The organism is Desulfosporosinus sp. BICA1-9 (assembly GCF_000802135.1).
The window spans coordinates 1-57,671 of the sequence record NZ_JUEE01000026.1; the positions used below are offsets into that span (position 1 = coordinate 1).

Below are 57,671 nucleotides of genomic sequence, written 5' to 3' on the forward strand. Positions count from 1 at the left end.
GGCTGAGCGCTGGGAATAACGGACTGACTCAGCCAGCCATTTGCCCCATTCCCCGTGCCTGACCAGGGCTTTGGCTTCTTTCAGGCGCCCTCCGATCTCAATGGCGTTAGCCAGCAGAGTCGTTCCGGTGCGATGGTTGATTATGTTTATTTCATCCGCGATAATCCGCGGGGTGCGTTCCGTCGTAGTAGTCATCCGCGCGTCAATCCTTCCTGTTACTTTCTACACAATATGTGCCCAAGCTTAAGAAGGTGCGGACTTGCCAGCGGAAACTCCTGAAGAAACAGCAGACCACAAAAATGGCGGCCGGTTTGAAGATGCTTTCATCCGGCCGCCATTTTTCGGTTTGGCTTATTCAATTCGGGGTATGGACTGGGCTTTTATCGGGTTTGCGCCGATATCAAAACAATTTAGGCGACAGGCGGGTCGAAAATATCCTCAGTCACTGAAAGGGGGGAAGTAGACATTGGTTAAATGGATAAAGGCTTTGGTAGTGGAGCCGGGGAAAGCTCCTGAAGTACGTGAACTACCCAATAATCTTAAGGCCTTTGAATTAACAATTCACGGTTATATTGAAACGGTGGAAACTATCTGTCCTGGGTGTTTAATCGTCTACGATGGAAACTATCCCTTAACCCAAAAGCCTTTCAAAAGGGCAGATATTCAAGGAACATTTATTATTATCCGAGTGGACAATACGGAGCCCGTATCACTTAGCAAGGCGGATCTTGATATTCTCTCTGAGGTCTATAAATAAGTTATTTGCTACTAACTGTTACTCTGGCAACTTCGAAAGAGCTTTTTTGTTGCAGACAATTACTAAAATATCTCTTTCTTCAACGACTGCGTTTGGCCCTGGCGCGATAACAATCTGATCTGCGCTTTTTTTGATCGCCATCACATTGATTTTATAAACTGCTCGCAAATTTAGTTGCCCTATTGATTTATTGACAAACTGGGATGGAGCAATTATTTCGAAAATGCTGTAATCTAAGGACAATTCTATAAAATCCATAACATTTGTTCTAATCAGGTTGTTGGCTAAGCGAATCCCCATATCTTGTTCCGGATAAACAATTTTATCTGCACCAATTTTTTCCAACACTTTTCCGTGTTGGACTGATTGGGCCTTAGCGACAACATAGGGAATTCCCATTTCTTTAAGCATCAAAGTGATCAGGATATTGGCTTCAAGATCATCTCCGATCGCTACTATTGCTACATCTAAATTCCGCACCCCTAATGCCCGGAGTGTCACCTCCTCACGTGCATCGGCCTGTACTGCTTTGGTCACATCATTTATTATGTCATGAACGGCATGTTCGTCCTTATCCATGGCTAATACATCATGGCCTAATGCACTGAGAGTTTTAGCTACACTGGTTCCGAATCGCCCTAAGCCAATTACCACAAATTGTTTGCGCACTAATTTCTCCTCCTATCCAATCATGATTCGTTCATCGGGATATTTAATGTGGGCTTCTTGTTTATTTTTTTTCTGAGAAAGGACAAAGGCCAAGGTTAACGGCCCCAACCGCCCTATAAACATCGTTAAAATAATCGCCATTTTACCAACCTCGGAAAGAGTGGGCGTGATTCCTAGAGAAAGGCCCACTGTCCCAAAGGCGGAGGTTACTTCGAAAAACACGGTCCTTAAATCTGAATTTTCCGTGTGTGAAAGAATTGATAATACTAAGAAGACCAGAAATAAAGCTGAAGTCGTAACGGCCCAAGCTTTCTGAATAACATCCTTTGGTAAGGTCCGCCCCTGGAAGACAACATGAGGATCACTACGATAGGTACTCAACACAGATAAAAAGATCGCAATAAACGTCGTTGTTTTAATCCCTCCGCCCGTCCCTCCGGGGGAAGCTCCAATAAACATGAGCACAATCATAGAGAGTAACGTTGTGTCATACATACCCGCTATATTGATGGTGTTAAATCCAGCAGTCCGAGAAGTAGCCGATTGAAATAAGGCTGCCATAATCTTTGTCCCTAAGGGGAATGGCCCTAAGGTATCTGGATTTGCAAATTCCATGATCAAAATAATGACAGTCCCTAAAAGAATAAGGACTCCGGAAACCAGTAGGACTATTTTCGTATGAAGTCTAAACTTTTTCCGGTGTGCCAGTAGATCCGCCATAACGATAAAGCCCAAGCCTCCGCAAATAAACAAAAGCATGATGGTAATATTAACGACGGGATCTCCAACGAAAGCAGTAAGACTAGTGAAATTACCCATGAGATCAAAACCCGCGTTATTAAACGCTGAAATAGAATGAAAGAGACCATAATAAAGCGCTTTACTAAAGCCAAAATCGGAATACCAGTGTAAGGTTAGAATAAGGGTACCCATCGCTTCAAAAGCAAAGGAAATCAGTAGGACAGACTTCATTAATCGAACGACCCCTTCGACTGAAACCTGGTTTAGGGCCTCTTGCAACAACAATCGTTCCTTAAGGGTAATTTTCTTCCCTAATATCATGGCAAACAGGGTGGCAAAGGTCATGAAACCGAGTCCACCCACTTGAATCAAGAATAGAATAACCCATTGCCCAAAGAGCGTAAACGTCGTCGCTGTATCCACTACCACTAACCCTGTAACACAAACTGCCGAGGTTGCTGTAAAGACGGCATTCAAAGTAGTTAATCCCAATCCATCCTGAGTTGCTTGAGGTAAGGTCAGTAATAACGCCCCAAACACAATAAGAACAGCAAATCCCAAGACTAAAACTCGAGATGGTGACATGATTTTCCCTAATGCGTTCAATCCTTTTTCCCTCCAAGTGAGTCTGCATTACAACAAACGATATCCTACCCCTGGTTCGGTAATAATATGCCGCGGGCGGGATGGGTCACGTTCCAGCTTTCTCCTTATCTGACCAATATATACTCGTAAGTACTGTACTTCTTTCTCATAAGAAGGCCCCCATACAGTACGAAGTAAATAGCTGTGGGTCATAACTTTTCCTGCGTTAATCGCCAGATTTTTTACGATCTCATATTCCGTTAAGGTAAGCTTAATCTCGTGATCATCCCTTGTGACCCGGCGGTGTAATAAATCAAGGGTCAAGTCTTCAAAATGCAAAACTGGCTCTTCCTCTACCCCGACAGTGTGGCGCATTGCCGCTCGAATTCGAGCTAACAATTCCCCCATCCCAAAAGGTTTCGTCACATAGTCATCCGCACCCAAGTCCAAGGCTGTAATTTTATCACTCTCCTGTTCCTTGACCGAAAGAATGATAATCGGAACCTTAGTCCATTCTCGCAACTGACGCACTACATCTAGCCCATCGATATCGGGTAGCCCTAAATCTAATACTACTAGGTCCGGACTGAACAGCGCGACTGCCTCGAGACCCTCGCTACCCGTCCTAGCATCTTTTACTACATAGCCGTGGCTGGTTAGGGCCACCCGCAAAAATCGCCGAATCTGTGTATCGTCATCAATTATTAAAATACGCTGACCTTTGTTTTCCATCTTACTCTCCTTCATTCATCTCAGGCACTATCCCCAAAAATTGGTCGGTTAACGGCAAGGTAAAGGTAATTGTTACACCGCCAAGTTTATTATTTTCGGCCCAAATATCCCCGCCATGTGCTTCAATAAGTCCTTTACATATTGCCAGACCGAGCCCCGTTCCACTTACTTGTAAAGGGGAACTAAGTCGATAAAACTTATCAAAGACCTTGCTTAAATCCGCCTCAGGAATACCATGGCCCCGATTAGCGACCACGATCTCCAGTTGATTTCCTTGTTGCCGGATCGAGATCATGATTTTGCTAGCGGCTTCTGAGTACTTAAGTGCATTATCCAGCAAATTAATCAACACCTGCTCTATCAAAATCCCATCAGCTTGCACCAAGGGTAGGCCTTCCTGTATATCGATATCCAAAGGCCGTCGAGTTAGGGTGTCTCCAAGTCTATTGATCGCCACTCCAATGATATCTTGAAGATCGCACCATTCCTTATTTAATCTAAGCATACCGCTTTCTAGTCGTGCCATATCTAATAAGTTACTAATAAATCGATTCATTCGTTCCGCCCCATAGAGAATCGTTTTAAGCAACTCCTTGCGGACCTCTGGACTATAGATGACATTTTTATCTTCTAAAAGACCGGTGACGGCCCCAATTATGGAAGCCAGGGGTGTTCGCAAATCATGAGAAAGTGAATTGAAAAGAGCCGTGCGTAAGCGTTCAGACTCTACTAACGAAAGGGACTCTCTGGCTTGTTCGGCTAATTTGACTCGATTGATGGCCATAGCTGCCAATCCTGTAAAGGCTTCTAATAAGCGAATTCGCTCAGGGTCAAATTGCGTGTTGCTTTCATTGATGTTAATCCCAAGAACTCCTTGCGTTCCCTGCTCTGTGCTTAGTGGCAAATATTGGGCCTTAGCAGTGCCTAAGGTCTCCGTTCCATGACCCGCTTTTAGTCCCCTTTCATAGACCCAGGTGGCAACTGAAAGTTCACATTTATCTAGGGAATTGATAAGCCCAGAATCCTTTCGCAGTACCAGTTGAGCTTTTTCATTAGGTAAAAGCAACATAACTTGTCCCTCTAACGTTTTGGAGACATTACTAACAATACAATCTAATACAGCATCTAGGTTATCGACTGCAGCGATATCTCGGCTTAGAGAATAAAGCGCTGAAATGTTATTCTCCCGCTGCCGAGAATAATTCACCTGTTTTTTTAACCGATCCGATAGAGTTCCCGTAATCAACCCCACCAACATGAAGATAGCAAAGCTGATTAGATAACGGAGATCAGCAACGGTAAATTTAAAAAATGGGGGGACAAAAAAAAGATCAAAGGCAATGGTCCCCATTATCGCTGTGACAATGGCGGGAAGGGTTCCCCAGAGTGCCGCACTTATCAGAATAGGCAGTAGATAGAGCAAAGAAATATTAACCAGGCCTAAAAACGGATGTACCAAGGTGAAAACTAAAGTCATCCCAATAATCATCAGACTGGATGCCAAATAAGGAATTATCTTCGGAGAATTCCACCCCTGTGGTTTAGTACCCGCTTCTTCTCCATTTTTTACTGCCTTAATCTGGGCTTTTCCTGCCTCTGGTGGGCGTCCAGGGATAACATGAATACTAATGCCCTGACTTTGCCGAATCACTTTATCTACGACCGAGCCATGGATTAACTCCCAAAAGCGCGTATGCGCTGGTTTGCCAATAATTATCTGGGAAACATTGCGTTTCCTAGCCAACTCTAAAATAGCTTCCGCTACACCATTCCCCGTTAGACCAATCACTTCCGCACCCAGTTCTTCAGCTAAGCGGAGGTTTTTGGCCATTGAGTCTTTTTCAGCCTCACTACTGGGAAGTCGGCGCAGGGTTTCAACATGCACGGCAAATAATTGCCCTTGTACCTTCTCGGTCATTCTTTTCGCAATCCGAATCAACTGAGCTGAGAAGGGGCTGGCACTTATACAAACCAAAATCTTTTCTCCCGTCGGCCATGGCCCATTGATTCCATGGTCTTGCCTATAGGATTCTAGCTGACGATCCACTCGTTGCGCTGTATAGAGAAGAGCCAACTCTCTTAGAGCGTTGATATTGCCAGGTCGAAAGAAGTCTTTTAAACCCTCTGTTTCCTGATCTGAAACATAAACCTTTCCATCCTTTAACCTTTGAATTAATTCTTCCGGTGGGATATCAATCAGTTGAATTTGCGACGCAATTTCTAAGACTTGGTCGGGGACAGTCTCTCGGACGGCAACTCCGGTGATTTGGGTTACAATATCATTGAGTGTCTCTAAGTCTTGAATATTCAAGGTAGTGTAAACGTTAATCCCCGCTGACAATAATTCTTTGACATCCATGTAACGCTTTTTATGTCGCGATCCATCCACGTTGGTGTGGGCCAGTTCATCGATCAAGACAAGCTGAGGACGACGTGTCAAGACTGCATCTAAGTCCATTTCAAAAAATATACGATCCATATATTCTTGAGATCTCCTGGGGATGACCGTAAAGCCGTTAAGCATTGCCTCGGTATCTGCTCTGCCATGAGTCTCTACCAGACCCACAACTACATCTACACCTTCGGACAATCGACCTAAAGCGGATTCTAACATTGCATAAGTTTTTCCGACCCCTGAAGCTGCACCTAAGAAAATTGTTAGTTTTCCTTTTACCATTTATATCATCACCCTCGTTATTTCCGCGTACTACTCATTATTGTCTAACAAAAGCAATCTTTCATACTGAATGCAGCCTTATTATAAATCAATTACCCATATAAAAGGCGTAAAGATTATAGTGAAGTGCATAAAGAAAGTATAAAGATTTCCAGTTTATCGAAGTGAGTATTTTTTTATTTAGAAAAATGAAACGAGACAACATATTCAGAGCGCCTCAAGGTTACCTTGAAGAAAAGAAACCCCTCTAAGCTGTTCATATCAGGGGTCCAGGGATTATGAATGTGACGAATAGGGTTGTAGAAGTAGAAGTAGAAGTAGGTATAGAAATATATAAAATTGTCTCTATGGAAATAAATTACATACTGATTTTCAGAGATTAGGGTAACTTAAGTATAAATTTAAAAAAAGGGGATGTTATTAATGGGATTTTTTTCAAACATTATGTGGAAGTTAAATAAAGCTGGAAAGTGGCTTAAGTTAAGGTTTTTACTTCTTCGTGAAAGAATATAAAGGTATGACTGTAAACGTGCTCAAATTCAAGCTAGGGTCAGGTAAGAATAATAGCCTGACCCTAGCTTTTTGTTGCTTTAAATATTCGGCAATTTGTGAGGTTAGAAGATCTTACCGAAAAGAAATAGGTAGAATGTAGTGGTATAAATTTCCTAGGTTATTTTTGCAATAATCCTTGTAATATGTTGGGCTTGTAGGGAGGAATATCCTTAAGTCTGACGAAGTAAGTTCAAGGTGGTTCAATAATAATTTTTAAAAAGTAGTATTTCCCTATAATCCTTTTTACGATAACAAAGTAGTAGATAGTTAGGAAATTTCCCTTTTAATGTAAGATCGCTTGATAAGCGTTAGGGAGGTTTTATATGAATCTTAGGAACATAATACGCAACCACTCTAACACAGTGAATACTAAGCGTTTAATTATTGGGACTATTTTACTAAGCCTTGCTTTAGGTCTCACTTTAGGAGTTCAAGTCAGCGAAATATTGATTATAGTTGCTATCCCGCTAATAGGGACTTGGTTTCTGGTCAGAGAGATTAAAAAGCAGTTAACTTCATTTGCTGAGGCAATACTCCAAGATAACTGTGTTCAGATTGATACCGGATTTCTGCCAGAATTAACGCCGTTATTGTATGCAGTCAAAGCACATTCTCAGCAACTTCGAACCTTTGAAGCCATAGTAAGAAACTCTAATGATTTAATTACTACAGTTGATCTGGATTATAAAATAACGAGTATTAATCCAGCAGCGCAAAAGATGTATGGCTATACAGCTTCAGAAGCTTTAGGGCAAGAGATTACACTTTTGTCAGTGCCCGAAGGTGTTTCGGAATTGAAGGAAATTCTTGAGCGGGCAAAAATAGGTGAAGAAATTATCGGCTATGATATGAAGCGTCGAAAGAAAGATGGTAAGGTAATCGACGTCTCATTGAGTATTTCACCGATTAGAGATGACCGAAATCGGATAACCGGTATCATGGGTATCCATCGTGATGTTACTGAACGTAAAAAAATGGAAGCAGAGATGAAAAGGCTTGATGCTTTAAATCTAATCGGCCAGATGGCTGCGAGTATAGCTCATGAAATTAGGAATCCTATGACAACAGTCCACGGTTTTCTTCAGTTACTAGGAACGAAATCAGTACTTCTGGAGTATAAGGATTATTTTCAACTCATGATCGAAGAATTAGATCGCTGCAATTCAATTATTACGGAGTTCCTTTCGTTAAGTCGAAACAATCCTCTAGATCTTAGAATGCAGAATCTTAATACTATTATTAATAAACTACTACCGATGATACAAGCTGATGCTCTAAGGAAAGAGCTAATTATTATTGTTGAACTCGAAGAGATCCCCAATCTAAAACTAAATGAGCAAGAAATTCGACAAGTTATCTTAAACTTAGCCCGTAATGCCTTAGACTCTATGCTGGAAGGTGGGGTTTTGACCATAAGAACCTATCTTGAACAGGATTACGTTGTTTTAATGTTTCGCGATCAGGGATCTGGCATACCAGGACAAGTTCTTGAAAACATAGGTAAACCTTTTTTGACGACGAAAGAAAATGGAACAGGTTTAGGATTGCCAGTGTCTTACAACATAGTGTATCGTCATGGAGGTACGATATGCGTCGAAACCGGAACCACAGGTACTACCTTTTTTATTAAACTCCCTATTGAAAATGTAATTATTTTAAATTAATAAAATAAAGCATCTAATCATCAATATAAAACATTTTACATTTAAGATATATTTACCATATTACGACAAATAACTGCCTATTAATGGATATTATCTTCTTGCCATTTCCCCAGAAAAGCATTAAAATCTTACTGAGGAATGTAATTTTCAGGAGGAATCCGCGTGGAAAAGAAACTTTTGAAAAGAATAGAGGAACTACGTAAGAGACTCAATAAATTTGCTCTAACTCGTAATCTCATTGATCACGAGGTTGTAGAGGTTAGTCAGCAATTAGATCGCTTACTCAACCAATACCAAAAGATCAGTACTTATCAACAATTAAGTTTTTGGTAATTCATGAGACATAATATTAATTAGAGATACCCCAAGAAGACTGATATGCTCCCCTCTAGGTAGACAGGTTAAATAATAAAACCTACTACCAGAAAGGGGAGCATTCTCATGTCTAAAAGATGTAAATATACAGGAGAAGAAAAATTTCAAATACTGCGGTGGAATTAAAGGCTGTAAAAGCTTCCAAGTCCAAGGTTATTTTCTGCGCATGGCTTTCACAAGTTCATTGATCACTAAAGGAATAATGGATAGTGCTAAAACGAATGCCCAGTCCATTAAAGTCCCGGTGGTTGAGTTTACAGCTAATTCCTTTAGCACATCTTCAGTACTTTTATTGAACCACATAATATCACCTCTTGATTAAGTATTCGCAGAAAAACAAAAAAAAGACTTCGTTCATTTAATTTTTAATTAACCTGGTATTACAAGCAAACTTCAAAAGTTTGTACTTTTAGAAGGAAGTTATAAAACTAAAAAACTAATATGTGTGCGTTTATTCTTTGGAAGGATTATAATAAAAATAGTGATAGAGGAGGTAACAATGAACTATATAGTTTTTGATTTGGAATTCAATATGTTTTTTAAATTCAAAGAAGGTGATTGTGCAAATCCCGCTTTGAAAAGTGAAATCATTCAAATTGGAGCAGTCAAACTCAACGAACGATTGGAGACCATTGGCGAGTTTAATTTAATCGTAAAGCCAGTGATCTATAAGAGAATAAACCCCTATGTTAAGAAGAAAACGACGATCAGCACAAGGCAGGTTAGCCAAGGAACCCCTTTCGTTCAGGCAATCAGGAGCTTTAGTTCATGGCTTGGAAGGGACGCTATCTTGTGCTCTTGGGGACATGATGATATTTTAGGTTTAAGAGATAATTGTCAATTTTTCGGCTTTGAAGCACTATCCTTCAACAGATTTATTAATATTCAGCAAATCTATATGACTCATGGGGTTCTATCAATGCAACCAAGTCTAGAAAATGCTGTGGAAGCCTTAGGGATTGAAAAAACAGTTCCCTTTCACGATGCATTAAGTGATGCCTTCTATACCTCAGAGATTTTCAAAAAGGTCTTTGATTTTTCTGAAAAGGCCATTATAAACTGGGAAAAGAACCAAATCGAAAATGAGATAAAAGTTAAAGAGTTGAAGGCTTTCCTCGACAAAGTGACTATGTCGTGTCCGCAATGTTCCAAACTTATTGAGAAAGACAAGGAAGTCACTAAAACGAAGAAATATTTTGCTTTTGGCTACTGTACAGATTGTAAGCACCAAATTCGACATGTTTCTAGAATCGTGCAAAGCAGCGGGGAGTACAGCATTATTTCCAAAGATTCTATCTATAAAACAGAAGAAGCATCAGAGTAATGATTAATAAGATAAGCTTGTAATGGAGATTTCTAGAATTGTCGACTAAAAAGCCTTGTCAATGATACATTTATTAGTTATACTATGCTTAGAAAATTTAATAACTACAGGTGCCTCACCATGAGGAGAATAGGGAAGTCGGTGTAAGTCCGGCGCGGTCCCGCCACTGTAAACGGGGAGCAAGAAGTAAATAACCACGGGTTAGTTCCCGGAAGGTGCTTCGAAGTGTTGATCCGTAAGCCAGGAGACCTGCCTTGTAGTTAAGCCAAACCTACCTTGTCGAAGAACCAAGAGTAGTGTGGATGAGATTATGGAAAAGTCTCTAGTCACGTTGTGATTAGAGACTTTTTTTATTTTTTTCACTACAGATTGTTCTTTTCAAGGGAATGATTCAAATATAGAAAGGAGAGATTGTTGTTTTGACGTTAATGGAAATGGCCCAAAAGGGTCAGGAAATCCCGTTGTTTACCTTGGTAGCCCGAAACGAACACATGAATGTCCAACTCCTTATGGAACGGGTTGCTACCGGACGAATTGTTATTCCCTATAACGGTCACCACAAGCCCCAAAAGCCTCAAGGGTTTGGACTAGGCCTAAGCACTAAAGTTAGTGCTAGTATTGGCCTAGCTGCAGACGAGGATAGTCTTGCTGATGAACTATTTAAAGTGGATGAGGCAATCAGGGCAGGAACCAATGCGGTCATGGATTTGAGTACAGCCGGCAATATGGACGAGGCAAGGCGGACAATTATAAAAAGAGTACCGTTACCTTTAGGTACACTACCTGTTTATCAGGCCTTTGCTGAGGCTGTATGTACTAAGGGTTCAGCCTTAGCACTTGAACCTGAAGACTTTTTCAAGGTTATGGAACGCCAAGCTGCCGATGGAGTAGATTTTATGGCTTTGCATAGTGCCCTTCACTCCGGATTGTTTAAAACGGCTAAGGAAGACCAGCGGGTGCTAAATCTGGTGAGCCGAGGCGGGTCCTTACTGATGGGCTGGATGCTTTATCATAACAAGGAGAACTTTTTGTATACTATGTTCGACCGCATCCTGGAAATTGCCCAAAAGTATGAAGTTACTTTAAGTTTAGCGGATGCTATGCGACCGGGTGCAGGTGCTGATTCATTATGTCGTTCTCAAGCTGAGGAGCTCGTCGTTCTAGGCGAGCTGGTAAAGCGTAGCAGACAAGCGGGGGTTCAAATCATGATCAAGGGACCCGGTCACACTCCACCTAATCAAATCGCGACAACCGTTAAATTAGAAAAACAAGTATGTCAAGGTGCTCCGTATTTTGTCTTCGGTCCGGTATCGACGGATGTAGCTCCCGGATATGACGAAATTACCGCTGCTATAGGTGGAGCCATGGCTGGTGCTGCTGGAGCAGACATTCTCTGCTACGTCACACCTGCCGAACATATAGGGTATCCCAATGCGCAGGATGTCTATCGGGGAGTAGTGGCTTCCCGTATTGCTGCTCATGTAGCGGATCTAGCCAAAGGTTACCCAGGCGCTGAAACTTGGGACCTGCAAATGAGTCGAGCGCGGCGGGAGCAGAATCTAGAGGCCCAGAAAACGTTAGCCTTAGATCAAGAAAGGCTTACGGATTTCCACTCGAGTGAAAAACCTTTCTGCACAAAATGTGAAAAGGGTTGTGCCATGGCTGTGGCTGGCGAGTTCTTTCAAGAACTGCCGTGGGAATGCTGAATCGATGTTCGAGGTTCGATGATCGAGGTTCGAATATAGGGACGTTAAGGCGTGGTTCGAGATTTGTGATTCGATTAATTAGTAAGGACAGGATGCATCGTGCCAAATAAAAAGTAAGAATGGAGAGATTGAAATGACACAACTTATTAAAGCAAGACAAGGAATTATTACACCTGAGGTAGAGAGATTAGCTAAAGTAGAAGGGCTTACAGCGGATGAGTTATGTGCGAAGGTTGCTCAAGGTCGGGTCGTGATCATCAAGAACAAACAACACAAGAACTGTAACGCAGTCGCAGTAGGGGAAGGTCTTCGCACCAAAGTAAATGCCAACATCGGTACGTCACCGGACTGTGTGGACTTCTCGGATGAGCTCCATAAAATAAAGGTTGCCGTAGCTGCTGGTGCGGATACAATTATGGAATTAAGTATTGGCGGAGATGTTGATGCTTTCCACCATCAGGTGCTCGATAATTTCACATTACCTATCGGTTCTGTTCCAAGTTATCAAGGTGGTATGGAGAGTATTGCTAAACACGGAAGCGTTGTCGGTATGACCGCTGATGATATGTTCGAAATGATTGAACGTCAGGCAAAGCGTGGCATCGATTTTATGGCCATTCATGCTGCTTTAAACATGTCTATTATTGAACGATTAAAAAATCAAGGACGAATCACAGATATTGTAAGTCGTGGAGGGGCCTTTTTAACAGGCTGGATGTTCCACAACGAGCAAGAGAATCCTCTCTATACTCAATTTGATCGTGTGCTTGAAATCTGTAAAAAATACGATGTAACGCTGAGTATTGGAGACGCAATCCGACCCGGTTGTATTGAAGATTCTCTGGACCGTGCCCAAGTCCAAGGCTTGATTGTGGCGGGAGAATTGGTACAAAGAGCCTTGGAAGCTGGCGTCCAAGTGATGGTAGAAGGCCCGGGCCATGTGCCCGTGGATCAAATCCCAGCAACGATCTTGCTCCAAAAGCAACTCTGTCATCATGTTCCATACTATATACTTGGAAATTTAGTCACGGATATTGCGCCGGGCTACGACCATATCGTAGGAGCCATCGGGGCCACAGCGGCAGCTATGGCCGGTGCAGACTTCATATGCTATGTTACACCTGCCGAACATCTACGCTTACCTACCGCTGAAGATGTTCACGCAGGGGTCATAGCTACGCGCATTGCGACTCATGCTGCCGATATAGTTAATGGTGTTAAGGGTGTACGTGAATGGGACTTAGCTATGGCTCATGCTCGTAAAGCCTTAGATTGGGAAAAACAAATTGAATTGTCCATTGATCCTCCTACAGCTCGCCGAGTCCGAGGAGAGCGTAACGAGGAGGGGGCGGAAGCCTGTTCTATGTGTGGTGGGTTCTGTGCCATGAAATTAGTTGGGGAACACCTTGGGAAAACGGGAGGAACTTGCTAACTAACGGGAAGAGGGCACTATTGACAAGGAGGGTGAGGCAAATGAGCCAGATTGGGGTCATTATGGGAAGTGACTCAGATTATCAAGTTATAGAAGAAGCCCTGGAAGTTCTTCAGCAATTTGAGGTTCCTTTTGAAGTTATCATTTCTTCCCCCCAAAGGACGTTGAAACGAACGGTCGATTGGGTGAAAGGGTTTGAAGCTCAAGGGGGAAAACTTATTATCGCCGCGGCAGGGTTAGCAGCCCACTTGCCTGGGGTTGTGGCGGGGGCAACAACTTTGCCGGTCATCGGTGTTCCGATGAGCAGTGGTGCCATGGAAGGAATCGACGCCCTTTACTCCATTGTACAAATGCCCCCGGGAATCCCAGTGGCAACCGTAGGCATCGGTGCTGCTCGGAATGCAGCGTTACTTGCGGTACAGATTCTGGCAAGTCAGGATAAACCATTGAGTATGAAGGTTAAAGTCTATCGAGCCCAAATGTTGCAGGATATCGAGGCGAAGGACGAAGCGTTGCAGAAGCGGTTAAGCGAAGAAATTTGAAGACTAAGCACTGAACTAAGGGGAGGGGGGCAAACGTGTTCGAATTTAGAGAGGATAAACCGAAAGAGGAATGCGGAGTCTTTGGGATCTATGCCCCCACTCTGGAGGTTGCTCGTGTAACTTACTACGGGCTCTATGCTCTTCAACACCGAGGACAGGAGAGTGCTGGAATCGCGGTTTCAGATGGACGAAGCATTGATGTGCATAAAGGAATGGGCTTGGTATCGGAAGTGTTTTCAGACCATGTTGTGGATTGCTTGAAGGGGAAAATGGCGATTGGACATGTCCGATACTCCCCAAAGGGTTCAAAGCTGCTTGCGAATGCTCAGCCTTTGGTGGTACACTACCAAAAAGGCATGATGGCCTTGGCTCATAATGGAAGTTTAACCAATGCCTTAGAACTACGTGAAGAACTGGGGAAAAACGGGGCAGTTTTCCAAACAACGATTGATAGCGAAGTGATGATTAACCTCATTACTCGCTATCGCCGGGAGTCCTTGGAAGATGCGCTGCTTAAGACCATGATGGATCTACGTGGAGCGTATGCCTTGGTTATCTTGGCAGAGGATAAACTTATTGGACTCAGGGATCCCCATGGCGTTCGTCCCTTATGTATTGGGCGTATCGGCGATGGGTATTGCTTGGCCTCAGAAAGTTGCGCTCTCGATACCATTGGTGCAGAGTTTGTGAGGGATGTGGAGCCCGGTGAAATTGTGGTGATCGATGAAGATGGACTCCACTCATACCAGAGATTTTCTAAACTAGAACGCACGTCGTGTGCCTTTGAATATATCCATTTTTCCCGACCGGACAGTACAATTGATCAGCTGAGTGTCTCGGAAAGTAGACGTCAGATGGGCATTGAACTGGCCCGTGAATATCCAGTTGAGGCGGATCTTGTGATTGCGGTCCCAGACTCCGGGACTGCTTCTGCCTTGGGGTATGCCACAGCACTGGGGCTTCCCTTTGGAGAAGGGGTTATTAAAAACCGTTATGTCCATCGAAGCTATATTCAACCTACTCAACAAATGCGAGAAGTGGACGTTCGTCTGAAGCTTAATGCTAATGCAAGTGTCCTGAAAAATAAGCGCGTTGTTATGATTGATGATTCGATTATCCAAGGAACCACCAGTTCGAAACTGGTGGAAATGGTCAGAAAAGCAGGGGCCAAAGAAGTACATTTTCTAATCAGTTCTCCTCCGGTAGCCTATCCGTGCTTCTATGGGATTGACACGGTAAAACGAGAAAAACTCATTGCCAATCAATTGGATATAGAGGGAATTCGGGAGTTTGTAGGAGCAGATTCGCTACACTATATCTCTGAGGAAGGCTTGCTTCGAGCACTTGGGACGGACTGTGTTTGCTTAGCCTGTTTTGATGGAGCGTATCCCATTCCGGTTCGAATTTAATGAGAGGTAAAAAAGTGACATTGAGTGGACGCATTGGAGATCCTGAGGGGAGGTAATAAAGATGGGATCGACACCCTTTTTTCGGCATAATCCCCAGGGTGTAGGACCTCAGTATTTGGAAGACCTGGCAACCGGGTACTGGTTTTCTGAGGCACTGTTTACGGCCGTTGAACTGGAAGTCTTTACTTTTCTGGAGCCTAGAGGCATGACGACTGACGAAATTGCAGGAGCACTAGATATGCCTCCGTCTGGTCTGGGGCGTTTTCTTCAGGCTCTTTGCACAATAGGGTTAGTGGTTTATGATGGTAAACGTTATTATAACACCAAGCTTGCCGGCGACCATCTTGTCCTTGGTAAGAGTGGGTATCAAGGAGATTCGATCCTCTGGCGTAAAGGCCTTAGGCTAGGATGGCAGGACCTTACCGAATGCCTTAAGGCTGGCGGCAGAGTGAATTTTCCAGTCGAAGAAGAGGGTCAAGAGCAGTTTGCCAAGCGGATCCGTAAGTATATCAATGCTATGGATAATATTGCTGAATCTAAGGTGGCAGAGATTCTGCCTTTCTTCGAGGGGCTTGATCTGAAGGGGGAGATACTTGATATAGGGACCGGCTCTGGGGCGATTGCCTGCGGTTTTCTGGAGATTTCTCCTTCTTTATCGGCAACTTTAGTGGATCTTCAGGAAGTCCTCAGCTATACACAGGAGTTGATGGACAAGAAGGGGTTGGGGAAACGGGTTTCCTACATACCGAGCAATATTTTGGAACCCTGGTCCGTTGCTAAGGAAGGGTTTGACTTGGTCATTCTCTCAAATATTATTCACGCCTATTCAGAACAAGAGATTCCTCTAATCTTGGACCGTGCAGCAAATTGTCTCAAGTCGGAAGGGCTCCTAGTCATCCATGATTTCTTCCCTGAGCACTTCTCTGCTAAGGCTGCACTGCTCGATCTAAATATGTTTATCAATACCTACAATGGCAGGATCTTTTCTGGAACATGGGTAAAAGAACAATTAGCCATGTCAAAACTCTATACAACTGAGCTCATCCCCTTAGCGACGGACACTGCGCTGATCTTCGCGGCCAAGGATAAAAAGAAACTGGAAAGTCTCTGTCTGGATGAGAGAACCCGTCTGATTGCCAGGATTAAAGCGATGGGTTTTAGAGAAGTTCTTCCTATCAATAAAGAAAGCATCCATGTTGCTGACTGGACGGATCTCCGCTGCCAATTTGGCTGTGATCGGTATGGACATGCCCACTGCCCACCCAATAGTCCCTCACCTCAAAAAACGAGGGAGGTACTGCAAGACTTTTCACACGCTCTGCTTCTGGAGGGGGAACCTCCAGGAAAAGTGTTTCAGAGCCGAGTTTTGGACGCTGAAAGAGAAGCCTTTTTAGCAGGATTTCATAAAGCGTTCGCTTATTGGGCCGGCCCATGCCTTCTTTGCACAACCTGCGCTGTGGGCGCTACCGACGGGAAGTGTCGCAATACACGGGATGCTAGGCCCTCTATGGAAGGGGCGGGCATTGATGTCTACGAGACCGTCCGACGGGCGGGTCTTAATCTTCAGATTTTACGCGACAAGGGCGACTACGTCAGATATTTTGCCCTGTTGTTATTGGAGTGAATTTACGTGCGTGTTTTGATGATTCAAACCCCTTCAGTAGAAGACCTCTCTCAGGAGAGAGTCTATCCTATCGGGATTGTCCTTTTGGCCGGTCGCCTTCAAGGGTATGGTCATGAGGTGAGTATCTTGGATATGAATCTGGAAAGGGATCCTTATGGAGCACTGAAAGAGAAGCTCAAGACATTCCAACCTGAGGGGATTGGTTTATCCCTGCGGAATATTGATCCACTGGGCAATAAAACTAGTTCGCTGATTTCTCCCTTTATTGTCACGGTTCGGTTGATTGCTGCTGTTCTGCCCCAAGCCTGGTTGATTGTGGGCGGCACCGGCTTTTCCCTTTTCCCGGAACGGCTGATGTTAGAGGTGCCTGAATTAGATTACGGAATTGTAGGAGAAGCAGAAGTCACCTTTCCAGCTCTTCTTCGCTCTATAGAAAATCCTCCGCCTCTGGCTGGGCTTTGTCGGCGGGAGGGTTCGAGGGTGCGCGTTTCACCGCCTGCCACTAATTTTGACATGGCTAATTATGTTCCTGCGAATCGACTTTTGCTGGATCCTGAGCTTTATAAAGGGATTAACAACTACGTTCCTACGATTGGAATTGAGGCAAAACGGGGTTGTGCTCTTAACTGCGCTTATTGTGTTTATCCGCAGCTTCAAGGGAGGAGATTGCGGTGCCGCCCGACTGCTGCGGTCGTGGATGAAATGGAACTCTTGCATAAAGACTATGGTATTCAGAGTTTTCACTTTACCGATCCTGTACTCAACGTCCCCCGCGGTCACCTTGAGGGAATCTGTGAGGAGATACTGCACAGAAAGCTCAAGATTCGGTGGGATGGTTTTATGCGGGAAGACCAGCTTAATGAAAAGAATGTCGCTTTGTTTGAACGGGCTGGGTGTGAGTGTTTTTCCTTCTCCCCCGACGGTCTGTGCCAGGAATCATTGGATGTCCTAGGCAAAAATCTTAGTGAGGCACAGATTTTAAAAGCAGCAAGTTTCGTCGCTCAGACGGACGTGGTCAGTGTCTATCATTTTATGGTCAATGTGCCTGGAGAAACGGAAAAAACCTGTGAAAAAAGCATCCAGTTTGTCGAACAGCTTTATGAATTACATAGTAAGAAAAGGAATCTAGGAACCATCATACTGAATAATATTCGCATTCTACCAGGCACAGCAATCGAAAGAATGGCTAGGTCGCAAGGGGTTATCGATGCGGAAACGGATCTGCTCTATCCCACCTATTACAACCCGAAGCCGTTTAATACCTTCAGATACAAGCTGGAAACACTTCAGCAGTGTAGAAACATATTTATGTGGCAGGAAGTGAGGAGGGAAATAAAGTGAAGATACTATTATTAGAGCACCCACGAACCGTCTGCCCGGAACGATGTAATGACATCGCCAATACTCCCCTTTCTTCATGTCTTCATTCTGGTTATGTAGCCGGTATGCTCATAAGCGAAGGGCATGAGGTCGAAATCATTGAAGGATTCCTGGATGGGCTCGACTACCAAGAAATAGAGCGTAGGGTAAAAGCTATGCAACCGGACTTGATAGGGGTTCATATGGTCTACCATTGGCAGACGGACACAGCCTTGTACGCTTTTCTCCACAAGGTTAAAGCGGAGCAACTCTCCTCGTATATCACGGCTTACGGGTATTATCCGACCACTGACTTTGAAGACATTTTATTGAAGTGCCCAGATATTGATTCAGTGATCCTGGGCGAACCGGAACTGACCTTTACCATGGTAGTGGAAGCTTTAACAAAAGATTTTACAAAAACCTTAACTAACCAAGGTCTTAAAAATTTACCCGGTCTTGCTCAGAGGGACGACTCTGGTATAATTGTTTTCCAGCGGCGTGAACTGGTGGGTGATCTGAACGCTCTCCCTTTTCCCGTGCGAACCGAAGCCCTGTTCCGTCTGCCTGAAGTAAACCTTCAGGGGAGTAGGGGCTGCTATGGGGGGTGTACTTTCTGCTACATCAACCCTTTTTATGGACAGGGCTCTCAGTGGCGTGGTCGAACTCCGGAAAATATCATCGCGGAAATCGATGACTTAATTGCACAACATAAAATTGAGGATTTCTATTTTACCGATCCCAATTTCTTCGGTCCGGGTGAAAGAGGGCAACAACGAGCCTTGCGCTTGGCAACGCTCCTTAAATCCAGAAATATTCGGTTTGGCATCGAGGCCCGGGTTAACGACATCCATGAGGAAACCGTAAGTGCCTTGGTAGAAGCAGGCCTTCGCCATATTCTCATAGGACTAGAGAGCGGTAGTGACAGTTCCCTAAAACGGATAAATAAGATGACAACGGTTGCTCAGAACGAGAGGGCGATCAGAATCCTCCGCCAATACGGGATCGAACCCAATATTGGGTTTATCATGTTTGAGCCCGATTCATCCTTGGCAGATATCCGGGTCAACTTTGAATTTCTAAAGCGCAATGATCTAATAAACAATCTGGCGATTACGGCGAACATGCTCTATCATCACCTGATTGTTTTAAAAGGAACGAAGGCTCACCTAGATCTGCAGGAAGCTGGGCGCCTGGAGGTCCAAGAATCAACGTATGAAAGTATTGTGACTCTTACTGATCGAAAGGTCGTGATCTTAGCCCAGATCATGAGGAGAATTACTAATTTTCTCTTCGACCGTATGGCTGGGATTTGGGGTGGGAAGGTTCTGGAACCCTCGAATGCCAAGGAAAGGTACGCACAAATAAATGGCTTGTTGGTCACCCTATTTGAGGATTGTTTAGTGACCTTGGAGTCTGGGGAACAGTTTACGGAGGCACAGGTTGAGACTTTAGTTAAGATAACCGAAGAAGAGATACATGGGATTTTGGGATAAAGATAAACTCGACTCTTAAACGGCTGATCTTGATAAACCAAAGAAAAGGGGACGTAACGAAACTTATGTAAATGTTTTGTTACGTCCCTTGCCACCTTATCTCTTTGGTGTAAAAAAACCTTTTGAGAAGGCTATAAGGGGATCTTGAAGTAAATCATTATAAAACTACCAGAGACGAGTGAAATTAACCAAGCCCAGCGCGGATCCTTGTAGTGTATTTGGAGCAAAGTAAACATGCCTAAGTTAAAAATAACAGAATAGGTTAACTTCCAACCGTTAAAGTAGGCAAAATGACCGATTTCTAATGCCCACCATTCTATCCATGAAAATATAAATACCCATATACAAATGTAAAGTAATTTCTTTATGTTACATCGCTTGGGGAAATAAGGAAAGAACAAGAAGGCGACACATGGGAAAATTACTAAAGTCATTAAAACATCAGCTAATGATGTAGGTATAATAGTATTAAATTTCCAAAGGGGTTTATCCTTAGTAAGATGAAGGTAAATAAAATTACCTAATCCCCAGAATAGGATCGTAGGATAATATTGTTTCCAGTGCCTCCAATCACCCCATTGAAAAGTAATTGCTAAGACAATTATTGTGAGTAGAGGTTCTTCCATTTTAACTCCTCCCTTTCTTATTTTTAGGATTTTTATAGTCTTTATACTGACTTGAACTAAGATTATGATTTTAAGCTTTAAAAGCTCCTGTAATAGTACTTTGTATAAAACAAAGTCGAGGCCAATCTATGGTTGGTACCTCGGCTATTTGCTGATCCAAACTAGTCACGTGGTCTATGATCAGAATATTTGCCGTTATGAGATACCTAATAATAAATAAAACTTTGAATATTTAATCTTATCAGAAGGATAATTGAGATTTATGTAGAATACATTAATTCAAGAGCATGAACATAGTTCATATATGTGAATTTATAATTAATTAATGTTGCTCTTTCTTTATGGAACAAGTCTCCGTAAATTAATTACTTTAGAAAAGGAGGGGTGTTAGCAGAAATAATTGATTGGGTCATGAAAAGTTAAGCATCTTACTTAGAGGGGAGCTTGGTATGGAAAAGAACGAAGGTATTCTAGGACAAACGATGGGGTTTTTGACAAAACTGTTAAATGGTATACTGGCTATTCTTTTGGCGCTTATGGTTATTATTGTGTTTTCTAATGTTATTGGTCGTTATTTCTTAGGTAGTTCTTTAGCTTGGTCTGAAGAAGTATCGCGGTTTCTATTTATCTGGCTAGTATTCTTTGGGGCAATCCTAGCGTACATTAACGATGAACATTTAGCCCTTGATATACTCACTAAAGTCTTGCCCAAAAAAGGCTCACAATTAATAGCGGTGATAGCAGATCTCCTGGTGATCTATGCACTAAGTTTGATTACTATAGGTGGATATAAAATAACTGTGGAGAATATGACGTGGCTATCCCCGGCGGCTTCTATTCCTTATGGTTATGTCTACATCGTTGTTCCCTTTACTGGCTCAATTCTTATTATCCAAGCAGTCCTAAAAATATTCCGACATGTTAAAGCACTTTTTAGTTCCTCCGTGCACTACGAGACGCCTGTCGATGAGGTCTCGCTACCAACAAAAACGATTTAGAAGGAGGAAAGTGATGTTAGCTGCATTTCTTCTCGGCTTATTTGGTTTCATATTACTCAATATTCCGATTGCATTTGCTTTGATTCTAACGACAGTGGTCCTGATGCTCCTTTTAACGGGGGACGTATCGACCCCTATTATTGCTCAAAGCGTTATTCGTGGTGTAGATAGCTTTCCCTTAATGGCCATCCCGTTCTTTATACTCGCTGGCGAAATCATGAATGAAGGTGGGATTTCGCGGCGAATAGTGGAATTTGCCAGAGCTCTTGTCGGACACGTGACCGGCGGCTTAGGTTATGTTGGAGTTGTAGCCAGTATGCTTTTTGCAGGGGTATCTGGTTCAGCCGTTGCAGATACTTCGGCGATTGGTTCAATTCTTTTACCTATGATGGATAAGGAAGGGTACAAAAAGGCATCCAGTGCCTCTTTGATCGCTGCCGCAGGAACCATCGGGCCCGTTATTCCACCGAGTATCCCCATGATCCTGTTCGGTGTGATCGGCGGAGTCTCAGTCGTTAAAATGTTCCTGGGTGGAATTGTTCCTGGGATTCTCATCGGGATTGGGCTTATGGTAGTTTGGTATTTTCATTCCAAAAAACAAGGCTACAAATCGAACAATAAATCTACTCTAGGAGATGTAGGTCGTGCAGGCAAGAGTGCCTTTTGGGCCTTGATTTTACCAATCATCATCTTGGGAGGGATTATTACCGGTATTTATACTCCGACGGAGGCTGGGGTTATTGCCGTGGTTTACTCTCTTTTCGTTGGAAAGTTCGCTTACAAAGAATTGAAACTAACTCGTATGCCTAGGATTTTGACAGCTTCCGCAAAAAGCACTGCCATTGTTCTGCTTCTATGCGGTGCCGCGATGTCTGCAGCATATCTGATCACTACGGCGCAAATTCCTTCATTATTAACGGGGACTTTAATAGCATTGTCCAATGACAATGTATATTTGGTTATGTTTTTTATTAACATACTTTTGCTCCTTGTGGGCATGGTCATGGACTTAACACCAGCGTTACTGATTTTAGGGCCCATGTTGTTACCCATCGCTACAGGATTTGGTCTGGACCCTGTATATTTTGGAGTGGTTATGGTCGTTAACCTTTGTATTGGCTTAATTACACCACCGGTTGGGACGGTACTTTACGTTGTCTGTGGAATCTCTAAATTATCTATGGGAGATCTGGTTCGGCCAGTCTTACCATTTGTTGCGGTTATGATTGTTGTTTTAGGCTTGATCACGTATATTCCTGAACTCATCACGTTTATTCCTAATCTGGTTGCCAGGTAATAGAGTGTTAACTTGTATTCCTTCTTGAAAGAAAAGACAAAATTCTTTCAAAGAGAAATAAAAAAGCTTGAAAGAAAACTTTTAAGCATCTAAAAAAAATAGGGAGGAAAGAATTAATGATCAAGAGAAGAAAAGTATTGGCGACGCTGCTCACAGGTTTTATGGTAGCGACATTGGCTACAGGGTGTGGTCTGTCGTCAGCAAAGCCGGCTCCAACGACTGCCCCAGCACCAGCAGCAGCCCCGGCAAATGCAGATGCCAAGGTAATTAAGGTAAGTATCGGGCTTAACGAAGCGAGCCCACTCTATCAAGGGATGAGAAAGTTCGGAGACCTCGTTCAAGAAAGAACTAAGAACAAATATGAGATTCAGCTTTATGCCAATGCCCAGCTAGGGGATGACATTAAGGCAACAGAATCAGTTCGTATGGGTACTTTAGAAATGACTCCCCCTTCAACCTCTCCCTTGACCGGGATTGAGAGTAAGTTAATGGTTTTTGACTTGCCGTTTCTATTTCCTAGTCCAGAAGTTGCCGATAAGGTATTGGACGGACCAATCGGTCAGAAGCTCTTAGATGGCTTGAGCGCAAAAGGCTTAAAAGGGCTCGCCTACATGGAAAATGGATTCAGGGACGTGACAAACAGCGTGCGTGAAATTAAAGCTCCTGCTGATTTGAAAGGGTTAAAGATCCGTACGATGGAAAATCCGATGCACTTAGCAGCTTGGAAAGCCATGGGTTCCAACCCGACCCCTATGCCTTTCAGCGAAGTTTTTACTGCGATGCAACAGAAAACAATCGATGGACAAGAAAACCCCATTCCAACGATTTATTTACAAAAATTTAATGAAGTACAAAAATATGTTACCGTATCCAATCATATCTATAGTCCTTTTATTGTGTTATTCAGCCAAAAAATTTGGGACTCTATGCCTAAGGAAGATCAAGAGATTTTCCAACAAGCAGCACTTGAAGCTAAAGACTTTCAAAGAAAAATCAGTCGTGACATGGTTAAAGATCAAGTTGGAAAGTTACGTGATGCAGGAATGACCGTAACAGAATTAACTCCAGACCAATTGAAAGCATTCCAAGATGCAACTAAACCTGTTTATGATCAATTCGCCGAGAAGATTGGTAAGGACCTAGTCAAAGAAGTTACGGATGAAGTCGTAAAACTCTCTAAATAATAGTTTCAAGGTTTCTAGAGGGTTGTGAATGTGTCAGGGGTACAAAAAGGCACCGCACCACTTCAATGGTAGTTGCGTTTTGTACCCTCTTTAAACTAAGTTAAGGAATCTTACAAATCTGATAATTAACCAGGATTGTATTCTGGTGCAATAGATGTAAGGAATCATGGAATAGGCTTGAAACTTAGGATCTGAAAAACAAAGATTGTTTAGGGGAGATGACATCAATGGATAAGGAACTTTATCGTCCTAAATCTACAGCAGCCAGAGAGCTTTGGTCACAATTTGATGCTTTACAACTGGGTATGGATTGGGACGAAGAGGATCTCAAAAAGCCTCAGATTCTGATCGAGGATGTTTTTGGGGATAGCCATCCGGGCAGCTCTCATTTAGATAGCTTGACAGAACAAGTGGGTATTGGTATTTACGAAAAGGGTGGACGTCCTGCAAAATATCATGTAACCGATGTCTGTGATGGTTGTGCTCAAGGGCATAATGGTATGAATTTTGTGTTAGCATCTAGGGAAATTATTTGTGATATGATCGAAATCCATGCTTCGTTTGTTCCTTGGGATGGGTTAGTGTTAATCTCCTCTTGTGATAAATCGATTCCAGCTCATTTGAAGGCTGCTGCCCGCTTAGACTTGCCGACCATCTTTGTTCCTGGCGGAAGCATGCGCCCGGCTCCCTATATGTCTACGTCTATAAAGGCGGGGGAGATTTCATTGAGACAAAAAAGAGAAGGAATTTCGGAAAACGAGGTAAGAGCCTTTAAGTTAACAGGATGCCCTTCGGTTGGGGCGTGTCAATTTTTGGGCACGGCCAGTACAATGCAATCCATGGCAGAGGCACTTGGCTTGGCCTTGCCGGGGAGTGCTTTGGTTCCGGCTACGATGCGAGATATTACGGCAATGGCCAGGGCGGCTGGACGTCAAGTGTCGAAGCTGATAGCGCTTAATCTTACGGCGCGTAAAATACTGACCAAGGAAGCCTTTACGAACGCTATAAAAATTCATGCAGCCATTGGGGGTTCCACGAATGCGCTTCTGCACTTGCCCGCCATAGCTCGTGAGTTGGGTTTATCGTTAAAACCAGAAATGTTTGATGAAATTAACCACAAGATTCCGCATATTGCTAACATTTATCCTAGTGGCCAATATCCGACTGAAGCCTTCTGGTTTGCTGGCGGAATTCCCAGAGTCCAATGGTTATTACGCGACTATCTTGATCTAGATGTCATCACAGTAACCGGCAAGAGCTTACGTGAAAACCTTCACCAGCTTAACGAGGAAGGCTACTTCGAACGCTTGGAAGGATATCTGACAAATTACGGACTTAAACGGGAACAAGTTATTAAGCCTGTCGAGGAGACTACGGAGATTGGCTCGATTGCTATTCTAAAAGGTAATCTAGCTCCGGAAGGGGCGGTGATTAAATATGCAGCTGTCGTAGAAGAAATGATGCATCATACCGGCCCGGCCAAAGTATTTGACTCCGAGGAAGAATGTCATCAGGCGATTATTGATAACCAAATAGAGCCAGGAATGGTGCTTATTATTCGCTTTGAGGGACCTCGGGGTTCAGGGATGCCTGAGATGGCGATGACAGCAGAGGCTTTAATGTGTGATCCGAAATTAAGTAATTCGGTCGTGCTCATTACAGATGGACGTTATTCGGGTGCCACTCGTGGGCCCTGTATAGGGCACGTTTCACCTGAGGCCGCAGTCGGTGGTCCCATCGTTTTAATCGAAGAGAACGATATCATTGAAGTGAATATTCCGGAGCGAGTTCTCCGAGTGATCGGTATCAAGGGTCAACTTATGAGGGCAGATGAAGTAGATGAGTTACTACAAGAGCGGAGGGGACGTTGGCAACCTCCTAAAAGCGCTCCCAGAAGTGGTATTTTTAAGCGTTATACAGAACAAGCTCTATCAGCGATGTTTGGAGCCAGTCTTGAGTAAACCAGATAAGATAAATTTTAGTTATTAAATAGTAGGACGTTTATAGTCTAGAGCAAATTCCTGTATAATGGTTGTGTTAAGGAGCACAAGGAGGAAAACTAAATGACCGTAAAATCCGCCGCACGAGTAATGGAAGTAATGGATGTCCTAAGAAATTATCCGGATGGATTGACATTTCACGAACTTTGTAACGAACTTGATATACCTAAAAGTAGTATGCACGAATTACTCAGCACAATGATAGAACGCAATTATCTTAGTCAATCGGAAAATAAGAAATATTGTCTGGGTTTTAAGCTGATCGAATTGGGCTTATCGTCGCTTGAGCGAGTCAATGTGTACCAGAATGCTAAAAAGTACATGGTTAAACTGGTCGATTTAATTGAAGAGACTGTTTTTATGGCGGTTTGCGTTGACGATGAAATTGTCTACATTAACAAGTTAGACTGTTCTCGTTCAATACGAACAAACGTTACTTTAGGGGATCATAAACCGATGCATTGTACCGCTTTAGGAAAAAGTTTTTTGGCGTTTATGCCTGTGCCGGAGATCGAGAGGATAGTGATTCGGAGAGGGTTGCCCACGTTCACTTCTCAAACCATTACGGACCATAAAATATTGCTTAAGGAATTAGAAAGTGTGCGTCAGCGAGGAGTGGCCTATGATAATCAAGAAATTGAAGAGGGACTAACTTGCATTGCTTGCCCGATCTTTGATTATCATGGGCGGGTTGTAGCGGCAATCAGTGTGGCGGCTCCGACAGAACGGATGGAACTGAGAAAGAAGGAAATTGAAGCATACTTGCTAGAACACACCCTTCAATTATCGGCTGAATTCGGATATCGCCCAAGAATGGGTATTTAAGATTCCCACATGGACCCACAAAATTAGGTAGATGATTATATGTTAGTGTAGAAGTAATCATCCGTTTATAACTATGAACTTTGTTTATATATATGAATAAAAGGAGGGTTAATATGAAACATCGAGCCATTGTAATGTCCAGGGAGGACAATGTTGCAACGGCACTCGAAGACCTTGTGGCCAATTGTGCAGTTGGGGTTAGGGACGGAGCGGAACTAAAGGCCACCATTTTAAAGGAAGAAATTCCTTTTGGTCACAAATTCGCTACAGAGACCATACTGAGAGGCACAAGCGTAATCAAATATGGGCAGGTCATTGGTGCTGCGACGCAGGATATTCAAGCGGGAGCACATGCCCATGTACATAATGTTGAGAGCCTACGAGGAAGGGGGGATAAACAGTGAAACTTATGGGATATCGCCGATCAAATGGTAAGGTTGGAGTTCGTAATCATGTCTTGATTCTTTCCAGCATTGTCTGCGCTAATCATGTAGCTGATCACATTTTCAGACAGGTAGCAGGGACTGTCAGTGTTACCCATCAGCACGGATGTGCCCAAGTTGGGTCAGACTTTGAACAGACGTTTAGAACTTTAGTTGGATTTGCGGCTCATCCCAATGTTTATGGTACGGTCGTGGTTGGGCTGGGCTGCGAACAGATGGAGGCAGAAAGAGTAGCAGAAGCGGCTCGCCAAGCAGGTCATGAGAATATAGAGGTCGTGATTATTCAGCAGGAAGGTGGAACTCTGAAAGCGATTGCCAAGGGTGCTCAGATCGCTCGGGAATTGGTAGGGAGAGCGAGTCAAGTCTCCCGGGAGGAAATAAATTTCGAAGACATCATTTTCTCGACCGAGTGTGGCGGATCTGACGCCTGCTCAGGCATTTCCGGTAATCCAGCCTTAGGGTATTGCAGTGATAAAATTGTGGATCAAGGAGGAACCGTCATTCTGGCTGAAACCACTGAACTAATTGGTGCTGAGCATTTATTAGCAGAACGAAGTGTGGATGATACGGTTCGTCAGAGAGTGTTCCAAGTCATTAACCGGATGGAACAAAGCATATTGGACATGGGGGTTGATCTCAGGGGTGCACAGCCTTCTCCAGGAAATATGCAGGGAGGGATCACAACCATTGAAGAAAAGTCTTTAGGTTGTGTTCATAAAGGTGGGCATCGGGCATTACAGGAAATCATTGATTATGCCCATCAACCCACGAAGAAAGGCTTAGTCTGGATGGATACTCCGGGGCATGATATTGAGCAATTGACTGGAATGGTTGCCGGAGGGTCACAGATTGTTGTTTTTACGACGGGCCGAGGTACTCCGACCGGGTCTCCTATTGCACCGGTAATTAAGGTTGCGACCAACACCTTTACGTATAAAAACATGAGAGACAATATGGATCTCAATGCCGGAACGATCGTCACAGGGGATGAAACTATCGAAGAGGTTGGGGAACGTCTATTTGTGGAAGTTTGCGACGTGATATCTGGGAAACTGACCCAGTCGGAGATTTTAGGGCATCATGAGTTCGGAATTAACCGAATCGGACCCACTTGTTAAATCTTCGCAGTAAGTAAAGCAGGAAGCTTGAGAGGTGAAAAGTGTGTTACCTGAGCAACTGATTCAAGAAATGGTCCAAGTTTTGGGTAAGGACCGAGTTAAAAAGGAACTTGAGGATCTCATTTGTTATTCCTATGATTCAACGAATATGATTGAAATGCCTGGAGTCGTCGTTTTTCCAAAAACAACAATAGAGGTTTCCAGCCTGTTGAAAATCGCCACCCACTGGCGGATACCTGTAACAACACGTGGGGGAGGGACGAACCTCGTGGGAGGAACGGTACCTCAAGAAGGTACGATTGTACTTTCCACTCAGCTTTTTAATCAGATAGTAGAAGTCGATGAGGAAAATTTAGTTGCCGTTGTCGAACCCGGTTTGATTACCCGGGACCTGCATCGAGCAGTAGAAGCTAGAGGGCTTTTTTATCCGCCAGATCCCGCATCCTTAAACATGTCGACGATCGGAGGAAATGTTGCCGAAAATGCCGGCGGTCCTCGAGGGTTTAAGTACGGTGTGACCAGGGACTATCTCCTGGGGCTTACAGTGGTCCTAATGGATGGTCGCATCATAAAAGCCGGCGGCCGGACAATCAAAAATGTCAGCGGCTATGATTTGACCCGTTTTTTCGCGGGTTCAGAGGGGACGCTCGGGGTGATAACTGAGATTACTGTTCGGCTCATTCCGCTTCCAGAGTATAAACGAACCATGCTAGTTCTGTTTGATGAACTTGGTCAGGCTGCAGAGACAGTATCAGCTATTATAAAGGGTAAAGTGGTACCCACAACGCTTGAACTCATGGACCATGAAATTATTGATTTGATTGAGCAACGGGATCCCGTGGGATTTCCCCGCGATGTTGGAGCAGCCATGCTCTTCGAAGTCGATGGAGGGCAAAACGAGGTTCAAGCGCAAATTGAGAAAATAGAACGGATCTGCCTTAACCAAGGTGCCAGATCTGTAAAATTAGCAGCTAATCAAGAAGAAGCTGACAACTTATGGCGGGGCCGTAGAAATGCTTTTGGGGTAATGGCCCAAAGTTTCACAAATGTTTACCCGGAAGATGCTACAGTTCCTCGCAATAAGGTTCCCGAGATGATTAAACGCATGAAAGAAATCGGGAAGAAGTTTAATGTGGGGATGCTGATTTTAGGACACATGGGCGATGGCAATTTACACCCTAATATTTGTATTAATGATGATCAACCGGGAGCGCTGGAACGGGCAGAACAGGCCATTGATGCCTTGTTTGCCGCAGCCTTGGAGTGTGGTGGAACTTTAAGTGGTGAACATGGGATTGGTCGAGCCAAGAAAAAGTATTTAAGCTGGCAGTTTGATGCTGATACGATCGCTGTCATGAAAGAGCTTAAACGGACGTTAGATCCTTATGGGCTCCTGAATCCTGGTAAGATTTTCGAGGTAGACAGAGAAGAGGGGCATAACAATGTTAGATAAGGCAAGGCTGTATGCCGAAAGCAAAAAATGCATTCGCTGTGGGCTTTGTCAAGCAGTATGTCCTTCTTACCGTGCCATGCGTAATGAAGCAAGTGTAGCTCGGGGGAGAAATCGTTTAATCAGGTTACTTCTAGAAGGACAACTTAGCATGACTCCCCGCCTCAAGGAGGATATGTTTGCTTGTTTAGGATGTGAAGCTTGTAAAATTAATTGCCCTGCCGGAGTGATCACGCCTGAACTAATCTCTGCATTAAAGGCTGAATACGTGGAAAAAGATGGCTTGCCATTTATTCAACGGACTATTTTGCGTGGAGTCTTGCCACATAGTAAACGCTTTGCTCTCGCAATGAAAATGTTTAAATTAGGACAAACGGTGAAGATCGTTCCAGGGGTAGCCAGTAAGATGCCCGAAACCTTGAGTGGCCGTTTAGCCGCAATACCGGAACGGCTTCCTAAGCCACTCTCAGAGGAACTGGGGAAGCAGGATTTTCCTGATGGAACCAAAGTGGCTTACTTTTTGAGTTGTACGACAAATTTCATGTTTCCGGACCTAGGCTGGGATGCGTTGCAGGTGTTAGAAAGGGCTGGACATGGGACAGCGATTTCCACAGAGACTGTCTGCTGTGGGAAACCGCAAGCTAGTTTGGGTGACAAAGAGACGACGGTAAAAATGGCAATCCACAATATTAGGGCTTTGAGTAACTTGAATGTGGAAGCTATTTTAACGGATTGTGCGACCTGTGGTTCGGCCTTGAAAGAGTATCCCCATTGGCTTAAAGGACATCCGATGGAGGAAGAAGCTAAAGGTATAGCCGAAAAAGTGCAGGACATCAGTGAGTATTTAGTGAAAAAAGGGTTTAAGGTGGGTTCACTCCACCAAAACCTGAGGGTAACCTATCATGATCCCTGCCATTTAAACCATGTCTTAGGTGTGCGCACTGAACCTAGGCAAATCTTAAAGGCTCTTCCTGGAGTAGAGTTTGTCGAGAGTCCGGATGCTGACCGATGCTGTGGCGGAGCAGGGAGCTTCTGCTTAACCCACCCGGAAATCTCAGAGAGGATTTTGGAGCCCAAGGTGAGTTCCCTTGCTTCTACGAACCCTGATTTAGTCGCCACGGGTTGCCCGATGTGTAAAATCCAACTGCAATATGGCTTAAGAAAAACGGACGTAAAAGTTATTCATCCAGTTCAATTGTTAGCCCGAACGTTTAGTGAAAAGACTCTGCGTCCTGACCGTTCAGCGAATAAATAATTAAAGGAGTGAGAAAATGCTGATCTTTGATGCCAAGATCTGTACGGGTTGCCGAATTTGTGAACAGACTTGCTTCCAGGTTCATTATCAAGGGACTGCGGAAGATAATAGCAAGATCAAGATGGTAAGCCATTGGCCGGAAGAAGAAGTCGTCTCCGTCTGCCGTCAATGTTCTAACCCGAAATGTCTTGAAGCTTGCCCTACCGAAGCTCTTCACCAAGTCAATGGAGTGATTCAAGTCGACCGTGAAAAGTGTACGCAATGTTACCTGTGTTTTGATGCTTGTCCCTTCGAAGCCAGAGTGATTGATCAAAAGGGATATCCGATTTTTTGCGATACGTGTACTGGAAAGTACCTATGTGCTCAGATGTGTCCGGCGAAAGCCGTGAAAAGAGGTGGTCATCAATGAGTTATGGTTATACAGGAAAACGACTTGATATTGAGTTAACCACGTCGACTTGGACCGTGACCGAGTTATCCCCTGAATTGTTGAGCCGTTATATTGGCGGAAAAGGTTTGGCCGCGCGGATCATTTACGATGAAGTAGATCCGGGCTGCGATCCTTTATCTCCCGAGAATTATTTAGTGTTTGCAACAGGTCCTTTAACCGGAACCCTAGCACCCTTAAGTGGCAGAACCGTTGTGGGAACAAAGAGTCCTTTAACTGGAATATGGGTTGATTCGAATGCCGGCGGTTTCTTAGGGCCAGAGCTCAAACGGGCAGGTTACGATGTGGTAGTCATCAAAGGAAAGGCTCTAGCCCCAGTGAACATTTTAATTGAAGATGGCTTGATTAGCTTTAAACCAGCAGATTCCCTCTGGGGCTTAGATTGTGAAGAAACCCATAACCGATTGAAAGCGGAATACGGTGCGGATTATCGGGTGGCTTGTATCGGACCAGCAGGGGAACAATTGATTCCTATCAGTGCGATCATCTCGGAAATGAGAGGTTTTGGTCGGGGTGGAGTAGGAGCGGTGATGGGGTCTAAGAATCTCAAGGCCCTTGTGGCACGCGGCACCCAGACCCTAAAAATCTTTGATCCGGAAGCTTTTATGATGATTAATCAAGAAGCTTACAATGAGCTAGCGATCCATCCTGATACAGGTGGGGGCAGGCAACGTTATGGCTCAAATGTGATCTACTCCGCAATGAATGAGCTAGGAGTTCATCCAGTGAAGAACTTTCAAAGTTCAGTCAACGAATATGCCGAGGCACTCAGCGAGGACCGGATGCGTGAGGATTTAGTTGAGAAGGATAAAGCGTGTTTTGGCTGTCCTGTGGCCTGCAGTAAGTTCTCCAAAGTTAAGCAAGGTAAGTATAAAGGGGAATACACCGAGGGACCTGAATATGAAAATACCTGGGCCTTTGGAACTCAGTGTGGAAATGGTGACTATGGTGCGGTGGTGGCTGCTGAACACATTTGTGATCAGTATGGGATCGACTCCATCTCGGCAGGTAATGCCATTGGCTTTGCCATGGAATGTGTTCAGCGAGGAATCATCAGCCAAGAAGAGATAGGCTACGCCTTACAGTTCGGGAATACGGATAGTATGATTCAGATGCTTCACCAAATTGGTAAGGGTGAAGGTCTGGGCCAGCTCTTGGGCTTAGGAACTAAAGCAGCGGCACAAAAATTAGGGCAAGGCTCCGAAGTTTTTGCAATGCATGTCAAGGGATTAGAATTACCAGCGTATGATCCCAGGGGTGCCTATGCCATGGGACTAGCTTATGCTACTAGTGACCGAGGGGGATGCCATCTTAGAAGTTGGCCTATTGCAGCAGAAGCTTTGCAAAACCAAGGCCGGATCGACCCCTACTCCATTGAATTTAAAGCAGAGTATGTAAAGAATGAACAAGATCTTATTTCCATCGTGGATTCGATAGGGATGTGTCTTTTCGCAACGTTTGCCCTTTCTCCTCGTCAGCTTGTCCGATTGATCTATGCAGCAACCGGGCTGGAGAGGTTTAAAGAAATTGAAGATGTTTTAGAATCCGGGGAACGGATCTATAACCTTACCCGGCTCTTTAATCTGCGCGAAGGAGTCGAACCAGATACTTTACCAGCGCGGTTACTCGATGAGGAAATGCCCGATGGACCTGCTCAAGGGAACCGGACCCCTCTGAAAGAAATGCTTGAAGAATATTACTTTCTACGAGGTTGGGATGAGTTAGGGACGCCTGGGCAAGAAAAATTAGCACAATTAAAGCTTGTCTAAAAGAAAGCTTTGAACACGAGAGAGTGACTCGTTCAACTAAAGACAAAATTATGGAAGGATGTGATCTTTGTGTATAAACCCGAAGGTGTCTATGTTGCTATGCTTACCCCTTTTGATGCACATGGAGAAATTGATGAATTATCATTACGACAATCAACGGAATTTGCAATCCAGCAAGGGGTTAATGGTCTTTTCCCTAATAGTACGGTGGGAGAATTCGTGCAAATGGACCTTGAGGAAAAGATCCGGGTCATGGAGATTGTTGTTGATCAAGCTGCAGGTAGGGTTCCGGTTACACCGGGAGCTGCGGATACGCACGCTAAAGGCTCGATTCGGATGGCACAAGAAGCTTTGCGTTTAGGCTGTGAGGCGGTTGTCATTACGACTCCCTGGTATTTGCCGACCAGTCAGGAAATGATTGAGCGTCACATGGAGGCGGTTACTGAGGCCGTAGATATACCGATTATCTTATATAATATTCCGATGTTTACAGCACCTATTTCCTATGATGTGGTTAAACGCTTGAGCCGCAACAAGAACATTGTCGGTATGAAAGATAGTAGTGGAAGCATGTCAGATAATATGCACTTCATGGATAAAATACGCTTGGCCGGGACCCATGATAAGTTTAACTTTCTAGTCGGTAGAGAGGAGACCTTTTTCCCTGCCCTGATGGCCGGAGCGAAGGGAAGTATGACAGCAAGTGCCGGCATTATTCCGGAAGTGATTGTGGGAATTTATAATGCTTTCCTGGAAAAGGACTATGCGAAAGCAATGGAGTTACAGTATTCTTTCCTGGCATTATTGCGTGCTATGAATGCGGCACCGTTCCCGGTTGCTTTTAAGGCAGCTATGGAAGTAAGAGGGTTCTCGATGGGGGCTCAAAGGGCCATGTTGTCAAATGCCGAGAAATACAACTTAAGATTAGTACGTTCACGGATCGAAAAGGTTATGAAACAGCTTTTAGGAAGCACCTACAAAGTGGATGTTGAGAAACTAGTCAGTTCAAAATAATATTGAAAACGGGTGCAATGATGTCTTTTAATGACAATTGCACCCTTATTCAAAGGGAGAGAAAAATATGAGTTGGAGAAGCCAATCCCTGTTGGGAGTTCCGGAAGGGGCATTGGCCCGTGGCCTATATCGATCTATGGGATATATGGATGACGATTTTAAAAAGCCGGTGATAGCCATCGTCAATACTTGGAATACCGTATGCCCTGGGCACTTTAACCTGAAAGAGGTCGCGGCCGCTGTCAAAGAAGGGATCGCGCAAAAGGGTGGTATGGCGGTAGAGTTCGGAACGATCGGGCCCTGTGATGGAATTGCCCAGGGACACGAAGGAATGACCTATATTCTTCCTTCACGTGAAGTGATTCTTCACAGCATAGAAGTTATGGTGGAAGCTCACCGGTTTGATGGACTGGTTTTATTAGGTTCTTGCGATAAAACAGTTCCGGCTTTGCTCATGGCAGCTGTCCGTCTGGATTTACCGGCGATTCTGGTTAATGGTGGTCCCATGGAACCGGGAACTCGACATGGCCGGGATATTGATGTGAATGAAATCGAAATTGCCGTCGGGGAGTACCATGCCGGAAAAATCGATTTAGCAGAGCTCACCTATGTAGAAAAATCAGCTTGTCCGACTCCCGGTTCGTGTACCATGCTCGGAACAGCGAATACGATGTCGTGTTTAAGCGAAGTGTTGGGACTCTCTCTTCCAGGAAGTGCAACAGTTCCCGCTACTTATTCCAAACGGTTGCAGGTGGCCCGTGAATCAGGTAACAGGGTGGTTGATCTCGTTCGTGAAGGAGTCAACCCTCGACAAATCATCACGGCCCAGGCTCTAGAAAATGCGATTCGCGTCGGTCTAGCAATTGGGGGTTCAACCAATCAGGTTTTGCATTTACTGGCCTTAGCTGAGGAAGCGGACCTTTCACTAGAGATTAATGATTTCGATCGCTTGAGTATGGAAACCCCTCATCTTGCGTCTGTGATGACTGCTAGCGCCTACGATATGGTCGATTTCCATCGGGCAGGGGGAATTCCTGCTGTGATGCACCAATTGCTGCCAATGCTCCACGGAGAGGCCTTGACTGTGAGCGGTTATACAGTTGAGGAGAATGTTAGAGATGCCCATATTGAGGATGAAAGGGTGATACGACCCCTTGAGAATCCCTTTAAACCGGATGGTGGGTTAGCTATTATGAGAGGAAATCTGGCCCCTCAAAGTGCAGTTGCCAAACCGTCGGCTATACCTGCAGAACGTCTGCAAGTAGAAGGGCCAGCTGTCGTATTTAACTCTGAACAAGAGCTTATTTTGGCTATTAAGGAACAGAAAATTGAGCGCGGGGATATCATCGTCGTCCGCTATGAAGGGCCAAAAGGTGGACCCGGTATGAGGGAGATGTATACACCGCTCAAACTTCTTGATGGCTATGACCTAGCCGAACATGTTTACTTAATCACAGATGGCCGATTTTCCGGCTCCAACCGAGGAGGATTTGTGGGTCACATTTGTCCCGAGGCAGCAGAAGGAGGCCCTCTGGCTATTGTGGAAAACGGGGATCGCATAAGTATTGACATTCCGAATCGTCGGCTTGATCTCCTAGTGAGCGAGGAAGAAATGGCGCGGCGTTTTGAAGCTTGGCAAGAGCCGATGCTTAAAATGAGAAAAGGATATTTGGCCCTTTATGCGAATCTGGTCAAGTCCGCTTTTCGTGGGGCTGTCATGAAGTATGAATAAGGCACTGGAGGCTGAAAATGACATGAAAAGACTAAACTTAAGAGGTGTCATCCCGGCCGTACTGACACCCTACGATTCAAATCATCAGATTGATGAACAGACTTTACGTCATTATATTGACTACCTGATAGAAAATAGGGTTCATGGACTTTTTATTGCCGGTACCAATGGAGAGGGCCCTGTCCTTAAAATGAAAGAAAAGAAGGACCTGATCCGTATTGCTGTCGAGCAAACAGCTCGCCGTATTCCTGTGATTGTCCAAACGGGTGAAATAAGCACGGAGGAGACCGTTGAACTAACAGAATATGCTCAAGAGGTCGGTGCCGATGCAGTGGCTATTGTAGCGCCTTGGTACTTTCCTCATGATAACGAGAGTCTGTACAATCATTTTGGCACGGTCGCCGAGAGTGTGCCGGAGCTGCCCATCTATCTTTACAATATCCCTAGTAATGCTAAAAATGATCTCAAGCCTGTTCTGGTTAAGAAGTTAGCAGATCACTATTCCAATATTCACGGCGTGAAGGATTCTTCCAAAGATTTGGATCGCTTATGTGAGTACATCGATTTACTAGGCAAGGACTTCACAGTTGTGATTGGAACGGACTCTATGGTAGTGCCTGCCATGATGATGGGAGCAAGGGGTGTAGTTTCAGCGGTCGGCGATGTCTTCCCGGAGATTATGGTCCAAATGTATGAGGAGTTTATGGCCGGCCATTATCAAGAAGCGGTCCGTTTGCAGTTTCTCGTAATTAATATTCGGAAAGCCCTCAAAATAGGGCCCTACATTACGCCCTACAAAGCGGCTCTCAGTTTGCGAGGCATTCCTTTTGCTGGAATCAGGCCGCCCTTTCGCTTGCCAACGGAAGAAGAAGTTCAGGAGATGAAACTTGCCTTAGACTGTTTAGGGGTTCTCAAATAAGGGGGAAGAGTGTTGGAATCTTTAAATTTGAAACGGTTTAGCGATATTCCACTGCCCAAGTTCGTAAAGGTTAAACAGCTCTTTAAGCAAGATCGAATTGACGATGTTGTTCAAGAAGTTAGGGCTCAACTAATACCTCATTTAACTCATCTCCAAGGCAAAACCATTGCCATCGGGGTTGGAAGCAGGGGAATTGCCAATATCAAGGTAATAACCAAGACGTTGGTCAATGAATTGATCACAGCAGGAGCAAAACCCTTTATTATTCCAACTATGGGGAGCCATGGCGGGGCAACGGCTTTAGGACAAGCGGGCGTTTTAGCAACCTACGGGATTACTCCAGACAGTATGGGAGTTCCGGTCGACGCCTCCCTGGAGGTGGTGAGTATCGGAGAACTTGAACCAGGGCTTCCGATCTACGTCGCCCAAAGTGCTCTTCAAGCGGAGGGGATCATCGTGATTGCCCGTGTGAAAGCTCATACCGCCTTCAGGGGACCCATTGAGAGTGGCGTGGCGAAGATGATTACGATTGGATTAGGCAAACAAATTGGAGCGGACTCCTTACATCACCAGGGCTTTGGGCGTTTTGCGGAATTAATTCCCAAGGCTGCTCAAATGATTGTTGAGAAATCGAAGGTGTTATTTGCCCTGGGAATTGTGGAAAATGCATATGAACAAACCTATAAAATAGAAGTAATTTCACGCCCTGAAATTCTAGCCATGGATAAAGAGCGGGCCTTACTCGAAGAAAGCAAAAAAATAATGGGGCAACTCCTATTTCCCGAGTTTGACGTGTTAGTGATCGAAGAGATTGGAAAAAACATCAGTGGGGACGGTCAAGATCCTAATGTGACGGGCCTATATATTAACAAGTATTGTAGCGGCGGTCCGAGATTTCAAAAAAGCGTTATCTTTGGTTTAACTGAAGAAACGCATGGAAACGCCAATGGAATGGGGGTTGTCGATGTCGTTGCCCGAAACTTATTTGACGACATAGACTTCGGTTCGACGTATACCAATTCTTTTACTAGTACTGAGATTTTACCAGTCAAAATCCCGATGGTGGCGGGCAGCAAAGAGGACGCTCTGCGGATTGTAGTCAAAACCTGTAATGGGGTAGAGCGCGGGAAACATCGAATCGTGTGGATCAAAAACACTCTGGAGTTAGAGGAGATCGTGATTAGTGAAGCTTTACTTGAAGAGGCACAGGCCCACTCCCAAATCGAAGTTTTGACTCAGCCTGGAGAGCTTACATTTAATCAAGGTGAACCAATATTCCCGTGGTAAAGGGGTGGTGACGTTGCGTGTTGTTATAAAACTATTTGCCAGTCTCCGAATTGGGCGTTTTATAATGGAAGAGTGGAACATGCCCGAAGGAATTACAGTCTTAACTGCCTTGAATCTTTTAGAGCTTCACCTGTCTGACGTTTCCATCGTCCGAGTTAATGGTAAAGCGGTATCTGATGACTATGTTTTGCAGGATTCAGACCAATTAGCGTTATTCCCCCCAATGGGAGGGGGGTGAGGATAAAGGGAACTAATCCAGGAAGGTAGAGAGATATTATGTTTTCAAAGAAGTGGAAGGCGGGAGTGGAGATTTTTGGATGTCGTAACCATCGGTGAAACTATGGTCCTTTTTATTCCCACATCGGTGGGTCCTTTAAGGTATGCAGGCCAATTTGAAAAATCCATCGGGGGAGCGGAATCTAATGTTGCGATAGGGTTATCCAGATTAGGACATCAATGCGGTTGGATTAGCCGGTTAGGTCAGGATGAATTTGGACTTTATGTCCGCAATTATATCCGGGGTGAAGGGGTGGATACCTCACAGGTTATCTTTGATGAGCAGCATGCGACGGCCGTCTTTTTTAAAGAAAGACAAATCAGGCAAGAACCCAAAATATCTTATTATCGTAAAAATTCAGCCGCTAGTGAGATGACCCCTAATGATTTAAATGAGGAATATATTGCAAAAGCAAAATTTTTGCATATCACTGGGATCACACCTGCTTTAAGTTCATCTTGTCAAGAGACGATATTTCAGGCCATCCGCTTGGCCAAAAAAAATGCTGTGACGGTGGTTTTCGATCCCAATATTCGACTAAAGCTTTGGTCTCCTAAAGAGGCGAAAGTAACACTTATGAACATTGCGGGGGAAAGTGACATTGTTTTACCGGGACTTGAAGAAGGGTTCATTCTGACAGGGGAAATGAAACCGGAGTCAATTGCCAGCCAATTAATAGAGCATGGAGCCAAACTAGTTGTGGTTAAGCTCGGTGCAGGTGGAGCTTATTATGCTAATCAGACAGAAACGGGTCTGGTTCCGGGCTTTACGGTCGAGCAGATTGTTGACCCTATCGGGGCAGGTGATGCTTTTGCGGCAGGCTTATTATCGGGCTTATTACGGGGATTCCCTTTGCCAGAAGCTGTAAAACTAGCGAACCAAGTAGGGTCCTATGCTTTAACCGTAGCGGGTGATGTGGAAGGGCTTCCATTTTGGTCGCAGGTTAACCCCAACCGGAAGCCGGTGGTATACCGTTAATGTATAAAGACTTGGGCTTAGCCACGAGCATTGCTGCCCAACTCCAAGTGCCCGTGCCAGTACTTTCCCTCGTCAAGGAAATGTTACAGATGGCCATCCTAAAAGGGTATGCCAATGAAGATATGTGTTCTGTTGTTAAATGCTATGAAGAATGGGCGGGGGTTGAAGTCGCGAAGAGTAAAGAATAGGGTTGATCAAAATTGGTTGTGTAGGAAAAGCAAAAGATTTACTGAGCCTAATCGAACGTTTTTATTTAAATAAATATTAATGTTCGATTTTCTATTGACCTTAAGGATACCTTCTTGTAAAATGAACTTATCCAAAATTCATAAGGAGTTCATATAACCGCGGTGATATGGTCCGCAAGTTTCTACCAGGCTGCCGTAAATTGCCTGACTATGAGCGAAAGTGTACCTAGGGCAATTGATTTTGTCCAAGTGGTACAGGTTTGATTGAGCAATCAAATCACACCGAAGGGATAAAAGCCCAGGCGGGTAGGTTTCACTCTGATTAAAAGGGTGTAATCTGCTCTGGTCTGGGTTTTTGCTATGGTTAGGGGTAAGGAAAAGAGTAAAAGTAAGGATAAGGGTAAGGATAAACGTAAGATTAGGGAAAGAGGGGCGAAAATTAGATGAGCCAGATTGGGGTCATTATGGGAAGTGATTCAGACTACAAAATCATGGAGGACACACTGACAGTTCTCCGTCAATTTGAACTTGATTTTGAAGTCAAAATATCTTCCGCCCATAGAACATTGGATAGAACCGTAGACTGGGTGAAAGCTTTTGAAGCTCAAGGAGGAAAACTCATCATTGCAGCGGCAGGGTTAGCTGCTCATTTGCCAGGGGTTGTGGCCGGGGCAACAATTCTACCTGTGATCGGTGTTCCCCTCAGTAGTGGTGCCATGGAAGGTATCGACGCACTTTATTCCATTGTGCAAATGCCTCCAGGAATTCCTGTTGCCACCGTAGGCATTGGTGCAGCACGCAATGCTGCGTTGCTAGCGGTACAGATTCTAGCCATTCAGGATAAACCTTTGAGTATTAAGGTTTATAACTATCGAACCCAGATGCAGAAGGACATCGAAGCGAAGGACGAAGTGTTGCAAAAACGCTTAAGTGAAAAGGGGACTCAAGTATGATTGAACGGTATACGCTTCCTGAAATGGGGGGGATTTGGACAGACGAACATCGCCTCGCTCTCTGGTTGAAGATTGAAATTGCCGCCTGTGAAGGGTGGGCCAAACTAGGAAAGATTCCGAATGAGGCAGTGGAGGTCATCCGAGAGAAGGCTGCTTTTTCGTGGGAAAGGGTACAGGCTATTGAAGAAGTAACCCAACATGATGTGTTAGCATTCTTGACCAATGTTGCAGAGAATGTGGGAGATGAAGCAAAACACATTCATCTTGGCCTTACATCTTCAGATGTTCTGGATACAGCCTTATCCCTACAATTGGTAGAAGCGTCTGATATTTTGTTGTCTAAAATGGAAGGGTTGGAAGCGTCCTTACGCCGCAGGGCGCTGGAACATCGGGATACCCTAATGATGGGGCGAACGCATGGAATTCACGCTGAGCCGATTACCCTGGGGTTGAAGTTTGCGCTCTGGTACGATGAAATTAGACGTCAAAAGAAGCGTTTGGATTTTGCCCGTGAGGAAATACGGGTAGGCAAGATTTCTGGAGCAGTAGGGACGTTTGCCAATGTAGATCCTCAAGTTGAAGCACATGTTTGCCAAGTACTTCACTTAGAGCCAGCTTTAATATCGACACAAATCCTACAACGCGATCGGCATGCCTTCTTCATGACGACGCTTGCGGGTATCGCAAGCTCGCTGGATAAAATGGCGACCGAGCTTCGTAACCTACAGCGGACCGATGTACATGAAGTGGAAGAAGCCTTTGCCAAAGGTCAGAAAGGCTCCTCAGCTATGCCTCACAAGAAGAATCCCATAACTCCAGAACGCATTTGCGGCATGGCCCGGGTTATTCGTGCCAATGCTCAAGTAGCCTTGGAGAATGTCGCCTTATGGCATGAACGAGATATCTCCCATTCCTCGGCGGAGCGGATGATTTTACCGGACAGCACCATTGCTCTCGACTATATGCTCCATAAGATGACCCAGCTTATAGGACGGTTGGAAGTATTTCCAGAGCAAATGAAGCTGAACATTGACAAGGGATTCGGCCTGATTTTTTCCCAACGCGTCATGCTGGCCTTAGTCGAAAAGGGTGCCAGTCGGGAGTCAGCATACGCTTTAGTTCAAGGCAATGCTATGGAAGCCTGGAATAGCAAAGAACAATTCCAGAACCTGATCAGTAGAGACTCAAGTATACGGGAATATTTAAATACAGAAGAAATTAACGACCTGTTTGATTATGCTTACCATACGAAGCACGTAGAAGATATTTTTCAACGCTTAGGCCTAGAATAGGTGAGATGAATGCAAATGAATTGCACGTTCACCAAGCTCTGGAGCGGCGAACGTGCTAATAAACTGACGATTGAAGGAGGAAAAATTATATGGAAAAGTTGGAATTAAGGTATGAGGGAAAAGCGAAGAGAGTTTACGATACTGATCAGAGTGACTATTTCTGGGTAGCCTATAAAGATGATGCTACTGCTTTTAATGGCGAGAAAAAAGGACAAATCGTGGATAAGGGAGAAGTCAATAATCAGTTATCAGCACTCTTCTTTGAAGAGATAGAAAAAGCGGGTATCCCAACCCACTATGTTCGATTGTTAAGCGAGCGGGATATGCTTGTGCGTCGCCTAGACATGATTCCCCTCGAGGTGGTTGTTCGTAACATTGTAGCCGGAAGCTTAGCGAAACGTGTTGGAGTCGAGGAGGGCTTTGTTCTCAGCCGACCGGTTGTGGAATTGTATTATAAAGATGATGAACTAGGAGATCCGATGGTCAATGAATCTCATGTCGCAGCGATGGGATGGGCTAGCGTGGATCATACGCGAGAAATTCAAGCTTTAGGCTTTAGAATTAACGAAATTTTAAAGAACATCTTAGTAAAAGCGGGGATCGACTTGATTGACTTTAAACTAGAGTTTGGGGTTGCGGATGGAAAAGTCTATCTGGGAGATGAGATATCTCCAGATACTTGCCGTTATTGGGATATCGAAACTCGTGAGAAGCTCGACAAGGATCGTTTCCGACGGGATCTTGGCAGAGTGGAAGAGGCCTATCAGGAAGTCTATCGTCGGGTAAAAGACGCCCTTGCTCAGGCGTAGGACAAAGCTGAATTTTAAGAGTTAAGGTAATTCGGGATAGGAATTAATCATTTATTCACTGGGTGGGAGAGGGAGGCCGGGAATGATCGAATTTGGAGAAGATAAACCGAAAGAAGAATGTGGCGTCTTTGGAATTTACGCTCCCGATCAGGAGGTCGCACGTTTAACTTACTACGGGCTGTATGCATTACAACATAGAGGGCAGGAAAGTGCCGGTATCGCTACTTCAGATGGTCGAGGCATCACGCTGCATAAAGGGATGGGTTTAGTGTCAGAAGTGTTTTCTGACAGCGTTGTTGAAGGACTCAAAGGGAAAATGGCAATCGGGCATGTTCGTTATTCCACGACGGGGTCAAGCTTACTCGCTAATGCCCAGCCCTTGGTGGTACACTATCAAAAAGGCATGATGGCCTTGGCCCATAATGGAAATTTGACGAATGCCTTGGAACTACGGGAAGAACTGGGGAAAAACGGTGCAGTTTTCCAAACAACGATTGATAGCGAAGTCATCATTAACCTTATCACTCGCTACCGCCGAGATTCCTTAGAAGATGCCCTGGTCAAGACCATGATGGATCTACGAGGAGCGTATGCCTTGGTTATCCTTGCCGAGGATAAGCTGTTTGGAATGCGGGATCCCCATGGTGTTCGTCCGTTATGTATTGGTCTAATGGGTGACCGCTATTGTCTTGCCTCAGAAAGTTGTGCGCTAGATACTGTTGGAGCAGAGTTTGTGAGGGATGTCGAACCTGGCGAAATTGTTGTTATCGATGATGACGGATTGCACTCGCGTCAAGGGCTTACCAAAACTGCGCAAACGTCTTGTGCCTTCGAATACATCTATTTTGCTCGACCAGATAGCACGATGGATCAGTTAAATGTTTCTGAGAGCAGACGTCAGATGGGCATTGAATTGGCCCGCGAATGTCCGGTTGATGCAGATCTGGTAATCGCAGTCCCAGATTCAGGAACTGCTTCTGCTCTTGGATATGCCACGGCTTTGGGGATTCCCTTTGGTGAAGGACTTATTAAGAACCGTTACGTCGGACGCACCTTTATTCAACCGACTCAGGCTATGAGAGAAGTTGGGGTTCGCTTGAAACTTAACGCTAATACGAGCGTTCTTAAAGATAAGCGTGTAGTTATGATTGATGATTCCATCGTTCGAGGAACTACGAGTTCCAAGCTAGTGGAAATGGTCAAGAATGCAGGGGCAAAGGAAGTGCATTTCTTAATCAGTTCTCCACCCGTAGCCTACCCGTGCTATTACGGAATAGATACAGCAGAACGAGAGAAACTTATCGCCAATCAATTAGATATTGAGGGAATTCGTAAGTTTGTAGGGGCAGATTCGTTGCATTATATTTCCGAGGAAGGGCTGCTTCGGGCGCTTGGCACGTCGGACGTTTGTTTGGCTTGTTTTAATGGCGTTTATCCTATTCCACTCTCGAATTTAAACCAAAGTAAGAATAATTTAGAACAGCGGAATTTTTGCTGATGAGTTTTGCGTGATTATAGAGTTAAATCTTATGTAAAGAATATTGACGCATTGAAACTGTAAGGGGGAACAACAGTTGGGATACTCATATCGGGACGCGGGCGTCGACATTCAGGCTGGAAATGAAGTGGTAGAACGCATCAAACCAGCGGTTGCGAGAACACTTCGTCCGGAAGTTCTCGGCGGGCTTGGAGGATTTGGAGGGCTTTTTAAGCTGGATTTAGAAAAATATCCGGATCCAGTCCTGGTTTCTGGAACGGATGGTGTGGGAACGAAGCTTCGCCTTGCTTTTCAGATGAATCGACATGATAGTATTGGGCAAGATGCGGTCGCTATGTGCGTCAATGATATTTTAGTCCAAGGTGCAGAGCCTTTGTTTTTCCTCGATTATCTAGCAGTTGGAAAGGTGGAGCCGAGCCGAGTTGCTGAGGTCGTCGGCGGGGTAGCAAAAGGGTGTGAAATAGCTGGTTGCGCATTGATCGGGGGAGAAACGGCAGAAATGCCTGGTTTCTATGCTGAAGATGAATATGATATTGCCGGATTCTCAGTGGGGGTTGTCAATCGTCAGCAGTTAATTGATGGATCAAAGATTCAAGCGGGAGATGTCCTTATAGGCTTACCCTCAACCGGACTACATAGTAATGGGTATTCCTTGGCCCGAAAAATTATTGAGAAAATCCCCTTGGATGAAGTAATTCCTGAGCTAGGAGAAGCGCTTGGCGAGGCTTTACTTCGTCCGACGAAGATTTATGTTAAGTCCATTCTGCCGCTTCTGGAGGGCGGGGAAATTTTAGGCATGGCTCATATTACAGGGGGAGGGTTAACGGAAAACGTCCCCCGGATCTTGCCAGCGGGTTTAGGAGTTCGGATAGATTTAAACGCCTGGGAGCGTCCAGCGGTCTTTACATTTCTTCAACGCCTTGGAGATGTAGCCTGGCCAGAAATGTATCGAACCTTCAATATGGGGATTGGTTTTGTGCTTGTTGTTAGTCAGGAAGATGAAAATTCCGTCCGTCAAAAACTCACTGATTTAGGCGAGAATAGCTTTGCCATAGGCAGGGTTGTTGAGGGAGAAGGGGTGGAGTATTGAGGACGGCGATACTGGCCTCTGGTCGGGGAAGTAATCTCCAGGCCTTGATTGAGGCCTGTCAGAGTGGCTGTCTCCCCATCAAAATTGTGGCTGTGGGGTCAGATCAACCTGGGACTGGGGCACTGAAGCGATCTGAAGAGGCAGGAATTCTTACTCGTGTTTTCCCAATCAAAAATTACCCCCATCGCCAAGCTCAGGAGGAAGATATCCTGATTTGGATGCGAGAAAACCGAGTGGAGCTATTACTCTTGGCCGGGTATATGCGAGTCTTAAGTCCACAGTTTATTCGTCAAGTTAGTTTTCCAGTCCTGAATATTCACCCTTCCTTGCTTCCAGCCTTCCCGGGGCTTCATGCCCAGTTGCAAGCAGTAGAGTATGGGGTTAAGGTAAGCGGTTGTACAGTACACCTGGTGGATGAAGGCCTGGACAGCGGCCCAATTATTTTACAAGAAGCGGTCCCTGTTTTACCTGAGGACACTGAAGAGAGTTTAGCCCAGAGAATTTTAGAGGTTGAACATCGTCTCTACCCAGAGGCTGTGCGTTTGTTGGTTTTAGGGAAGGTACAGCGTTTCGGACGACGAGTACAGATTTTGCAACAGGAGGGATAAGAATGAAGCGAAGAGCTATTATCAGCGTTTCAGACAAAACGGGAATTGTTGTTTTAGCGCGTGAATTAGTAGATTTAGGCTTTGAATTGATTTCGACCGGAGGAACTTACAAAACCTTGGACGAAGCCAATATTCCAGTAAACTATGTCAGTGAGGTGACTGGATTTCCCGAAGTTTTGGATGGCCGGGTGAAGACCCTTCATCCTTTAATCCATGGCGGAATTTTAGCGCGGGATTGTCGCGAACACATGGAACAAATGGAGCAAAATGGAATCCGCTTTATCGACTTAGTGGTTGTGAATCTTTATCCGTTCCGAGAAACGATTGCCAAGCCAGGGGTGACTTTTGAAGAGGCTATCGAGAATATTGATGTAGGTGGACCGACTATGGTTCGCGCCGCGGCCAAAAACCATGGGCGGGTTATTGTCGTTGTCAATCCAGAGTCCTATGAAGAGGTTATCAGCGTACTTCGTGAGACTGGAACTGTTTCAGCAGGCAGGCGCAGGCGCCTAGCTGCTGAAGCCTTTGCCCATACCGCTGAATATGACCGTCTGATTGCTGGGTACTTAGAGCGTCAACTTGAACCTACTGGAAGCTTCCCAGAAACCCTTCGTTTAACAGCTCAAAAAGTTCAAGAATTACGTTATGGTGAGAACCCTCAGCAGAAAGCTGCGTTCTATGTCAATTCTGAGGCAGGAGAAGGGTCCCTGGCTAACGGAAAACAACTTCAAGGCAAAGAACTTTCCTACAACAATTGGAATGATATGGATGCAGCCTGGAAAATAGTCCATGAGTTTGATACGTGTACAGCGGCGATTATTAAGCACTCTAATCCATGTGGAGTTGCTTCGGGAAAGACCCCTTTAGAGGCCTATGAGAGTGCCTATGCTGCGGATCCTATGTCCGCTTTTGGTGGGATAGTTGCCTTTAACCGAGTGGTTGAAACGACCTGTGCTGAAGCACTTCAAGAGCGTTTTTATGAAGTTATTATTGCGCCTGAATTCAGTCCGGAAGCTCGAGAGATTCTTAGTGCGAAGCAAAATCTTCGCCTCTTCGTAGTCGGACGAGGTGACTCCAATAAAACAAAAATTGGCCTAAAAAGCATTGATGGCGGATACCTTGTTCAAGAGATCGATCGAGGGACAGCATCGGTCACCGAATGGGATTTGGTGACCGACCATAAACCAACCGAAGAGGATCTCCAAGCGCTTGATTTTGCTTGGCGCGTGGTGAAGCATGTCAAGTCAAACGCCATCGTGGTCACAGATCATAGACGAACCCTAGGTGTCGGAGCGGGGCAAATGAATCGGGTGGGTTCTGTCAAGATAGCGCTTGATCAGGCTGGAGATAGCTCTAAAGGGGCTTATTTGGCCTCGGATGCTTTCTTTCCGTTCCCAGATTCTATAGAAGAGGCGGCTAAGGCTGGAATCCGGGCGATTGTCCAACCGGGGGGATCCCTTAAAGATGCTGCAGTGATCGAGGCGGCCAATCGTTTAAACATCATCATGGTTTTTACGCATCGTCGGCATTTTCAGCATTAATATCGATTGGAAGACGAGGTGAGATTATGGGTTACAGCAAACGGGTGTTAATTGTAGGCAACGGAGGACGCGAACATGCTCTGGCTTGGAAATTAGCGCAGAGCCCGGAACTTGAACAGCTATTTGTCGCGCCTGGGAATGCTGGGACTTTGTTATGGAATGTGACAATACCAACTCACGATATTGCGGGCTTAGTCGAATTTGCGCTCCAAGAATCGATTGATTTAACCATAGTCGGGCCGGAAGACCCTTTGAGTTTAGGGATCGTAGATGCCTTTCAGGAAGCCGGTCTAAGGATCTTCGGACCGAATCAGGGGGCAGCACTGTTGGAGGGGAGCAAATCCTTCGCTAAAATTATTATGGAAGAGGCGAAGATCCCCACAGCAGAGTGGCAGGTATTTGAGGATTCGGACCAAGCTAAAAACTATCTCAAAACGATTGGAGCCCCCTGCGTTTTAAAGGCAGATGGTCTTGCTGCGGGTAAGGGGGTCATTGTTGCCCAAGATCTGGAAACTGCTCTCCAGGCAGTTGATGAAATCATGGACGGCGGATTTGGTTCTGCGGGTAAAAAGCTTGTGATTGAGGAATTTTTAGAAGGCCAAGAAGTCAGCTTGCTGTGTTTTTCTGACGGAGTAACTGCGCTGCCGATGGTTCCCGTTCAAGACCACAAACGGGCCTTAGACGGTGATCTCGGGCTTAACACTGGCGGAATGGGAACCTATAGCCCTCCACCGATTTGGTCGCCTGAGCTGGAAGCAAACGTCATGCGCGACCTTGTCGCTCCGACCTTGCGGGTTATGCAAGAACGAGGGACACCCTTTATGGGGGTGCTTTTCCTAGGGCTGATGCTAACCCAGAAGGGGCCTAAACTTCTGGAATACAATGTTCGGTTTGGTGATCCTGAAACCCAAGTCGTGATGAAACGCCTAAAATCGGATCTTTTGCCGATTCTTTGGGCGTGTACAGAACGCCGTTTGTCTGAGGTTCAGTTGGAGTGGAAAGAAGAAGTCGCAGTCTGTGTCGTGATGGCCGCTGAAGGTTACCCTTTAGCATACTCTAAGGGGGTACCTATCCGATTGCCTGAGGTAAGAGAGGATTCAGTGATATTCCATGCTGGGACGGGAATCATTGAGGGACAACTTTTGAGTAGCGGGGGCAGGGTGTTGGGGATAACCTCAGAAGGGAAAACCCTCCAAGAGGCTCGGGAAAAGGCTTATTCTCTGGTGCAACAAATCGAATTTCCCAACGCTCATTTTCGACGAGATATTGGGGTAAAAGGTCTGGAGGATAAAATTTAACAAATTCTTCACATAAAGTTCACGGAACAGAAACATTTAAGCATTATAATCTAAACTATCCAATGATTACCTATTAGTTTATTGGTTACGATAAATCCTTCTTCTTCTCATTTTTTCCCCTCTTCTTGCCCCTACTAGTGATAGTGGGGTTTTTTTCTTGTGTGACCATAGGAGTCCTGTTTCCATATACTGTAGGCAGGATTGAAAAATTGGGGGAGGGATAAAAGTGTTCTATTATAAAAAACGTTTAATATATCCCGTACATGTTGAAGGCCCGGATCCAATCTTGGCTAAAGTTTTGTTCGAAGAATACCAGAGAGAATTAAGATCTTCAATACATTACTTAAACCGTCGATCTAATATATCAAACCGCTATGTTCGGGAACTGCTAGGGCTAATCGCAGCGGAAGAATTAGGGCACATGGAGATAATTTCGGTAGCGATCAATAAATTAGGTGGATCACCGCTGATCAGTGATAATTCTCAAAGTGTTTTTTGGGGAATGAACAATATTGACCAAACTCTGGATTCCATAGCTATGCTACAGCTCGATGTCGAGGCAGAAGCCCGCGCGAGCCAACGCTACCATCGACTTATAGAATTTACGAGTGATCCTCATATGAAGCGGCTGAATAAGTTTTTAGGCAACAGGGAAGAGGTACATAGACGTTTGTTGCAAAAAGCACAGACCTTAATTCATAAAATTGGTTCTACAGATGAGTTCAACGAGTTGATCTATGATTATAAAGTAAGTTTACAGATCTTGGAATAATGATAGAATATGTTCTAATAACATAAAAAGTCGGCCTAAATGGCCGACTTTAATATTTAATAACCCAATCGGTAACGATTAACCCTTCGGAAAAGCCGAGAATTTCAGTATCGATGGTTACTTCAGGCTTGGGAATCAGATTTCGGTCATAATATACCGTGATTCCATTAACATTATACCTGTGAAAGTTTTCTGGCTTTCGAGGGCTTCCTTTGCGTACCTTAGGGGGGGTAGCTAGCGGAATACAACATTGTGTCAAGATCATAAGTTCAATGTAAAATTCATTTTTTTTGGCCTTGTGAAGGAATTCCATAGCTTTTTGTGTAATGTTAATCTTCATACTCGTTTTTAGGCTAGGATCCACGGTGGATTCACCTCCTTCAACATATCTTATTCTAACATTTTTGCTTCAGGTTACAAGGGATGGGGGTAGGTAAGTTTGGATAAGTTGACACGTCAACGAGAGATGGTCAAAGACATTGCTACAGAACCATGGGTAAATACCTACTTTAGCTTGGCAAGGAAATTTGGGGTAAGTCAGGCAACTGTTCAAAGGGATTTTGAAGAAATGAAGGACAACGGTTTTCGATTTAAGCTGGATGGAAGGGGAACACTATATCTGCTCTCGAGTGGTTGGAATGGGATTGTGCCGGTTAAGGCATCAACGCTCCGACAAATGGAGATCTTGCGAATGCTTACATCGACCCCTCAAGGATTGAGCAGCCTGGAAATCTACAAGCGGTTTAATCGACGGGATGAAGAAGAAATCAGTAGTAAAACGGTGGAACGGGCTATGAAAGACTTAGAAAAGAAGAACCTCATTAAGCGCCGTGGGGATGAGTACGTAGTCAGCCTGGAGCAGGTGCTACCACCTATCCAGTTAGCATTGAGGGAAAAGACCCTTCTTTTAGAAGCGTTAAACGTGGCAGGTGCTCTGGCACCTATTTCAGATGAAATGAAATCCCTAAACGCCAAACTTAAACTATGGCTCGGCGAGAACAATTCATCACGAGAAACCATGTTTGTGCACGGGAGAACTCCAACTCAAGATGTACATCGCAGCCAATGTTGTTATGAACTTGAAGAGGCTGCTCGAAGTAAATGTCAAGTTGATATTCTCTATCGCAAAGAGGAAGAAGCAGCACGTTTACTTAGATTAAATCCACTAGGGATTGTTTATTACTGGGTCCTTGATAATTGGTATCTTATTGCTCAGGATGGGCGAGATCAAACGATTAAAACCTATTTAGTGAATCGCATTTTAGATGTCACCCGTTGTAAGGAGGCCTCATTTCCCCCAATCGAAGGATTTAATCTTAAGTCTTGGTATCGAAATGCTTGGGGAGTTTATCGGGATCAAAAACCGGTAGAGGTTGTCATTCGTTTTCATAATCATTTTTCAACCCTTAACCGTGTAAGAGAGGAACTTGCCAGCCGGACAACCTGTACCTTAATCGAGGAGGTCGAAGGTTTGTTAATGAAAGATCAGGTGGAAGGGTTAGATGAACTAGCGGTTTGGTTACGTGGGTTTGGAGCGGGTGCTGAGGTTCTTGAACCTCCCACACTTAGAGAAAAGGTTAGGGAAGAATTCACACGCCTCCTGAAAATGTATGGAGGTGAATCCTTTGGAATCGATTGATCGCATGGGGAAAATCATGGCCTTGCTTGAAGCCCATCCTGAGGGATTAAGCGGACGAACCTTGGCCGATGGATGCGGCGTTCCTTGGGGCACGATGAAACAGGATCTTAGAGTGCTAGCTTCTTCAATAGAAAATACATTACCATTATATACGGATCATGATGAAGGAAATGATAACGATGAGGAGGATCTTTTTCAACCGGAGGTCAAATGGTTTATGGCTGCGGCCGAAAAACGTTACACTCCGGTGCATCTGAATGTTCGTGAGGCGGTAGGGGTCTTAGGAGCACTGGATTTTTTGCAGGAAGAGAATGCTCTCAAAGAGGGGTTAAGACAAAAAATCTTGTCTGGTTTTGATTTAGAAGAGGAAGAGAGTTTTCGCTACATCAAAGGGGGACTTACTCCCTTGGAGCCTATTCAAGGGAATACTTTTCCATTGATAGAGAATGCAATTTTGAAAAATAAGCGAGTGACTATCAAATTTAACGGCCGAGAGATAGCGGTGGATCCTTTGGGTATCGTCTATTATTCGCGTTTAAGGTGTTGGTATTTGGTTGCTCGACACGGGGAGTTGTTTAAGACCTATCATTTAAAGAATGTTCACGAGGTGAACGTAACCAACGAATCGTTTGTTTACCCAGCAGATTTTTCCCTTAAGGATTGGTTCGGGCCACGTTGGGGAATGGAATATGGGGAGTTGGTCCGAGTCAAAGTACGCTTTCTCAATCGTTCGCAAACGATTGCTAAGGTACGTAAAGATGTAGCGCATCGTTCAAGTCAACTAACTACCTTAGAGGATGGATCGATTCTTTTTGAAGATGACATTATCGGGGTCAATGAATTCATTACTTGGGTTTTAGGATTTGGATCTGCGGCCGAAATTCTAGAACCGGTGGAGTTTCGAGAACTTATTCTTAAGCGAGTTCGAGAAACTTTGGGGAATTATAGATAGGGAGAGGAAGTGGGAGGAAGTTTCTTAGCATCCTACGCCGCGAAGTGTTCCTATTGGGATCAGCGGCTTCGGCGATACTCTCCACCGGAGACTATCGTGTTCGCACAACGTTCCATTGCTATTCCCTTGTCGCCCAGGCTAAACCGCAAAACTTCTGGGCTTTCTGCATGTGAACAGTTGCGGTTCTTAACGCCTGATCGACTGCGCTCATTGACGCAATTCCACTAATCGTGCTCTCTCAGCTAAGAAACTTCCTCTAGGCTTGGGTCCACGGGGAGGACGGAATACAAGTCAGGGACATTCTTGCTTCCAGTTGGAAACGATAGGGGATATGTGACACTGTTTGCGATTATAATGCAAATACGATATACACAGAAAAGTCTCGCCACTCTGTTACACTACTTAATATAAGGTTAGTGAGAGAAAGGAAGAGTTTATTATATGCTGAAAGATTGTAAAGCTGGGGAACGGTTTGAGGGAACTGTCCTAGTCAACGAATGGAAAGAAGTTCCCTTTCGTCAAAAACCTGGAGCATATCTCTCCTTGACGTGTCAAGACCGCTCGGGAATGATTCAAGGTAAAATGTGGAACTATGATCCGCAGGTCCTGGGATGGCTAAATGATCAAGACATTTTCCGTGTCAAAGGAGTTGCTTCTGAATACCGAGGTACACTTGATCTTACGATTGAAACAATACGGATGATTCCCCAGGAAGAGGTCGATTTATCCGACCTTTTGCCGAGTTCTCCAGTAACCGCGAAAGAATTGGAACATCGCTTACAGTCCCTTTTAGCTAAGATTACACAACCAGAACTCAAAGCACTACTGGATCAGTTTTTAATCCACCCGGTATGGGGAGCAGCCTATCGGCAAGCCCCTGCCGCCCTGAAAATCCATCAAGCCTATTTGCGCGGGCTTTGGGAACATAGTATTAGAGTGGCTGAGATGGCAGCCGGGATTTCGGTGAATTACCTGAAAATGGACCGGGATTTAGTCATCACGGGTGCACTTTTGCATGACGTTGGTAAGATCGGGGAGTATTCTTACACTCGAGGGATTAAAGTAACAACAGAAGGGCGACTCCTGGGGCACATTATCTTAGGGATCGAACTTCTGAGCGAGGAGATCGCGAGAATCCCGAATTTTCCACGTGAGTTGCGATCCAAGTTACTGCATATCCTTACAAGTCACCATGGTAAATATGAGTGGCAATCCCCAAAAAGGCCCAAGTTGATGGAGGCTTTGGTGATTCACCATGCAGATGTCATGGATGCCGAACTTTTCCATTTTGAACAAGCTAAAGAAAACCACCCTGAGGATGAATGGTCGCCGTATATTCCGAGCATGGAGCGGTGTATTTATTTGAAATAGAGGAGGAAGTTAGGCTTCTATGGCCTTCATCAATTCATAGTCCCAAAAGCGATTGGCGATTAGGCGTAGGCAAAAAGGATGTCGTCCCCAGATCTCTGTGTTGTCGAGAGACAACATGAGGGCATAGGCTTTCTTGCAAGTGGGCAGTAGAGGGTAGTTCTTAGCTATATGCGCAAGGACTGATAGCGTAGCTTCACGTCGCTCAGCGTGGAATAAGTTGTGAATATAGCGGCGACTGTGAGGAGAGAGTCGGAAACGCTTTAAATCAGAGGCTAGTGGAGCAATCTCATCAGATGAAAAGGATACCACCTCTAATTCTGGCAGGTCTGCTAAAAGGTCAGATGTTTGTAAAAATTGTTCAAGGCACTCTTGAATTTCGATCGATGGAAAAGAAAAAATTCCGGGGGTCGAGGCCAAGATTCGAATCCGCAAGAGGTTAGCTTGAATCATTTTCTCGTTCTTTATAAAACGGGGAGACGATTGCGCCATGTACTGGATGAGGGAGGCTATAACTACATTCCCTTCGCAGGCCTGCTGCTCCCAATAGGGTAAAAGGCAAAGTATATCATCAGCAAGAGGTGGACGGGGCTGATCAAAGAGTTGGTATTCAATAATCTTGCTTAAAGATTCTTGAGTTGGATTTGCCAGCAAAATACGACGCAATTGAGGGTGGACTGTTACTGAAGGATATTTATTATCTGAGTGATCCATCGAAGGTGCCTCCTCCGTAGATTAATATCTTAAATCTTTCTGTGGTGTAGTTTATGTTATATGAAGAGTTCTATCCAAAGAATTTGGGTTGTCCTAATAAATAAACAGAATAGTCTAAAAACGAAAGGCTTAATTAAATCTCAAAAAACAGAAGACAACACAAGACAACACTCAAATAAAAAAATGAACAAATACAAACAAATACAAAACCAAATTAAACCATGGACTTAGAGTTAACTAAGCCCATGGTTTAATTTGGTGCCAATTAGAATAAGGGATTAATGCGACTGAACTCGGGTTGAAAATCTGAATAGTTGAGAATAGTTGGAAAGTCCGGATACGCTCTCGCATATGTATAAATTGAAATTGTACCAAATGTGTTAAGTTAAGGAGTAGCGATGACGACTCTCACACCTAGTTTGGAAGATTATTTAGAAGAACTTTATCGTTTTTCCCTATGTACTGATACTGTGAGGGTAACTGATCTCAGTGTCAAACTAGGTGTTTCTATGCCCTCCGTAACTAAAGCCTTGCACAAACTAAAAAATGGTCAGTATATTTCGTATGAACGCTATGGTGAAATTACTCTTACTGAAAAAGGGAACATTATAGGGGACTTTTTAGTTAAACGCAACCAGTTATTAAAGGAATTTCTTATCCTGATTAAAACTAATTGTGATATTGAAGCAGAAGCTGAGGCGATGGAGCATTATCTTTCTCAAGCTACCATTCGCTCAATCCAAGCCATTGTCACGTTCCTAAATAATAATCCCGAATGGTATAAGGTTTTACTGGAATACATTGTGTCCTCCAGTAAAACCGATGTGTGAATTTTCTTTAGGGCTAGACTAAGCCTAAAAGTCTAACCACTTGAGTGAGGATAAAACAAACAGAAATTCCTATGATCGTGGGTATTAAGAAAGATAAGAATACCCATTTTTTACTGCCTGTTTCCTTATAAGTTGTCAATAACGTGGTTGCACAAGGCCAATGTAACAAGGAAAACAGCATCACGTTTACTGCCGTTAGCCAGGTCCAGCCGTGATTAACCAGGACATTTCTCAGCTCTTCCAAACTAGCATAATCCTGTAGTGCGCCGGTGGAGAGATAACTCATGATGAGAATAGGTAAGACGATCTCGTTTGCTGGCAGCCCCAGAATAAAAGCCATCAGAATAAACCCATCCAGGCCAATTAAGTGCCCCAGCGGATTTAGAGCTTGAGCTACAGTGGAGAGGATGCTTAGTTCCCCAACACTGACGTTGGCTAGAATCCAGATTACCCCACCGGCGGGAGCGGCTATTATGATTGCACGTCTTAAAACAAATAGGGTGCGATCAATCATGGAACGGTAGATCACTGCTCCGATCTTAGGGCGACGATAGGACGGCAATTCTAAGACCAAGGACGAAGGTTCACCTTTCAAAATGGTCATTGACAGGAGCCAAGATATCGACAAAGTAGCCCCTACACCCAGCAAAATTATGATGGAAAGGACCAAGGCATTGATTAATCCTGAATAGGCTGCAATAGTACCGCCAATAAAAATCGAGGATATAGCTATTAAGGTTGGAAATCTGCCATTGCAAGGGACAAAATTATTGGTTAAGATCGCGATTAAGCGTTCGCGGGGAGAGTCGATAATTCTGCAGGAAGTTACTCCAGCGGCATTACACCCAAACCCCATACACATGGTCAGACTCTGTTTACCACAGGCTCTAGCCTTCTTGAAAATGTGATCTAGGTTAAAGGCAATTCGAGGGAGATAGCCTGAGTCTTCTAAGAGGGTAAATAGGGGAAAGAAGATAGCCATAGGAGGTAACATCACTGCGACAACCCAGGCTAAGGTACGATAAACTCCTAGGACAAGAACTCCATGTACCCAATCCGGTGCCCCGAGCCATTGGAACCAGAGAGTAAGTTGGTCTTGGAAAGCAAAGAGCCCGGTGGCGAGGAAGGCGGAAGGAATATTCGCCCCTTCTATCGTTATCCAAAAGACGCCGATCAATAAGAGTATCATGAGTGGATAACCTAACCACTTGGAGGTTACAAGATTATCAATCGTTTGATCGAAGCTGATTCGTTGGCTCCCTTTCTTAGAAAGCACTTGCTTGGTAATTTGTTCAGCATTGCCATAAATATCGGCAACAATCTGATCGCTGAACGACTTTAGATTAGATTTGCGAACACCTTCAGCTTCACAATAAACCTCACCTAGACTTCTCGAGGGAATCATTGCGCACATTTTGATTCCTCCCAACCCGGATGAAATGAAGTTTGGTGAATATCTAAATAATTGCTTAAACTATTGAGGAAGCTCTGGTCTCCGTCCAACAGCCGTAAAGCAATCCAGCGGGGGGGCAGAGTATGGCTTGCGATGTCTGCTACTAAAGGCAGCAAGTCTTGAAGGGCATTTTCGACTTCTGAGGAATAGATGATTTGACGGGGTTTTGTTTGCAAAGCCCCTGTCGCGACTTGATATATTTTATTGCGAAGTTCTGTAAGACCCTCTCCTTGACGGGCGCTGGCAGCTATGACGGGGACACCTAACTCACGCTCTAAGGAAGGTACGTCGATGACCAAATCCTTCTTGTCAGCCTCATCCATAAGATTCAGACAGACAATGACTTTGGTAGTTATTTCAAAGACTTGAAGAGCCAGGTTGAGATTCCTCTCCAAGCAGGTTGCGTCAAGGACAACCACCGTGACATCTGGATTCGCAAAACAAAGAAAGTCCCTCGCAATTTGTTCCTCAACAGTATGGGCTAATAAGGAATAAGTACCTGGCAAGTCAACAATCAAAAACGACTTTTGCTGATGATAGAAGCTTCCTTGGGCATTATCAACCGTCTTACCCGGCCAATTACCAGTATGTTGATGTAACCCCGTAAGTGCGTTAAAAATCGTGCTCTTTCCAACATTTGGGTTACCGGCCAAAGCAACACTGAATTGGTCCTTAGTAACCGAAATACCAAACTGATCTTGCCAGAGTAGTTTCTTTTTTTCGGCAGACAGAATCATACACATTCCTCTCCATTCGATAACCTTCTCACAAAAATTTGGGCCGTATCTTCTCTTCGCAAGGCAATGAGTGTTTCTCTTACCAGATAAGCGGTCGGATCACCGGAAGGACCTCGTCGGATACATCGGATTAACGTCCCAGGGACGATTCCTAAGTCGAGAATACGGCGCCGTAAAAGTCCGCTTAATTCTAAAGAAACTATTTCACAGACCGAACCCGGAGATAAGTCTGCTAATGGATCGATTCTAACTGCACCCTTCACATTATGTACCCCCTTTTCGTTGCCTTAGCTAACTTATTCTAGTCTGAAGGTTAGCCACGGCTAACTTTTAGTTAAAGTATAGTTTGAATAGATTATGTAGAGGAGTGGCTTTTGCTCCCCAATGAGCTTATACTTCTATAATAAAAAGTTTCCACTAGAAAAAAGAATTGGTAATTTGAAAGAGAAATCGACATTTGAGAGGGTTGAAGAAGGGAAGGCATAACTATGATATAATTAGACTACAGGAGAGGATACTATGAAACAAGGGATCGGCAGGTTGCGATTTGCAGATGACTCGCTAGAAATGCCAAAGGTTACGCGGAAAATGCTCACTAGAATATTTAGCTATTTCATTCCCTATTGGATTCGGATGCTTATTGTGATTGGCACGATCATAGCGGC

At 44.5% G+C, this 57,671-nt stretch carries 56 protein-coding genes and 2 riboswitches (1 of these 58 running past the window's edge); of the genes, 44 read left to right on the forward strand and 12 right to left on the reverse strand.

Annotated features, from left to right (window positions below):
- A partial coding sequence (locus tag JL57_RS02880; RefSeq protein WP_034140557.1) for a DUF3102 domain-containing protein occupies positions 1-195 on the reverse strand: 195 nt, incomplete at its 3' end.
- A 64-nt stretch (positions 196-259) separates the two neighbouring features.
- On the opposite strand from JL57_RS02880, the gene JL57_RS02885 reads away from it, so the two are divergent.
- Positions 260-463, forward strand: coding sequence for a hypothetical protein (locus JL57_RS02885; protein ID WP_034140558.1), 204 nt, complete (start codon positions 260-262; stop codon positions 461-463).
- 3 nt (positions 464-466) lie between these two features.
- Positions 467-757: a DUF3846 domain-containing protein gene (locus JL57_RS02890; protein WP_034140559.1), complete on the forward strand. Its 291-nt coding sequence runs from the start codon at positions 467-469 to the stop codon at positions 755-757.
- A gap of 18 nt (positions 758-775) precedes the next feature.
- On the opposite strand, the gene JL57_RS02895 is transcribed toward JL57_RS02890, so the two are convergent.
- Genes JL57_RS02895 through JL57_RS02910 form a run of 4 tightly spaced genes read right to left on the reverse strand, consistent with a single transcriptional unit; the run spans position 776 to position 6,161 of the window.
- Complete coding sequence (locus JL57_RS02895) at positions 776-1,426, reverse strand: TrkA family potassium uptake protein (protein WP_034140560.1); 651 nt, start codon at positions 1,424-1,426, stop codon at positions 776-778.
- Positions 1,427-1,438: 12 nt separating this feature from the next.
- Entirely contained in the window at positions 1,439-2,773 is a 1,335-nt protein-coding gene (locus JL57_RS02900; protein WP_291299625.1) for a TrkH family potassium uptake protein, read from the reverse strand.
- Positions 2,774-2,800: 27 nt separating this feature from the next.
- Entirely contained in the window at positions 2,801-3,484 is a 684-nt protein-coding gene (locus tag JL57_RS02905; RefSeq protein ID WP_034140561.1) for a response regulator, read from the reverse strand.
- A 1-nt stretch (position 3,485) separates the two neighbouring features.
- The gene (locus JL57_RS02910) at positions 3,486-6,161 is read right to left on the reverse strand and encodes a sensor histidine kinase KdpD (protein ID WP_034140562.1); all 2,676 of its coding nucleotides are present in this window, start codon (positions 6,159-6,161) and stop codon (positions 3,486-3,488) included.
- Positions 6,162-7,036: 875 nt separating this feature from the next.
- Here JL57_RS02910 and JL57_RS02915 point away from each other — a divergent pair.
- The gene (locus JL57_RS02915) at positions 7,037-8,377 is read left to right on the forward strand and encodes a nitrogen regulation protein NR(II) (protein WP_291299626.1); all 1,341 of its coding nucleotides are present in this window, start codon (positions 7,037-7,039) and stop codon (positions 8,375-8,377) included.
- 162 nt (positions 8,378-8,539) lie between these two features.
- The gene (locus JL57_RS02920) at positions 8,540-8,710 is read left to right on the forward strand and encodes an aspartyl-phosphate phosphatase Spo0E family protein (protein WP_034140563.1); all 171 of its coding nucleotides are present in this window, start codon (positions 8,540-8,542) and stop codon (positions 8,708-8,710) included.
- A 195-nt stretch (positions 8,711-8,905) separates the two neighbouring features.
- Here the strand turns inward: JL57_RS02920 and JL57_RS33355 are convergent, their stop codons facing one another.
- Complete coding sequence (locus tag JL57_RS33355; protein WP_291299627.1) at positions 8,906-9,055, reverse strand: hypothetical protein; 150 nt, start codon at positions 9,053-9,055, stop codon at positions 8,906-8,908.
- 196 nt (positions 9,056-9,251) lie between these two features.
- Between JL57_RS33355 and JL57_RS02925 the strand changes: the two genes are divergently transcribed.
- The 8 genes from JL57_RS02925 to JL57_RS02960 all read left to right on the forward strand — a co-directional run bounded on the left by JL57_RS02925 (position 9,252) and on the right by JL57_RS02960 (position 19,644).
- A complete protein-coding gene (locus tag JL57_RS02925) occupies positions 9,252-10,076 on the forward strand; it encodes a 3'-5' exonuclease (protein ID WP_034140564.1) in 825 nt (274 codons plus the stop codon).
- A 91-nt stretch (positions 10,077-10,167) separates the two neighbouring features.
- Positions 10,168-10,348, forward strand: a riboswitch (cobalamin riboswitch).
- A 156-nt stretch (positions 10,349-10,504) separates the two neighbouring features.
- Entirely contained in the window at positions 10,505-11,782 is a 1,278-nt protein-coding gene (gene thiC / locus JL57_RS02930; RefSeq protein ID WP_291299641.1) for a phosphomethylpyrimidine synthase ThiC, read from the forward strand.
- 133 nt (positions 11,783-11,915) lie between these two features.
- A complete protein-coding gene (gene bzaB / locus JL57_RS02935; RefSeq protein ID WP_034140566.1) occupies positions 11,916-13,214 on the forward strand; it encodes a B12 lower ligand biosynthesis ThiC-like protein BzaB in 1,299 nt (432 codons plus the stop codon).
- Between the two features lie 41 nt (positions 13,215-13,255).
- Complete coding sequence (purE, locus tag JL57_RS02940) at positions 13,256-13,756, forward strand: 5-(carboxyamino)imidazole ribonucleotide mutase (protein ID WP_034140567.1); 501 nt, start codon at positions 13,256-13,258, stop codon at positions 13,754-13,756.
- 35 nt (positions 13,757-13,791) lie between these two features.
- Complete coding sequence (purF, locus tag JL57_RS02945; RefSeq protein ID WP_034140568.1) at positions 13,792-15,165, forward strand: amidophosphoribosyltransferase; 1,374 nt, start codon at positions 13,792-13,794, stop codon at positions 15,163-15,165.
- 61 nt (positions 15,166-15,226) lie between these two features.
- Complete coding sequence (locus JL57_RS02950) at positions 15,227-16,789, forward strand: DUF2284 domain-containing protein (protein ID WP_045691006.1); 1,563 nt, start codon at positions 15,227-15,229, stop codon at positions 16,787-16,789.
- A gap of 6 nt (positions 16,790-16,795) precedes the next feature.
- Positions 16,796-18,130 carry a B12 lower ligand biosynthesis radical SAM protein BzaD gene (gene bzaD / locus JL57_RS02955; protein ID WP_034140570.1) on the forward strand — a complete coding sequence of 445 codons (1,335 nt, stop codon included), beginning with the start codon at positions 16,796-16,798 and terminating at the stop codon, positions 18,128-18,130.
- On the forward strand, positions 18,127-19,644 hold the full coding sequence (locus JL57_RS02960) for a B12-binding domain-containing radical SAM protein (protein ID WP_034140571.1): 1,518 nt from the start codon (positions 18,127-18,129) through the stop codon (positions 19,642-19,644). The genes bzaD and JL57_RS02960 overlap by 4 nt, the downstream gene beginning before the upstream one ends.
- 131 nt (positions 19,645-19,775) lie before the next feature.
- Here JL57_RS02960 and JL57_RS02965 read toward each other — a convergent pair whose 3' ends face one another.
- Positions 19,776-20,270: a CBO0543 family protein gene (locus JL57_RS02965; protein WP_034140572.1), complete on the reverse strand. Its 495-nt coding sequence runs from the start codon at positions 20,268-20,270 to the stop codon at positions 19,776-19,778.
- 449 nt (positions 20,271-20,719) lie between these two features.
- On the opposite strand from JL57_RS02965, the gene JL57_RS02970 reads away from it, so the two are divergent.
- From JL57_RS02970 to JL57_RS03100, 27 genes are all read left to right on the forward strand, one after another.
- The gene (locus JL57_RS02970; protein WP_291299628.1) at positions 20,720-21,268 is read left to right on the forward strand and encodes a TRAP transporter small permease; all 549 of its coding nucleotides are present in this window, start codon (positions 20,720-20,722) and stop codon (positions 21,266-21,268) included.
- Between the two features lie 13 nt (positions 21,269-21,281).
- A complete protein-coding gene (locus JL57_RS02975; RefSeq protein WP_291299629.1) occupies positions 21,282-22,565 on the forward strand; it encodes a TRAP transporter large permease in 1,284 nt (427 codons plus the stop codon).
- Positions 22,566-22,681: 116 nt separating this feature from the next.
- Complete coding sequence (locus JL57_RS02980; protein WP_034140574.1) at positions 22,682-23,749, forward strand: TRAP transporter substrate-binding protein; 1,068 nt, start codon at positions 22,682-22,684, stop codon at positions 23,747-23,749.
- A 227-nt stretch (positions 23,750-23,976) separates the two neighbouring features.
- Positions 23,977-25,710, forward strand: a complete 1,734-nt coding sequence (ilvD, locus tag JL57_RS02985; protein WP_034140575.1) for a dihydroxy-acid dehydratase — start codon at positions 23,977-23,979, stop codon at positions 25,708-25,710.
- Between the two features lie 102 nt (positions 25,711-25,812).
- Entirely contained in the window at positions 25,813-26,574 is a 762-nt protein-coding gene (locus JL57_RS02990; RefSeq protein WP_034140576.1) for an IclR family transcriptional regulator, read from the forward strand.
- Between the two features lie 113 nt (positions 26,575-26,687).
- On the forward strand, positions 26,688-26,978 hold the full coding sequence (locus tag JL57_RS02995) for a UxaA family hydrolase (RefSeq protein WP_034140577.1): 291 nt from the start codon (positions 26,688-26,690) through the stop codon (positions 26,976-26,978).
- Between the two features lie 5 nt (positions 26,979-26,983).
- Complete coding sequence (locus JL57_RS03000) at positions 26,984-28,135, forward strand: UxaA family hydrolase (RefSeq protein ID WP_034140639.1); 1,152 nt, start codon at positions 26,984-26,986, stop codon at positions 28,133-28,135.
- Positions 28,136-28,169: 34 nt separating this feature from the next.
- Positions 28,170-29,588 carry an FAD-binding oxidoreductase gene (locus tag JL57_RS03005; RefSeq protein ID WP_291299631.1) on the forward strand — a complete coding sequence of 473 codons (1,419 nt, stop codon included), beginning with the start codon at positions 28,170-28,172 and terminating at the stop codon, positions 29,586-29,588.
- The gene (locus JL57_RS03010; RefSeq protein WP_034140578.1) at positions 29,578-30,840 is read left to right on the forward strand and encodes a (Fe-S)-binding protein; all 1,263 of its coding nucleotides are present in this window, start codon (positions 29,578-29,580) and stop codon (positions 30,838-30,840) included. The genes JL57_RS03005 and JL57_RS03010 overlap by 11 nt, the downstream gene beginning before the upstream one ends.
- Before the next feature lie 16 nt (positions 30,841-30,856).
- Positions 30,857-31,249, forward strand: a complete 393-nt coding sequence (locus tag JL57_RS03015; RefSeq protein ID WP_034140579.1) for a 4Fe-4S binding protein — start codon at positions 30,857-30,859, stop codon at positions 31,247-31,249.
- Positions 31,246-33,057 carry an aldehyde ferredoxin oxidoreductase family protein gene (locus JL57_RS03020; RefSeq protein ID WP_034140580.1) on the forward strand — a complete coding sequence of 604 codons (1,812 nt, stop codon included), beginning with the start codon at positions 31,246-31,248 and terminating at the stop codon, positions 33,055-33,057. Before JL57_RS03015 ends, JL57_RS03020 begins: the two co-directional genes overlap by 4 nt.
- Positions 33,058-33,126: 69 nt before the next feature.
- A complete protein-coding gene (locus tag JL57_RS03025) occupies positions 33,127-34,071 on the forward strand; it encodes a dihydrodipicolinate synthase family protein (RefSeq protein WP_034140581.1) in 945 nt (314 codons plus the stop codon).
- Between the two features lie 67 nt (positions 34,072-34,138).
- Positions 34,139-35,803 (forward strand): dihydroxy-acid dehydratase, encoded by a 1,665-nt coding sequence (ilvD, locus tag JL57_RS03030; protein ID WP_034140582.1) that lies wholly within the window; start codon positions 34,139-34,141, stop codon positions 35,801-35,803.
- 22 nt (positions 35,804-35,825) lie between these two features.
- Positions 35,826-36,722, forward strand: a complete 897-nt coding sequence (dapA, locus tag JL57_RS03035) for a 4-hydroxy-tetrahydrodipicolinate synthase (protein ID WP_045691218.1) — start codon at positions 35,826-35,828, stop codon at positions 36,720-36,722.
- A gap of 9 nt (positions 36,723-36,731) precedes the next feature.
- Positions 36,732-38,009, forward strand: coding sequence for an iron-sulfur cluster binding protein (locus JL57_RS03040; protein WP_291299632.1), 1,278 nt, complete (start codon positions 36,732-36,734; stop codon positions 38,007-38,009).
- Between the two features lie 7 nt (positions 38,010-38,016).
- Positions 38,017-38,247, forward strand: a complete 231-nt coding sequence (locus JL57_RS03045; RefSeq protein WP_291299633.1) for a MoaD/ThiS family protein — start codon at positions 38,017-38,019, stop codon at positions 38,245-38,247.
- Positions 38,248-38,322: 75 nt separating this feature from the next.
- On the forward strand, positions 38,323-39,264 hold the full coding sequence (locus JL57_RS03050; RefSeq protein ID WP_034140585.1) for a sugar kinase: 942 nt from the start codon (positions 38,323-38,325) through the stop codon (positions 39,262-39,264).
- Positions 39,264-39,452, forward strand: coding sequence for an NAD-binding protein (locus JL57_RS03055; RefSeq protein WP_034140586.1), 189 nt, complete (start codon positions 39,264-39,266; stop codon positions 39,450-39,452). Before JL57_RS03050 ends, JL57_RS03055 begins: the two co-directional genes overlap by 1 nt.
- Positions 39,453-39,581: 129 nt before the next feature.
- Positions 39,582-39,683, forward strand: a riboswitch (purine riboswitch).
- Positions 39,684-39,895: 212 nt separating this feature from the next.
- Entirely contained in the window at positions 39,896-40,405 is a 510-nt protein-coding gene (purE, locus tag JL57_RS03060; protein WP_034140587.1) for a 5-(carboxyamino)imidazole ribonucleotide mutase, read from the forward strand.
- A complete protein-coding gene (purB, locus tag JL57_RS03065) occupies positions 40,402-41,697 on the forward strand; it encodes an adenylosuccinate lyase (RefSeq protein WP_034140588.1) in 1,296 nt (431 codons plus the stop codon). The genes purE (JL57_RS03060) and purB overlap by 4 nt, the downstream gene beginning before the upstream one ends.
- A gap of 89 nt (positions 41,698-41,786) precedes the next feature.
- A complete protein-coding gene (purC, locus tag JL57_RS03070) occupies positions 41,787-42,506 on the forward strand; it encodes a phosphoribosylaminoimidazolesuccinocarboxamide synthase (protein WP_034140589.1) in 720 nt (239 codons plus the stop codon).
- 82 nt (positions 42,507-42,588) lie between these two features.
- Positions 42,589-44,004: an amidophosphoribosyltransferase gene (gene purF, locus JL57_RS03075; RefSeq protein ID WP_034140590.1), complete on the forward strand. Its 1,416-nt coding sequence runs from the start codon at positions 42,589-42,591 to the stop codon at positions 44,002-44,004.
- Between the two features lie 76 nt (positions 44,005-44,080).
- Positions 44,081-45,094: a phosphoribosylformylglycinamidine cyclo-ligase gene (gene purM / locus JL57_RS03080; protein WP_034140591.1), complete on the forward strand. Its 1,014-nt coding sequence runs from the start codon at positions 44,081-44,083 to the stop codon at positions 45,092-45,094.
- Positions 45,091-45,702, forward strand: a complete 612-nt coding sequence (purN, locus tag JL57_RS03085) for a phosphoribosylglycinamide formyltransferase (RefSeq protein ID WP_034140592.1) — start codon at positions 45,091-45,093, stop codon at positions 45,700-45,702. The genes purM and purN overlap by 4 nt, the downstream gene beginning before the upstream one ends.
- 2 nt (positions 45,703-45,704) lie before the next feature.
- Positions 45,705-47,243, forward strand: a complete 1,539-nt coding sequence (gene purH, locus JL57_RS03090; protein ID WP_034140593.1) for a bifunctional phosphoribosylaminoimidazolecarboxamide formyltransferase/IMP cyclohydrolase — start codon at positions 45,705-45,707, stop codon at positions 47,241-47,243.
- A gap of 26 nt (positions 47,244-47,269) precedes the next feature.
- Positions 47,270-48,541 carry a phosphoribosylamine--glycine ligase gene (purD, locus tag JL57_RS03095; protein WP_034140594.1) on the forward strand — a complete coding sequence of 424 codons (1,272 nt, stop codon included), beginning with the start codon at positions 47,270-47,272 and terminating at the stop codon, positions 48,539-48,541.
- A gap of 226 nt (positions 48,542-48,767) precedes the next feature.
- Positions 48,768-49,313 carry a manganese catalase family protein gene (locus tag JL57_RS03100; protein ID WP_034140595.1) on the forward strand — a complete coding sequence of 182 codons (546 nt, stop codon included), beginning with the start codon at positions 48,768-48,770 and terminating at the stop codon, positions 49,311-49,313.
- 49 nt (positions 49,314-49,362) lie between these two features.
- Here the strand turns inward: JL57_RS03100 and JL57_RS03105 are convergent, their stop codons facing one another.
- Positions 49,363-49,677 (reverse strand): CC/Se motif family (seleno)protein, encoded by a 315-nt coding sequence (locus tag JL57_RS03105; protein ID WP_034140596.1) that lies wholly within the window; start codon positions 49,675-49,677, stop codon positions 49,363-49,365.
- 75 nt (positions 49,678-49,752) lie between these two features.
- Here JL57_RS03105 and JL57_RS03110 point away from each other — a divergent pair, with 75 nt between their 5' ends.
- The 3 genes from JL57_RS03110 to JL57_RS03120 all read left to right on the forward strand — a co-directional run bounded on the left by JL57_RS03110 (position 49,753) and on the right by JL57_RS03120 (position 53,275).
- Entirely contained in the window at positions 49,753-50,952 is a 1,200-nt protein-coding gene (locus tag JL57_RS03110; RefSeq protein ID WP_034140597.1) for a YafY family protein, read from the forward strand.
- A complete protein-coding gene (locus JL57_RS03115; protein WP_034140598.1) occupies positions 50,939-51,904 on the forward strand; it encodes a YafY family protein in 966 nt (321 codons plus the stop codon). The genes JL57_RS03110 and JL57_RS03115 overlap by 14 nt, the downstream gene beginning before the upstream one ends.
- 441 nt (positions 51,905-52,345) lie before the next feature.
- Positions 52,346-53,275: a 3'-5' exoribonuclease YhaM family protein gene (locus JL57_RS03120; RefSeq protein WP_034140599.1), complete on the forward strand. Its 930-nt coding sequence runs from the start codon at positions 52,346-52,348 to the stop codon at positions 53,273-53,275.
- A 9-nt stretch (positions 53,276-53,284) separates the two neighbouring features.
- Here JL57_RS03120 and JL57_RS03125 read toward each other — a convergent pair whose 3' ends face one another.
- Positions 53,285-53,986 (reverse strand): hypothetical protein, encoded by a 702-nt coding sequence (locus JL57_RS03125; protein WP_034140600.1) that lies wholly within the window; start codon positions 53,984-53,986, stop codon positions 53,285-53,287.
- A gap of 398 nt (positions 53,987-54,384) precedes the next feature.
- Between JL57_RS03125 and JL57_RS03130 the strand changes: the two genes are divergently transcribed.
- Positions 54,385-54,816: a metal-dependent transcriptional regulator gene (locus JL57_RS03130; RefSeq protein ID WP_034140601.1), complete on the forward strand. Its 432-nt coding sequence runs from the start codon at positions 54,385-54,387 to the stop codon at positions 54,814-54,816.
- Positions 54,817-54,829: 13 nt separating this feature from the next.
- Here JL57_RS03130 and JL57_RS03135 read toward each other — a convergent pair whose 3' ends face one another.
- The 3 genes from JL57_RS03135 to JL57_RS03145 are packed head-to-tail and all read right to left on the reverse strand — an operon-like array spanning position 54,830 to position 57,269.
- Positions 54,830-56,230, reverse strand: coding sequence for a nucleoside recognition domain-containing protein (locus JL57_RS03135; protein WP_034140602.1), 1,401 nt, complete (start codon positions 56,228-56,230; stop codon positions 54,830-54,832).
- Positions 56,218-57,006 (reverse strand): FeoB small GTPase domain-containing protein, encoded by a 789-nt coding sequence (locus tag JL57_RS03140; RefSeq protein WP_034140603.1) that lies wholly within the window; start codon positions 57,004-57,006, stop codon positions 56,218-56,220. The genes JL57_RS03135 and JL57_RS03140 overlap by 13 nt, the downstream gene beginning before the upstream one ends.
- Positions 57,003-57,269 carry a FeoA family protein gene (locus JL57_RS03145; RefSeq protein ID WP_034140604.1) on the reverse strand — a complete coding sequence of 89 codons (267 nt, stop codon included), beginning with the start codon at positions 57,267-57,269 and terminating at the stop codon, positions 57,003-57,005. Before JL57_RS03145 ends, JL57_RS03140 begins: the two co-directional genes overlap by 4 nt.
- Positions 57,270-57,525: 256 nt before the next feature.
- Between JL57_RS03145 and JL57_RS03150 the strand changes: the two genes are divergently transcribed.
- Positions 57,526-57,671, forward strand: the 5' end (the start) of a protein-coding gene (locus tag JL57_RS03150; protein WP_045691112.1) for an ABC transporter ATP-binding protein. 1,702 nt of this gene lie beyond the right edge of the window; only the first 146 of its 1,848 coding nucleotides appear in the window; the start codon lies at positions 57,526-57,528; the stop codon falls past the right edge of the window.

Excerpts from the sequence above, each read along its gene's own strand:
- JL57_RS02905 (WP_034140561.1), bottom strand. The coding sequence starts at position 3,484 with ATGGAAAACAAAGGTCAGCGTATTTTAATAATTGATGACGATACACAG.
- JL57_RS02910 (WP_034140562.1), bottom strand. The coding sequence starts at position 6,161 with ATGGTAAAAGGAAAACTAACAATTTTCTTAGGTGCAGCTTCAGGGGTC.
- JL57_RS02915 (WP_291299626.1), top strand. The coding sequence starts at position 7,037 with ATGAATCTTAGGAACATAATACGCAACCACTCTAACACAGTGAATACT.
- JL57_RS33355 (WP_291299627.1), bottom strand. The coding sequence starts at position 9,055 with ATGTGGTTCAATAAAAGTACTGAAGATGTGCTAAAGGAATTAGCTGTA.
- JL57_RS02925 (WP_034140564.1), top strand. The coding sequence starts at position 9,252 with ATGAACTATATAGTTTTTGATTTGGAATTCAATATGTTTTTTAAATTC.
- thiC (WP_291299641.1), top strand. The coding sequence starts at position 10,505 with ATGGAAATGGCCCAAAAGGGTCAGGAAATCCCGTTGTTTACCTTGGTA.
- bzaB (WP_034140566.1), top strand. The coding sequence starts at position 11,916 with ATGACACAACTTATTAAAGCAAGACAAGGAATTATTACACCTGAGGTA.
- purE (WP_034140567.1), top strand. The coding sequence starts at position 13,256 with ATGAGCCAGATTGGGGTCATTATGGGAAGTGACTCAGATTATCAAGTT.
- JL57_RS02950 (WP_045691006.1), top strand. The coding sequence starts at position 15,227 with ATGGGATCGACACCCTTTTTTCGGCATAATCCCCAGGGTGTAGGACCT.
- JL57_RS02965 (WP_034140572.1), bottom strand. The coding sequence starts at position 20,270 with ATGGAAGAACCTCTACTCACAATAATTGTCTTAGCAATTACTTTTCAA.
- JL57_RS02970 (WP_291299628.1), top strand. The coding sequence starts at position 20,720 with ATGGAAAAGAACGAAGGTATTCTAGGACAAACGATGGGGTTTTTGACA.
- JL57_RS02975 (WP_291299629.1), top strand. The coding sequence starts at position 21,282 with ATGTTAGCTGCATTTCTTCTCGGCTTATTTGGTTTCATATTACTCAAT.
- JL57_RS02980 (WP_034140574.1), top strand. The coding sequence starts at position 22,682 with ATGATCAAGAGAAGAAAAGTATTGGCGACGCTGCTCACAGGTTTTATG.
- ilvD (WP_034140575.1), top strand. The coding sequence starts at position 23,977 with ATGGATAAGGAACTTTATCGTCCTAAATCTACAGCAGCCAGAGAGCTT.
- JL57_RS02990 (WP_034140576.1), top strand. The coding sequence starts at position 25,813 with ATGACCGTAAAATCCGCCGCACGAGTAATGGAAGTAATGGATGTCCTA.
- JL57_RS02995 (WP_034140577.1), top strand. The coding sequence starts at position 26,688 with ATGAAACATCGAGCCATTGTAATGTCCAGGGAGGACAATGTTGCAACG.
- JL57_RS03000 (WP_034140639.1), top strand. The coding sequence starts at position 26,984 with ATGGGATATCGCCGATCAAATGGTAAGGTTGGAGTTCGTAATCATGTC.
- JL57_RS03010 (WP_034140578.1), top strand. The coding sequence starts at position 29,578 with ATGTTAGATAAGGCAAGGCTGTATGCCGAAAGCAAAAAATGCATTCGC.
- JL57_RS03015 (WP_034140579.1), top strand. The coding sequence starts at position 30,857 with ATGCTGATCTTTGATGCCAAGATCTGTACGGGTTGCCGAATTTGTGAA.
- JL57_RS03020 (WP_034140580.1), top strand. The coding sequence starts at position 31,246 with ATGAGTTATGGTTATACAGGAAAACGACTTGATATTGAGTTAACCACG.
- ilvD (WP_034140582.1), top strand. The coding sequence starts at position 34,139 with ATGAGTTGGAGAAGCCAATCCCTGTTGGGAGTTCCGGAAGGGGCATTG.
- dapA (WP_045691218.1), top strand. The coding sequence starts at position 35,826 with ATGAAAAGACTAAACTTAAGAGGTGTCATCCCGGCCGTACTGACACCC.
- JL57_RS03055 (WP_034140586.1), top strand. The coding sequence starts at position 39,264 with ATGTATAAAGACTTGGGCTTAGCCACGAGCATTGCTGCCCAACTCCAA.
- purE (WP_034140587.1), top strand. The coding sequence starts at position 39,896 with ATGAGCCAGATTGGGGTCATTATGGGAAGTGATTCAGACTACAAAATC.
- purB (WP_034140588.1), top strand. The coding sequence starts at position 40,402 with ATGATTGAACGGTATACGCTTCCTGAAATGGGGGGGATTTGGACAGAC.
- purC (WP_034140589.1), top strand. The coding sequence starts at position 41,787 with ATGGAAAAGTTGGAATTAAGGTATGAGGGAAAAGCGAAGAGAGTTTAC.
- purF (WP_034140590.1), top strand. The coding sequence starts at position 42,589 with ATGATCGAATTTGGAGAAGATAAACCGAAAGAAGAATGTGGCGTCTTT.
- purH (WP_034140593.1), top strand. The coding sequence starts at position 45,705 with ATGAAGCGAAGAGCTATTATCAGCGTTTCAGACAAAACGGGAATTGTT.
- purD (WP_034140594.1), top strand. The coding sequence starts at position 47,270 with ATGGGTTACAGCAAACGGGTGTTAATTGTAGGCAACGGAGGACGCGAA.
- JL57_RS03120 (WP_034140599.1), top strand. The coding sequence starts at position 52,346 with ATGCTGAAAGATTGTAAAGCTGGGGAACGGTTTGAGGGAACTGTCCTA.
- JL57_RS03125 (WP_034140600.1), bottom strand. The coding sequence starts at position 53,986 with ATGGATCACTCAGATAATAAATATCCTTCAGTAACAGTCCACCCTCAA.
- JL57_RS03130 (WP_034140601.1), top strand. The coding sequence starts at position 54,385 with ATGACGACTCTCACACCTAGTTTGGAAGATTATTTAGAAGAACTTTAT.
- JL57_RS03135 (WP_034140602.1), bottom strand. The coding sequence starts at position 56,230 with ATGTGCGCAATGATTCCCTCGAGAAGTCTAGGTGAGGTTTATTGTGAA.
- JL57_RS03140 (WP_034140603.1), bottom strand. The coding sequence starts at position 57,006 with ATGATTCTGTCTGCCGAAAAAAAGAAACTACTCTGGCAAGATCAGTTT.